The 56,448-nt window shown below is 61.6% G+C and carries 50 protein-coding genes and 3 pseudogenes (2 of these 53 cut by a window edge); 27 read left to right on the top strand and 26 right to left on the bottom strand.

The annotated features are described in order from the left end of the window. The 3 genes from galE to SLT36_RS26865 all read left to right on the top strand — a co-directional run. On the top strand, nucleotides 1-363 hold the end of the coding sequence (galE, locus tag SLT36_RS26875; protein ID WP_432285032.1) for a UDP-glucose 4-epimerase GalE. Its footprint begins 633 nt before the window's first position; 363 of the gene's 996 nt are visible here — the last part of the coding sequence; its start codon lies beyond the left edge, outside the window; the stop codon is at nucleotides 361-363. A 209-nt stretch (nucleotides 364-572) separates the two neighbouring features. Continuing rightward, a complete protein-coding gene (locus SLT36_RS26870) occupies nucleotides 573-1,823 on the top strand; it encodes a D-amino acid dehydrogenase (RefSeq protein ID WP_432285031.1) in 1,251 nt (416 codons plus the stop codon). Between the two features lie 3 nt (nucleotides 1,824-1,826). Further along, entirely contained in the window at nucleotides 1,827-3,653 is a 1,827-nt protein-coding gene (locus tag SLT36_RS26865; RefSeq protein ID WP_432285030.1) for an alanine racemase, read from the top strand. Here SLT36_RS26865 and SLT36_RS26860 read toward each other — a convergent pair whose 3' ends face one another. From SLT36_RS26860 to SLT36_RS26850, 3 genes are read right to left on the bottom strand one after another with little or no spacing between them, the layout of a single operon-like run. Next, complete coding sequence (locus SLT36_RS26860; protein ID WP_432285029.1) at nucleotides 3,654-4,307, bottom strand: amino acid ABC transporter permease; 654 nt, start codon at nucleotides 4,305-4,307, stop codon at nucleotides 3,654-3,656. Continuing rightward, nucleotides 4,304-4,948 carry an ABC transporter permease subunit gene (locus SLT36_RS26855; RefSeq protein WP_432285028.1) on the bottom strand — a complete coding sequence of 215 codons (645 nt, stop codon included), beginning with the start codon at nucleotides 4,946-4,948 and terminating at the stop codon, nucleotides 4,304-4,306. Before SLT36_RS26855 ends, SLT36_RS26860 begins: the two co-directional genes overlap by 4 nt. Nucleotides 4,949-4,975: 27 nt before the next feature. Beyond that, nucleotides 4,976-5,779: a substrate-binding periplasmic protein gene (locus SLT36_RS26850; protein ID WP_432285027.1), complete on the bottom strand. Its 804-nt coding sequence runs from the start codon at nucleotides 5,777-5,779 to the stop codon at nucleotides 4,976-4,978. Nucleotides 5,780-5,933: 154 nt separating this feature from the next. Here SLT36_RS26850 and SLT36_RS26845 point away from each other — a divergent pair, with 154 nt between their 5' ends. Beyond that, nucleotides 5,934-6,848: an ABC transporter substrate-binding protein gene (locus SLT36_RS26845; RefSeq protein ID WP_432285026.1), complete on the top strand. Its 915-nt coding sequence runs from the start codon at nucleotides 5,934-5,936 to the stop codon at nucleotides 6,846-6,848. Here the strand turns inward: SLT36_RS26845 and tsaA are convergent. The 5 genes from tsaA to SLT36_RS26820 all read right to left on the bottom strand — a co-directional run bounded on the left by tsaA (nucleotide 6,845) and on the right by SLT36_RS26820 (nucleotide 10,430). Then, nucleotides 6,845-7,336, bottom strand: a complete 492-nt coding sequence (gene tsaA / locus SLT36_RS26840; RefSeq protein ID WP_432285025.1) for a tRNA (N6-threonylcarbamoyladenosine(37)-N6)-methyltransferase TrmO — start codon at nucleotides 7,334-7,336, stop codon at nucleotides 6,845-6,847. The two genes, SLT36_RS26845 and tsaA, sit on opposite strands and share 4 nt — an antisense overlap. A gap of 2 nt (nucleotides 7,337-7,338) precedes the next feature. After that, entirely contained in the window at nucleotides 7,339-7,545 is a 207-nt protein-coding gene (locus SLT36_RS26835) for a TOBE domain-containing protein (protein ID WP_432285024.1), read from the bottom strand. Next, complete coding sequence (locus tag SLT36_RS26830; protein ID WP_432288508.1) at nucleotides 7,542-8,330, bottom strand: ABC transporter ATP-binding protein; 789 nt, start codon at nucleotides 8,328-8,330, stop codon at nucleotides 7,542-7,544. Before SLT36_RS26830 ends, SLT36_RS26835 begins: the two co-directional genes overlap by 4 nt. Then, nucleotides 8,327-9,301, bottom strand: a complete 975-nt coding sequence (locus SLT36_RS26825) for a FecCD family ABC transporter permease (RefSeq protein WP_432288506.1) — start codon at nucleotides 9,299-9,301, stop codon at nucleotides 8,327-8,329. The genes SLT36_RS26830 and SLT36_RS26825 overlap by 4 nt, the downstream gene beginning before the upstream one ends. Before the next feature lie 76 nt (nucleotides 9,302-9,377). Continuing rightward, entirely contained in the window at nucleotides 9,378-10,430 is a 1,053-nt protein-coding gene (locus SLT36_RS26820; RefSeq protein WP_432285023.1) for an iron ABC transporter substrate-binding protein, read from the bottom strand. Between the two features lie 221 nt (nucleotides 10,431-10,651). Here SLT36_RS26820 and SLT36_RS26815 point away from each other — a divergent pair, with 221 nt between their 5' ends. After that, on the top strand, nucleotides 10,652-11,101 hold the full coding sequence (locus SLT36_RS26815) for a universal stress protein (RefSeq protein ID WP_192318380.1): 450 nt from the start codon (nucleotides 10,652-10,654) through the stop codon (nucleotides 11,099-11,101). A gap of 73 nt (nucleotides 11,102-11,174) precedes the next feature. On the opposite strand, the gene SLT36_RS26810 is transcribed toward SLT36_RS26815, so the two are convergent. Further along, nucleotides 11,175-12,233, bottom strand: coding sequence for a D-TA family PLP-dependent enzyme (locus tag SLT36_RS26810; RefSeq protein ID WP_432285022.1), 1,059 nt, complete (start codon nucleotides 12,231-12,233; stop codon nucleotides 11,175-11,177). A gap of 159 nt (nucleotides 12,234-12,392) precedes the next feature. Here SLT36_RS26810 and SLT36_RS26805 point away from each other — a divergent pair, with 159 nt between their 5' ends. From SLT36_RS26805 to SLT36_RS26775, 7 genes are all read left to right on the top strand, one after another. Continuing rightward, nucleotides 12,393-13,232 (top strand): transporter substrate-binding domain-containing protein, encoded by an 840-nt coding sequence (locus SLT36_RS26805; RefSeq protein WP_432285021.1) that lies wholly within the window; start codon nucleotides 12,393-12,395, stop codon nucleotides 13,230-13,232. A gap of 72 nt (nucleotides 13,233-13,304) precedes the next feature. Beyond that, nucleotides 13,305-13,967 (top strand): amino acid ABC transporter permease, encoded by a 663-nt coding sequence (locus SLT36_RS26800; protein WP_432285020.1) that lies wholly within the window; start codon nucleotides 13,305-13,307, stop codon nucleotides 13,965-13,967. A 5-nt stretch (nucleotides 13,968-13,972) separates the two neighbouring features. Continuing rightward, a complete protein-coding gene (locus tag SLT36_RS26795; protein WP_067965361.1) occupies nucleotides 13,973-14,635 on the top strand; it encodes an amino acid ABC transporter permease in 663 nt (220 codons plus the stop codon). Nucleotides 14,636-14,645: 10 nt separating this feature from the next. Then, nucleotides 14,646-15,416, top strand: a complete 771-nt coding sequence (locus SLT36_RS26790) for an amino acid ABC transporter ATP-binding protein (RefSeq protein WP_067965359.1) — start codon at nucleotides 14,646-14,648, stop codon at nucleotides 15,414-15,416. Between the two features lie 16 nt (nucleotides 15,417-15,432). Continuing rightward, on the top strand, nucleotides 15,433-15,816 hold the full coding sequence (locus tag SLT36_RS26785) for a RidA family protein (RefSeq protein ID WP_067965357.1): 384 nt from the start codon (nucleotides 15,433-15,435) through the stop codon (nucleotides 15,814-15,816). A 42-nt stretch (nucleotides 15,817-15,858) separates the two neighbouring features. Then, entirely contained in the window at nucleotides 15,859-16,680 is an 822-nt protein-coding gene (locus SLT36_RS26780; protein WP_067965355.1) for an IclR family transcriptional regulator, read from the top strand. A gap of 33 nt (nucleotides 16,681-16,713) precedes the next feature. Beyond that, a complete protein-coding gene (locus SLT36_RS26775) occupies nucleotides 16,714-17,634 on the top strand; it encodes a sugar kinase (protein WP_432285019.1) in 921 nt (306 codons plus the stop codon). Between the two features lie 37 nt (nucleotides 17,635-17,671). Here SLT36_RS26775 and SLT36_RS26770 read toward each other — a convergent pair whose 3' ends face one another. Then, nucleotides 17,672-18,271 carry a hypothetical protein gene (locus tag SLT36_RS26770; RefSeq protein WP_432285018.1) on the bottom strand — a complete coding sequence of 200 codons (600 nt, stop codon included), beginning with the start codon at nucleotides 18,269-18,271 and terminating at the stop codon, nucleotides 17,672-17,674. Nucleotides 18,272-18,599: 328 nt separating this feature from the next. On the opposite strand from SLT36_RS26770, the gene SLT36_RS26765 reads away from it, so the two are divergent. Next, nucleotides 18,600-19,283 carry a helix-turn-helix domain-containing protein gene (locus SLT36_RS26765; protein WP_182575997.1) on the top strand — a complete coding sequence of 228 codons (684 nt, stop codon included), beginning with the start codon at nucleotides 18,600-18,602 and terminating at the stop codon, nucleotides 19,281-19,283. A gap of 99 nt (nucleotides 19,284-19,382) precedes the next feature. On the opposite strand, the gene SLT36_RS26760 is transcribed toward SLT36_RS26765, so the two are convergent. The 7 genes from SLT36_RS26760 to SLT36_RS26730 form a co-directional block, all read right to left on the bottom strand. Continuing rightward, on the bottom strand, nucleotides 19,383-20,423 hold the full coding sequence (locus tag SLT36_RS26760) for a heme-dependent oxidative N-demethylase family protein (protein WP_432285017.1): 1,041 nt from the start codon (nucleotides 20,421-20,423) through the stop codon (nucleotides 19,383-19,385). A 42-nt stretch (nucleotides 20,424-20,465) separates the two neighbouring features. Beyond that, nucleotides 20,466-21,431: a PDR/VanB family oxidoreductase gene (locus tag SLT36_RS26755; RefSeq protein WP_432285016.1), complete on the bottom strand. Its 966-nt coding sequence runs from the start codon at nucleotides 21,429-21,431 to the stop codon at nucleotides 20,466-20,468. Continuing rightward, the gene (locus tag SLT36_RS26750) at nucleotides 21,428-22,021 is read right to left on the bottom strand and encodes a dimethylamine monooxygenase subunit DmmA family protein (RefSeq protein ID WP_432285015.1); all 594 of its coding nucleotides are present in this window, start codon (nucleotides 22,019-22,021) and stop codon (nucleotides 21,428-21,430) included. Before SLT36_RS26750 ends, SLT36_RS26755 begins: the two co-directional genes overlap by 4 nt. A gap of 19 nt (nucleotides 22,022-22,040) precedes the next feature. Then, nucleotides 22,041-23,174: an aminomethyltransferase family protein gene (locus tag SLT36_RS26745; RefSeq protein ID WP_067965348.1), complete on the bottom strand. Its 1,134-nt coding sequence runs from the start codon at nucleotides 23,172-23,174 to the stop codon at nucleotides 22,041-22,043. A gap of 297 nt (nucleotides 23,175-23,471) precedes the next feature. After that, nucleotides 23,472-25,151: a formate--tetrahydrofolate ligase gene (locus tag SLT36_RS26740; protein ID WP_432285014.1), complete on the bottom strand. Its 1,680-nt coding sequence runs from the start codon at nucleotides 25,149-25,151 to the stop codon at nucleotides 23,472-23,474. Between the two features lie 53 nt (nucleotides 25,152-25,204). Further along, a complete protein-coding gene (locus SLT36_RS26735) occupies nucleotides 25,205-26,098 on the bottom strand; it encodes a bifunctional methylenetetrahydrofolate dehydrogenase/methenyltetrahydrofolate cyclohydrolase (RefSeq protein WP_067965343.1) in 894 nt (297 codons plus the stop codon). 381 nt (nucleotides 26,099-26,479) lie between these two features. Beyond that, nucleotides 26,480-28,189, bottom strand: coding sequence for an APC family permease (locus tag SLT36_RS26730; RefSeq protein ID WP_432285013.1), 1,710 nt, complete (start codon nucleotides 28,187-28,189; stop codon nucleotides 26,480-26,482). Nucleotides 28,190-28,629: 440 nt separating this feature from the next. On the opposite strand from SLT36_RS26730, the gene SLT36_RS26725 reads away from it, so the two are divergent. Further along, nucleotides 28,630-29,331, top strand: a complete 702-nt coding sequence (locus SLT36_RS26725; protein ID WP_432285012.1) for a LuxR C-terminal-related transcriptional regulator — start codon at nucleotides 28,630-28,632, stop codon at nucleotides 29,329-29,331. 424 nt (nucleotides 29,332-29,755) lie between these two features. Here SLT36_RS26725 and SLT36_RS26720 read toward each other — a convergent pair whose 3' ends face one another. Next, on the bottom strand, nucleotides 29,756-31,117 hold the full coding sequence (locus SLT36_RS26720; protein WP_182576226.1) for an NAD(P)-binding domain-containing protein: 1,362 nt from the start codon (nucleotides 31,115-31,117) through the stop codon (nucleotides 29,756-29,758). A gap of 290 nt (nucleotides 31,118-31,407) precedes the next feature. Between SLT36_RS26720 and SLT36_RS26715 the strand changes: the two genes are divergently transcribed. Then, nucleotides 31,408-32,592, top strand: a complete 1,185-nt coding sequence (locus tag SLT36_RS26715) for an ABC transporter substrate-binding protein (protein WP_432285011.1) — start codon at nucleotides 31,408-31,410, stop codon at nucleotides 32,590-32,592. Here SLT36_RS26715 and SLT36_RS26710 read toward each other — a convergent pair. Next, nucleotides 32,575-33,300, bottom strand: coding sequence for a FadR/GntR family transcriptional regulator (locus SLT36_RS26710; protein ID WP_432285010.1), 726 nt, complete (start codon nucleotides 33,298-33,300; stop codon nucleotides 32,575-32,577). The genes SLT36_RS26715 and SLT36_RS26710 overlap by 18 nt on opposite strands. Nucleotides 33,301-33,602: 302 nt before the next feature. Here SLT36_RS26710 and SLT36_RS26705 point away from each other — a divergent pair, with 302 nt between their 5' ends. After that, nucleotides 33,603-35,969: a DUF1989 domain-containing protein gene (locus SLT36_RS26705; protein WP_432285009.1), complete on the top strand. Its 2,367-nt coding sequence runs from the start codon at nucleotides 33,603-33,605 to the stop codon at nucleotides 35,967-35,969. Between the two features lie 131 nt (nucleotides 35,970-36,100). Beyond that, nucleotides 36,101-36,844, top strand: coding sequence for a hypothetical protein (locus SLT36_RS26700; RefSeq protein ID WP_432285008.1), 744 nt, complete (start codon nucleotides 36,101-36,103; stop codon nucleotides 36,842-36,844). 269 nt (nucleotides 36,845-37,113) lie between these two features. Here SLT36_RS26700 and SLT36_RS26695 read toward each other — a convergent pair whose 3' ends face one another. Then, entirely contained in the window at nucleotides 37,114-39,204 is a 2,091-nt protein-coding gene (locus tag SLT36_RS26695; RefSeq protein ID WP_432285007.1) for a putative bifunctional diguanylate cyclase/phosphodiesterase, read from the bottom strand. Between the two features lie 881 nt (nucleotides 39,205-40,085). Between SLT36_RS26695 and SLT36_RS26690 the strand changes: the two are divergent. The 10 genes and pseudogenes from SLT36_RS26690 to SLT36_RS26645 form a co-directional block, all read left to right on the top strand. Then, nucleotides 40,086-40,204: pseudogene (locus SLT36_RS26690) on the top strand (transposase); the annotation flags it as partial. Between the two features lie 123 nt (nucleotides 40,205-40,327). Next, nucleotides 40,328-45,328, top strand: a complete 5,001-nt coding sequence (locus SLT36_RS26685) for an AAA domain-containing protein (RefSeq protein ID WP_143972561.1) — start codon at nucleotides 40,328-40,330, stop codon at nucleotides 45,326-45,328. Continuing rightward, nucleotides 45,325-46,839: a hypothetical protein gene (locus SLT36_RS26680; RefSeq protein WP_143972560.1), complete on the top strand. Its 1,515-nt coding sequence runs from the start codon at nucleotides 45,325-45,327 to the stop codon at nucleotides 46,837-46,839. Before SLT36_RS26685 ends, SLT36_RS26680 begins: the two co-directional genes overlap by 4 nt. Nucleotides 46,840-47,048: 209 nt before the next feature. Next, nucleotides 47,049-47,357 (top strand): annotated as a pseudogene (locus SLT36_RS26675) (integrase core domain-containing protein); the annotation flags it as partial. A 70-nt stretch (nucleotides 47,358-47,427) separates the two neighbouring features. Continuing rightward, a pseudogene (locus SLT36_RS26670) lies at nucleotides 47,428-47,630 on the top strand (nodulation protein NodU); the annotation flags it as partial. A 90-nt stretch (nucleotides 47,631-47,720) separates the two neighbouring features. Further along, nucleotides 47,721-47,993, top strand: coding sequence for a glycine zipper domain-containing protein (locus tag SLT36_RS26665; RefSeq protein ID WP_432285006.1), 273 nt, complete (start codon nucleotides 47,721-47,723; stop codon nucleotides 47,991-47,993). Then, nucleotides 47,918-48,178, top strand: coding sequence for a hypothetical protein (locus SLT36_RS26660; RefSeq protein WP_432288539.1), 261 nt, complete (start codon nucleotides 47,918-47,920; stop codon nucleotides 48,176-48,178). Before SLT36_RS26665 ends, SLT36_RS26660 begins: the two co-directional genes overlap by 76 nt. Further along, complete coding sequence (locus SLT36_RS26655) at nucleotides 48,148-48,522, top strand: hypothetical protein (RefSeq protein WP_143977023.1); 375 nt, start codon at nucleotides 48,148-48,150, stop codon at nucleotides 48,520-48,522. Before SLT36_RS26660 ends, SLT36_RS26655 begins: the two co-directional genes overlap by 31 nt. A gap of 1,120 nt (nucleotides 48,523-49,642) precedes the next feature. Further along, nucleotides 49,643-50,752, top strand: a complete 1,110-nt coding sequence (hisC, locus tag SLT36_RS26650; protein WP_143977024.1) for a histidinol-phosphate transaminase — start codon at nucleotides 49,643-49,645, stop codon at nucleotides 50,750-50,752. Between the two features lie 126 nt (nucleotides 50,753-50,878). Beyond that, on the top strand, nucleotides 50,879-51,907 hold the full coding sequence (locus SLT36_RS26645; RefSeq protein ID WP_143977025.1) for an LLM class flavin-dependent oxidoreductase: 1,029 nt from the start codon (nucleotides 50,879-50,881) through the stop codon (nucleotides 51,905-51,907). A gap of 261 nt (nucleotides 51,908-52,168) precedes the next feature. Here the strand turns inward: SLT36_RS26645 and SLT36_RS26640 are convergent, their stop codons facing one another. The 6 genes in view from SLT36_RS26640 to thiC are tightly spaced (at most 1 nt apart) and all read right to left on the bottom strand, a layout consistent with a single transcriptional unit that may run on beyond the window. After that, nucleotides 52,169-52,939, bottom strand: coding sequence for a hydroxymethylpyrimidine/phosphomethylpyrimidine kinase (locus SLT36_RS26640; protein WP_432285005.1), 771 nt, complete (start codon nucleotides 52,937-52,939; stop codon nucleotides 52,169-52,171). Beyond that, a complete protein-coding gene (locus SLT36_RS26635) occupies nucleotides 52,930-53,535 on the bottom strand; it encodes a thiamine phosphate synthase (RefSeq protein WP_143974701.1) in 606 nt (201 codons plus the stop codon). Before SLT36_RS26635 ends, SLT36_RS26640 begins: the two co-directional genes overlap by 10 nt. After that, complete coding sequence (locus SLT36_RS26630; protein ID WP_143974700.1) at nucleotides 53,532-54,305, bottom strand: thiazole synthase; 774 nt, start codon at nucleotides 54,303-54,305, stop codon at nucleotides 53,532-53,534. The genes SLT36_RS26635 and SLT36_RS26630 overlap by 4 nt, the downstream gene beginning before the upstream one ends. A gap of 1 nt (nucleotide 54,306) precedes the next feature. Then, on the bottom strand, nucleotides 54,307-54,504 hold the full coding sequence (thiS, locus tag SLT36_RS26625; RefSeq protein WP_006334020.1) for a sulfur carrier protein ThiS: 198 nt from the start codon (nucleotides 54,502-54,504) through the stop codon (nucleotides 54,307-54,309). Then, nucleotides 54,473-55,474 (bottom strand): glycine oxidase ThiO, encoded by a 1,002-nt coding sequence (gene thiO, locus SLT36_RS26620; protein ID WP_143974699.1) that lies wholly within the window; start codon nucleotides 55,472-55,474, stop codon nucleotides 54,473-54,475. The genes thiS and thiO overlap by 32 nt, the downstream gene beginning before the upstream one ends. Beyond that, nucleotides 55,471-56,448 carry the 3' portion of a phosphomethylpyrimidine synthase ThiC gene (gene thiC / locus SLT36_RS26615; RefSeq protein WP_143974698.1) on the bottom strand. It continues 858 nt past the right edge of the window, so only the last 978 of its 1,836 coding nucleotides appear in the window; its start codon lies off the right edge, out of view; its stop codon occupies nucleotides 55,471-55,473. Before thiC ends, thiO begins: the two co-directional genes overlap by 4 nt.

Here is a 56,448-nt window from a genome sequence, read left to right as displayed (position 1 = left end):
TATGCGACCCCTGACGGCACCTGCGTGCGTGACTACATCCATGTTTCCGACCTCGTCGCCGCGCACCGCCTGGCGCTCGCTCGCCTGCGCGCCGGTGGCGGCAACCTCGTCGCCAACTGTGGCTACGGCCACGGCTATTCGGTACTCCAGGTGATCGACAGCGTGCGCCGCGTCCATGGCGCCGACTTCGCCGTCGAGATGACTGTCCGCCGCCCGGGCGATGCGGCCTCTGTCGTTGCCAATTCGGATCTGGCGCGCGGCGAACTCGGCTGGGCACCAAAGCATGACGATCTCGATGCGATCGTCGGCGACGCGCTGAACTGGGAACGGCTGCTCAGCCGCAAGAACTCTTCCGTTATATAAGCTGCAGGTGGTGGATATCCGCCGCCCCATCTCGATAATTGCAGCGCCAGGCGTTATGGGTGGCAAAGGGGCCTGACCCCGCACGGTGAAGGGTTCCCGCCAGAGCCTGGTGCATCGGCCAATCCTCGGCATCGCCGATGCGCAAGAAAGAGTTGGAGCGTCCTTTCCGCGTGCCAGGGGCACTGCGCGACGCTCTATGGGGTGGCAGCATGAAGATACTGGTTCTCGGCGCGGGTGTGGTCGGAACGGCAGCAGCCTATTACCTGGCGCGCGACGGCCATGAGGTCACCGTCGTCGAACGCCATCCGGCGGCGGCACGCGGCACGAGCTATTCCAATGCCGGCCTGGTCTCGCCTGGCGACGCCACCGCCTGGGCCTCGCCGGCGGCGCTGAAGACCTTCATCCGCTCGCTTTATACCTCCGATCTCGGCATCAAGGTCAGGCTCAGGCTCGACCCCTATTTTTATGCCTGGAGCCTGCGCTTCCTGCGCCAGTGCACGACGGCGCGGCTGCGCGCCAACAGCGAGGTCAAGCTCCGGCTCGCGCTCTATTCGCGCCAGTGCATCAACGAGATCTCCGACGAAGCCGGCATCGGCTATGACGACCGGCGCAAGGGCATCCTCTATTTCTTCCGCTCGCAGAAGAGCCTCGACGAAGGCAGCGAGAATTACCGCTTCCTCGCAAAACACGGCCTGCCGATCGAGATCGTCGACCGCAATCGCATGGTTGAGCTGGAGCCCGGCCTGGCGGCCGCCAAGGACGGTATTGCGGGCGGCGTCTATTCGCCTGTGGATCAGACCGGCGATTCCCGCATGTTCGTCGAAAAGCTCGCCGCTTATGCCAGGGAGCGGCTGGGTGTGACGTTCAAGTTCGACACCACTGTCGAGGGCTTGGTCGTCGAGGGCGAACGCGTCGCTGGGGTGAAGACGCAAGCCGGCGTGCTCACAGCGGATGCGGTGGTCATCGCCATGGGGCCCGAGAGTGGATTGCTCGGTCGCCGCCATGGCATCGACCTGCCCGTCTATCCGGTCAAAGGTTACACCGCGACAGTGCCGCTCGATGTTCCCGAAAAGGGACCGACGATGGGCGGCGCCGATGAGGACAATCTGATCGCCTATTCCAGGCTTGGCGATCGCCTGCGGCTGGCTGCGACCGCCGAGTTCGCCGGCTTCGATCGCAGCTACAAGCCGAGCGATTTCGCCCGCCTGTTCAAGGCCGGCCAGGAGCTTTTCCCGGGCGCCTTCAATCCGCGCAAGGCCGAGGTCTGGGCCGGGCTCAGGCCGATGATGCCGGGCTCGGTGCCGGTCATCGGCCCGGCCCGCTACAAGGGGCTTTATCTCGACACCGGCCACGGCCATGTCGGCTGGACCATGGCCTGCGGCTCCGGCAAGTTCCTTGCCGACCTTGTGGCCGGCCGCAAGCCCGACATCGATCCACAGGGGCTGGTCTACGGGGGCTGAGGCATGTCTGGACCGCAAGTCGCCATCGATCTCGGTCGCATCGAGCGCAATGCGCGGGCAGTCGTCGAGCGCGCGGGCCAATCCGGCATCAAGGTGTTCGGCGTCACCAAGGGCAGTTGCGGCATGCCGCAGGTGGCGCGCGCCATGCTGCGCGGCGGTGTTTGGGGTCTGGCCGAGTCGCGTTTCGAAAACATCCGCCGGCTGCGCGAAAGCGGCATCGGCTGCCCTGTTATGCTGTTGCGCAGCCCGCCGATTTCGCGGGTCGAGGAGGTGGTGCGCACCGTCGACATCAGCCTGCAGTCGGAGCTGGAGATCATCCGTGAGATCTCGCGCATTGCCCAGCGCATCGGCCGTATCCACGACATCATGCTGATGGTCGATCTCGGTGACCTGCGCGAGGGCATCTGGCCGAACGACCTTCTGCCGACGGTCGAGCGTGTGCTCGAATTGCCCGGTGTGCGCATCGCAGGCCTGGGCACCAACCTGACCTGCTTCGGCGCCATCATGCCGACGGAGGAGAACCTCAACCAGCTCGTCGCTTATGCCTACAAGGTCGAGCGCCTTGCCGGCATCAGCCTCGACTGGGTGTCGGGCGGCAATTCGTCGTCGCTGCCGCTGCTTCTGGACAACAGGCTGCCGGCCGGCATCAACAATCTGCGCATCGGCGAGGCGATCCTGCAGGGCGGCTACGAGACCTTCAGGGAAGAGCCGTGGCGGCAGCTGGAGTTCAACGCCTTCAAGCTCACCGGCGACCTGATCGAGGTCAAGCTCAAGCCGTCGCTGCCGATCGGCGAATCCGGCTACGACGCCTTCGGCAACCAGCCGGTGTTCGTCGACGAGGGCGACAGGTTGCGCGGTATCGCCAATATCGGCCGCGAGGACACGATGATCGAGGGCCTTGTGCCGATCAATCCCGGCGTGCGCGTGCTGGGCGCGTCGAGCGACCATCTCGTGCTCGACATCACCGACGCCGAGCCGCCGCTCGTCGTCGGCGACCGCGTCAGCTTTCATATGAACTATGGCGCGCTGTTGACGGCGATGACCTCGGAATATGTCGAGAAGGCGCCGATGCACGACATCGCCGATTTCACCGGCCGGCGTATGGTCTCGATCGTCGCCGACGCTGCTGCCGCGCCACTGCTGGCAAGACAGTCTGTTGGTACGCGGCTCGAACAGATGCAGTTCGACGTCATCGAGATGGCCGATGCCGAGCATCCGCCGGCCGGCCTCGTCAGACTGCACGCCGGCGCAGACAGGCACACGGCGTCGAAGGCGCTGGCGGCGGCAGCCGAGGCGACACATTCCCTGGGACTGATCTGGATCGATTCCATTGCCGCGCTGATGTCGGAGGGTGAGGAGGGCGTCGAGGCGCCGGAGCGCTCGGTGCTGGCGCGGCTGCTCGGCCTCGACCACAAGCCCGGCGCGCTGCAGCCGCAGCTGTCGCCCGAAAATGTCGTGCTCGTCGGGCTGCGCGAGGCCGATCCGGCGGAGGTGCGCATCCTCAAGGATTCGCGCGTCACCGCCTTCACCATGGCAGAGGTCGACGGCTCCGGCATGCGCGAGGTTATGCGCGAGGCAATCCGCATCGCCTCGTCGGGAACTGTCGGTTTCCACGTCAGCTATTCCCCTTCGGCCACCGAAATTCCCGGCTGGGCGAGTGGCTCCGGCGGCATGACCGTGCGCGAGACGCACCAGGCGATGGAGGCGATAGCGCTGTCCGGCGGCATGCTGTCGATGGACGTTTCGGGATTGGCCGCGGAGACGGAGCCGCGCGTCGCCACCGAAGCGGTCAACTTCGTCATGTCCGCCTTTGGCAAGAGGATCCTCTGATCAGCGTCGGCGCGCGCTCTGCCTGGTTTCGTAGATATACTGCAAGGCGATGATGACGGCGGCGATGACGAGATAAAAGACCGACACCACCAGCAACACCTCGATGGCCTTGTAGGTCTCGGAGATGATGACGGTCGAGGCCGCCGTCAGTTCGTCTATCGCGACGAGGCTGGCGAGCGAGCTGCCCTTGACCATCTGGATGGCATTGGAAAACAGCGACGGTGCCGCCAGCCTGTAGGCCTGCGGGATCATCACCTTCCAATAGGTCGCAAATGGCCTGAGGCCGAGCGCCTTGGCGGCGTCGAGCTGGCCTGGGGGAATGCTCTCGAAGCCGGAGCGCAGGAATTCGAGATTGTAGGCGGTCGAGGCGAAGATCAGGCCGATCAGCGCCGACGGCACCGGCTCGAGATAGATGCCGAGGCGAGGCAGGCCATAATAGAGCGCAAACAGCAACGCCAGAACGGGAGCCGCGCGGGCAAAGAAACTGTAGCCGATGATGACGCGGCGAAACGCGCCCTTGGGCCGCTGCATGTAGATCGCCAGCGGCAGCGCCAACAGGTTCGACACGATGATGACGACCACCGAGACGAACAGCGTCATCGCCAGCCCGTCGAACAGCATCTGCTGGTAGGTCGGATCGAGCAGGATGTTCATCGCGCTACCGCCTGTTTCGGCCTGCGCTCGTTGAAGACGAGCAGCGGCGTGACGATGAGGATGTAGAGACCGACGGCGAGCGTCAGGAAGGTGAAGGGCGCGTTGGTGGCGGCGATGCCCTGCTTGGTGACGTAGAGGATTTCGCTGACCGACACCGCCGAGGCGATCGACATGCGCTTGACCGTGCCGATGGCGTAAGTGATCCAGCCCTTGCGTGCCAATGGCAGGACCTGGGGGACGAGAACCCGCAGGAACACGACCCGCTTCGGCAGGCCGAGCGCGAGCCCCGCCTCATATTGGCCGAAGGGAACCGCCTTCAGCGCGCCTTTGAACACCTGGTAGTCGAAGGCGATGCCGACGAGGGTAAAGGCGATGATGGTCGAGCCGATCGGGCCGAAGTCGATGCCGACCTGCGGCCCGCCGAAGAAGAACAGGAACAGCACCACGAGTTCCGGCACCGAGCGGAAGAAGGCGCTGAACGCCTCGATACCGTTCCGGAGCCAGGATTTTTCGCGGCCGTAGTGGACGAGGGACAACAACAGGCCGAAGACTGCCGACAGGCTGAAGACCACTGCCGACAGCCCGATGGTGAGGGCTGCCGCAACCAACAGCCGCGGCAGCCAGGCAAGTGCGATGTCCATGTCCGCCGTCCCTCGGGCGAGCTCTTCTTACTGAGCCTTCGACCAGTCGATGGAGGCGCCGAACCACTTGTCGGCCAGGCCCTGCAGGGTGCCGTCCTTGCGCCAGGTCTCGAACTGGGCGTCGATGGCGTCTGCCAGCGGCTTGTTCTTGTTGCTGACGGCAACGCTCTGGGTGATGGTCGACAACAGGTCGTCGAGGGTAACAGTGCCGGTCAGCTTGCCCGACTTGGCGAGGTATTTCGGACCGAGGAAGTCGTGGGCGGCGAAATCGATGCGGCGGTTCTCGAGGTCGAGGAACAGCTCGGTGGCGCCGGGATACTCACGGGTCTTGGTGACGCAATCGGCCGGAAGCTTCTCCTTGGCGACCTTCTGGAAGGCGCCGCCGCGCACCGCGCCCATGGTCTTGCCGCAGACATCCTTCCAGCTGGCGATGTCGGTGTCAGCCTCGCGGCGGGTGATGGCAGCACCGTTGACGATGTAGGGCGACAGCAGGAAGAAGTCCTTCGAAGCCAGGCGCTCCGGTGTGCGCGTCACGCCCGAGGCGATCAGGTCGAAGCGGCCTGCGGTAAGGCCCGGCAACAGCCCGGCGAAGTCGAGCTTCTCGAACTTGGCGGTCAGGCCGAGCTGCTTGGCGACGAGATTGACGACGTCGATGTCGAAGCCTTCAAGCTCGCCCGCAGCATTGGTCATGCTGAAGGGCGGGGCCGAGCCTGACGTGCCGACGGTGATGGTATCAGGTGCAACCAGGGCGGCCTTGTAGTCCTGTGCACTTGCTGCGCTCACGCCGAAAATCGCAATGAGGGCCAGCAGGGCTGTCCGCGCAATTCTCATGATCACTCCTTTTACGGGCTGCTTGAAAACAGAATGTTTGCGTTATATCGCAAATTGCTAAAGCCACCAAGGACGGCGGCCAATTTGGATACAATAGTTTCTGGAGAATCTGTTTCTCAAGAACGGCCGTTCCGAAAGTTCGAGGTTTTGTGGAATGGAACTGCGCTTTAAGCTCAACTATCTGTATCAAGGGCAGAATTCGCCGTTTCTGCATGCAGCCGACGCCGGCTATTTCGGTGACCATGGCCTGTCCTGCAGCTTCGTCGAAGGCTTCAGCTCGTCGCTGGTGACGCGCGCGCTGGTGAACGATGAGGCCGACATCGGATACGGCGATGTATCCTCTGTCTTCGAGCGGGCGCTGCGCACAGGCGAAACCGAGATCTCCTGTCTCGTGCCGATCTATGAGCACACGCCCTGCTGCCTCGGCTACGTCTCCGAGGGCAAGCGGCTGACCCTCGCCGATATTCCCGGCAGCACCTTGTGCGGACCGAACGGCGACACCTCGGCGCGGCTTCTACCGCTGCTGCTCAAGCGCAACGGCTTTGCGCCCGACAGCTACACCTATCTCGGCGTCCAGCCGGAAGAGCGTGACCGGCTGGTGGCGTCTCGCTCGGTGCTGGCGGCGACCTGTTTCGATGCGACGCTGAAGTTTGCCATGCAGATGCGTGGCCACGACGCCAGCGGCCTCGACTTCCTCTATTTCGCCGACAACGGGCTCGACATCTATTCGGGCGCGCTGGTGGCGTTGAATTCGGTGCTGGACCGGGAACCGGGTCTCGCCGGCAAGCTGCAGGCGATCACGCGCCAGGCCTGGCATGATTGCCTCGTCAATCCGCAGCTCGGCGTCGATTCGGTGCTCAGGCGTTCGCCCGACATGGACCCCGGCATCGTCCTGCAACAGCTGACCTGGATCCTTGAACGGCAGGTCTTCCCTGATGGCCCGCGGGCGATGAAGTTCGATTTGGGCGGCGCCAAGATGGCCGATACGGTCGAATGCGCCACCTATTCGGTCGGCGCCGAGGCCAAGCGCAGTGCAGATGGAATGGCGGCCGAGATCTGCCTGAATTAGCTGGTCTGGAAGTCTCCAGGCTGGAGCGGGGCGATGGGGCTGAACAGCGTCCGATCGGGTTTGATGTCGATCAGCGGCGTGCCGTCGAGGCAATCCATGCCGCGCACCGAAAGCATGTTGCCCTCGACGCCCAGGAGTTCGACGATCTGGGTGCCTATCGGATTGGGGCGAACGGGCGAGCGCAGCGAGAAGGTGCCGCGCGCGGTGCCGTCATTGGCCGGACTCTGGCGCACCAGGTCGCGCCGGGAGAGGTGAAGCCAGTAGAGCACTTCCAGGCGTGCGAATTGCGCGACGTCCTCGAGGGCCGCCACCCATGGCTCGAAAATCTCGATATGGCAGACAGGGCCATCGGCGCGGCCCTGTCGCGGGGTCAAAAGGCGCGAGTCCCAGGGCGTTCGGATGCGGCCGATGAAATAGATCTCGGCATCGTAACCCGAGGGCAGTGCGACGGCGCTTTCGCCGTCGCGGATTTCGTTTTCGCGGACCACGCTCAGTCGACCGCGACCATGACGTCGGAGGCCTTGATGACTGCATAGGCGTCCTTGCCGACGGCGAGCTTCAGGTCGTCGACCGCTTCGTTGGTGATCGAGGCGGTGACGACGGCGCCGCCGATGTCGATGCGGACATGCGATGTTGTCGCGCCTTTGATCACTTCGACGATCTTGCCTTTGATCTGGTCGCGGGCGCTGATCTTCATGGTGAGTTCCTTTCGTTGAGGGTTGGGGTGCAGACATGGCGTCCGGTCTGTTCGAGATAGGCCACTGCAACGCCGACGCCATAGAGAGCTTGCAGCGATTGCGGTGTCAGCACGTCGGCAGGCTTGCCGATGGCGACCAGTGCCCCCGACTGCATCAGCGCGACGCGGCTGGCGCAGGCAAAGGCATGGCTGGGATCGTGGGTGGAAATGACCACCGCCATGCCTGAGCCGGCGAAGTTCGAAATGCGACTCAAGACGCGGGCCTGATTACCGAAGTCGAGGCTGGCCGTCGGCTCGTCCATCACGATCAGTTCGGGCTCCTGGGCGAGTGCGCGGGCAATCAGCGTCATCTGCTTTTCGCCGCCCGAGATGTCGGTGAAGGGGCGGGTGGCGAGATGGCCGATGCCGAGGGCTGCCAACGCTTCCTGCGTGATCGCCCGGTCGGCCATGGTCGGTGAGGCGAAGGTGTCGATGCGGCTGGCGCGGCCCATCAAGACGACGTCGAACACCGAGAATGGGAAATAGGCGCCGGTGGCCTGCGGCACATAGGCGATGTGGCGGGCGAACTGTGCGCGCGAGAAGGTCGCGATGTCCTTGCCGTTGAGTTCGAGCGTGCCGCCCTGGCGCGGCAACAGGCCGAGCAGGGTCTTGAACAAAGTGGTCTTGCCGCAGCCATTGGGCCCGAGCAGGCACAACACTTCCCCGCGGTCGACCGACAGCGTGACCCCTTGGCCGATTTTGACGCGGCCATAGCCGAATGCGAGATCGGTTGCCTGAAGCATTATTGCCAGCCTCGCCGGGTCGTCAGAAGCAGATAGAGGAAGAATGGCGCGCCGATGGCGCCGGTGAGGATGCCCAGCGGGACCTCGATCGCGGCGATGCTGCGGGCAAGCGTGTCGACGCCGACCATGTAGGCGGCGCCGATCAGCATCGAGGCCGGCAGCAGGCGCGAGAAGTCGGGCCCGACGAACATACGCGCGACATGCGGCACCAAAAGGCCAATCCAGCCGATGATGCCCGAGATCGAGACGGCGGCGGCGGTCATCAGCGTGGCGGCGGCGACGATGACGATTCGAATCCAGCGTGTCTCGACACCAAGCGCGCGCGCCTCCTCGTCGTCGAGCGTCATCAGGTTCATGCGCCAGCGCAGCAGCACCATCGGTAGCAGCGCGACAAGGACGGCGGGCAGGATGGAGCCAAGGTCGGCGCGGTTGATGCTGGCGAGGCTGCCAAGCAGCCAGAAGGTGATGGCGGGCAGCTGGTTGTAGGGATCGGCGAGCACCTTGAGCAGCGACACGCAGGCGCCAAGCAGCGCGCCGATGGCGACGCCGGCGAGCACCAGCACGAGGATCGGGTCGCGCTCGCGCACGATCGAGCCGATGGCATAGACGATTGCCACAGCTGCCAGCCCGCCGGCGAAGGCGAGGCCCTGGATGGCGAGCACTGACAGCGACAGGAAGATGCCCACGACCGCGCCGAAGCTGGCGCCGGCGGAGACGCTGAGGATGTCGGGTGAAACCAGCGGGTTGCGGAACAGGCCCTGATAGACCGCGCCCGCCGCCGCCAGCGAAGCGCCGACGAGGATGCCGGCGCAGACGCGCGGCAGGCGCACGTTCCAGATCACGGTCTCGATCGTCGGCGCAACGCCGCTTTCGCCGCCCGACAGCTTGGCCATGACCACGGCGAAGATGTCGCCTGGCATCACCGGATATTTGCCGGTCAGGATCGCTACGAGGATGACGGCGACGAGCAGCATAGCCAGCGCGCCGAGGGCGATCGGCCCGGCGCGCTGGGTTTTGGGCTGCTGCAAGTGCTCGGCTTCCGCTCGAAGCTCAGGGCTTCGGGCCGGTGTCGGCAAGCAGCTTGTCGAGTTGTTCGTCGGTGAGGTCGACATGATAGAACAGCTTGTAGAAGTCGCGGGTCTCGGCCTTCAGGTCGATTTCGGCCTTGCCCGGGTAGAGCGCCGAGGTGAGCCAGGACACGCCGATGGCGCGATTGACGCCGGGAGGCGCGTCGAACCAGCCGAAGGGCAGGGCCGGCGCACGGAACACACGACCGTCCTTCACCGCCTTGATACCGGCCCATGACGGATCGGACAGCACCGATTTCTGGAACTTCGGGCTGAGCGTCAGGATGACGTCGGGGTTCCACGACAGGATCTGTTCGAGCGAGACATTGGCAAGCGAGCCCTTGCCTGCGGCTTCGGCGACGTTGCTTGCGCCGACGACGGACAGCACTTCCATGTTGATCGAACCGGCGAGGCCGGTCTCCAGCCCGTCGGGGCCGCGGCCGTAATAGACGCGCGGGCGCTGGTCGGCCGGGATCTCTGACACGACCTTGTCGAGCCGCTGCATCGCAGCCTCGGTGTAGGCGGCGAGCTTTTCGGCCTGCTCCTTTTCACCGAGCAGTTCGCCGATCTCGCGCAGCGACTTCGGCGTGTTGGCGAAGCTGCCGTCGATCAGCACGTAAGGGATGCCGGTCTGCTCCTGTACCTTGTCGGCGAGCGAGGCATAGGTCGGGTTGACGGTACCGACATCGAGGATGATGTCAGGTTTCATCGCCAGCACGGCTTCCATATTGGCGGTGTCGCCCTTGCCGGTCAGGCGGCCATGGACAGGCAGGTCGCGATAAGGTGCTGCGATGAACGCCTTCTCGTCGTCCTTGAACTCGCGCACCCAGCCAACCATGCGCTCGGGCGCCACCGAATAGAGCAATACCGAGGCGGGCGGGCCGGCGGCCATGACGCGGGTGATCTTCTCGGGCAACGCCACCTTGCGGCCGGCGGCGTCGGTGAAGACGCGCTGCTCTGCGGAAGCGAGCGAGGCTGAAGCGACCAGGGCGGTGGCGGCAGCCAGGAATGAAATCAAGAGGTTGCGGCGTCTCATGCTGTCGATCTCGGGTTGAACAATGGGTTTGGATATATACATGCCAATATAACGAGAAGCGCATTGTTATGTTTGACTGAATATAACGGTCAAGGGCTTTGTGCGGCTGTGCCAGCCGATTTCACGGCCTTCGCCTTGACCCATGGGCGACGGTCGGAAAGGCTGGGCGTCAAAGTTAGCGTCGCAACCCAATGGGTTCGGCGAGCCAAGGAGAGAAATCCATGTACACCCACGTCCTCATTGCCACTGACGGATCGGAGCTGGCGCAGAAGGGGCTCGACCATGGCTTGAGCCTGGCCAAGGGCATCGGTGCCAAGGTGACGGTCATGAACGTGACCGAGCCGGCGCCGATCTTCGCCTCTGCCGGCATGTATGGTCCGGTCGCGACGGCCGAGGACATCGTCTCCTACCAGAAATCGGGCGAGGAATATGGCGCCAAGGTGCTGACCGCCGCCAAGGCCCAGGCCGACAAGCTTGGCGTCAATGCCGATACGGTGCATGTCGAGGAGATGTGGGCGGCGGAGGCGATCAATCAGCTCGCCCAGGAAAAGGGCTGCGACCTGATCGTCATGGCCTCGCATGGCCGCCGCGGCCTGGGGCGGCTTATCCTCGGCAGCCAGACCGTCGACGTTTTGACCAACAGCAAGGTGCCGGTGCTGGTCGTCCGCTAGACATCTCGACAGGAAACGACAAAGGCCTCCCTGACCGGTGTCGGGGAGGCCTTTAACTATTGGATGGCGCGGCTCAGACGATCTTGCCGCGTGCCGGTACCGGCCACAGTTCCGGTGCCTTGTCCTTGCCGTAGACATAGACGCCGTCGACCATGTTGGTGACGACGCAGGCGTGGTTGGGCACGATGCGGATGCGCTGGCCGACGGTGAGATTGATATCGCTCTGGCAACGCAGGCGGCCGTGCTCCTCGGACAGCTGGTCGATCGAGATGTCGGGACGCCCGAGCACGTGGCCGTGGCCGATGAGGCCGAGCAGATCCGAGGTCAGCGTCTTCGAGCCGGCATCGATGATGGCGCGGTTGGAGGCGGGCACCGAGACGACGGTGGCGAGCACGGTGAGTGCGCAGTCGTCCCAGTTGGCGACGTCGCGGGCGACGAGCGAACGGTCGTTGTAGACATAGGTGCCTGGGCGGAATTCCGTGGCGATCGGCGCCAGATGCGCCTTCATCATGTCGGGCGTGCCCCCCGAGCTTATGGCGGGAACGGCAATGCCTCTGGATTCGATCAGTGCCTTGGCCTCGGTCATGAAGGCCTGCACCTTGGCAGCACCGCCCACCGGCGGATAGGTCATCAGCCCGGCGAACCGCAGGCCGGGAGCCGCATGGATGCGGACGGCCAACGCGGCTGCCTCCTCAGTTGTGCCGACGCCGCAGCGGTCGGCGCCGGTGTTGCACTCGACGAAGACATTGAGCGTAGCGCCGGCCGCCGCAAAGGCGGCTGAAAGCCCGTCGATCACGGTCATATTGTCGGCGACAACAGCAAGCTTGACTTTGCCGGCGAGCGCCACGAGCGCGTGCAGCTTGTCGTCGCCGAGGATGTTGTAGGTGATCAGCACGTCGTTCAACCGGCCGCTGCCGGCGACCATGGCTTCTGCTTCCGACACCTTCTGGCAGGTGATGCCGACGGCGCCCGCGTCGAGCTGCATTTCGGCGATGGCAGGCAGCTTGTGTGTCTTGATATGCGGACGAACCTTGAGGCCATGGCTGTCGGCGTAGGTCTGGAAGCGTTCGATGTTCCGCTTCGCCACATCGATGTCCACCAACACGGCGGGGGTCTGGATCCTGTCGAACATGGCTTTTGCCTTCCAAATCGAATGGGCGCGCGCGGACCTTGCCTGTGCCGCGCTTGACAAACAATGCCGCGCGGCGCTTTATACGTCAATCCGATATTAAGGACATGTGTCCGAAATAGCGGACATTAAATTAGAGAACTCTTTGGGAGGAACGGCGAGATGAAGATCGCACTTTCCGCGGCCGTCGCCGCGCTCGCGCTGATGGCGGCAATGCCTGCCGGCGCACAGGAAAAGCAGAGCAAGCTTGATGAGGTTCTGGCGCGTGGCCATCTGGTCATGGGCACCGGCAGCACCAACGCGCCGTGGCACTTCAAGAGCGCGGACGACAAGCTCCAGGGCTTCGACGTCGACATGGGGCGCATCGTCGCCAAGGCGCTGTTCGGCGACCCGGACAAGATCGAATATGTCAACCAGTCCTCGGATGCCCGCATCCCCAACATCACCACCGACAAGGTCGACCTGACCTGCCAGTTCATGACGGTAACCGGCGAGCGCGCCCAGCAGATCGCCTTCACCATTCCCTATTATCGCGAGGGTGTCGGCCTGATGCTGAAGGGCGACAGCAAATACGCCGACTATGCCGCGCTCAAGGGCGCCGGCTCGGGCGTCACCATCTCGGTGCTGCAGAACGTCTATGCCGAGGCGATGGTTCATGCCGCGCTGCCGGAGGCCAAAGTCGACCAGTATGAGTCGGTCGACCTGATCTACCAGGCGCTGGAATCGGGCCGCGCCGATGCAGTTGCCACCGACCAGTCTTCGCTGGCCTGGTACATGAAGCAGAACCCGGACCGCTACAAGGATGCCGGCTATGGCTGGAATCCACAGACCTATGCCTGCGGCGTCAAGCGCGGCGACCAGGACTGGCTGAACTTCGTCAATACCGCGTTGCATGAAGCGATGACGGGTGTCGAGTTCGACTTCTACGCCAACTCCTACAAGACCTGGTTCGGCAAGGAACTCGCTCCGCCGCAGATCGGCTTCCCGGTCGAGTACAAGTAAGCTCGCCAACAGTGGCGCGGCCCCTGGCACATGCGGCCGCGCCATCTCTTCTGACCGGAACCTGACGGCACCATGGGTTACACACTCAATTTCTCGGCGGTCTGGCGCAGTTTCGACCAGCTGCTCTGGGGTCTCGGGCTCAGCCTGGCGCTCGCCTTCGTGGCGATCGCCATCGGCTGCGTACTCGGGCTGATCACCGCCTTCGGCCTGTTGTCGAAGCAAAGCGCGTTGCGCCAACCCGCGCGCATATACGTCACCATCATCCGCAACACGCCGATCCTGGTGCTGGTGCTGTTCACCTTCTTCGCGCTGCCGCAGCTCGGCATCCGGCTCGGCAAGATCGAGAGCTTCGTCGCCACGTTGGCGCTCTATTCCGGCGCCTATCTCGCCGAAGTGTTCCGCGGTGGCCTGCTCGCCGTGCCCAACGGACTCAAGGAGGCCGGTCTCGCCATCGGCCTGACCCAGGCGCAGATCCGCAACTCGATCGTCATGCCGCTGATGCTGCGCAACGTGCTGCCGTCGCTGTCGAGCACGCTGATCTCGCTGTTCAAGGACACCTCGCTGGCCGCCGCCATCGCGGTGCCGGAGCTGACCTTCGAGGCGCGCAAGATCAATGTCGAAACCTTCCGTGTCATCGAGACCTGGATCGTCGCCAGCTGCCTCTATGTCGCCACCTGTTCGGTGCTCGCAGCCCTGCTGCGCCGGCTCGAGCGGCGCATGTCCATTCCCCGGTGAGTGCCATGGAAACAGTGACATTCTTCGAAACTCTCTGGCTCGCCCGCATCCCGATCCTCAAGGGCATCGGCGTCACCGTCTCGATCTCGGTTCTGGCGATCCTTGTCGGCACCATATTGGGCATCGGCGTCGGCCTGGCGCTGACCTATGGCAACAAGCCGTTGCGCTGGCTCGTGCGCGGCTACACCGACTTCATCCGCGGCACGCCGGTTCTGGTGCTGGTGCTCGCGAGCTACTACGTGCTCGGCACTGTCGGCATCGACCTCGGCCCGTTCCAGGCCGGCGTGCTGGCGCTTGCCGTGTTCTGCTCGTCGCATGTCGGCGAGATCGTGCGTGGCGCGCTGCAGTCGATCCCCAAGGGCCAGACAGAGGCTGCCAAGGCGATCGGCCTGACCTTCCCCCAGACATTTGCCTATGTGCTTGGTCCGCAGGCGCTGCGCCAGGTGTTGCCCGCCTGGGTCAACACGGCGGCCGAGATGGTCAAGGCCTCGACGCTTCTGTCGATCATCGGCGTGGCCGAGCTTCTGCTCAGGACCCAGGAGCTGATCTCGCGCACCTTCATGAGCCTCGAGTTCTATTTCTTCGCGGGCTTCCTCTATTTCGTCGTCAACTACGGCATCGAGCGTTTCGGCCGCTACGTTGAACGCAAAACCTCGATCCCCTCGTGAGGCCGCAACAATGACCGGCAACCTTCTCGAAATCCGCGACCTGCACAAGCGCTACGGCGATGTCGAAGTCCTCAAGGGCGTCGACTGCACCATGGCCCAGGGCGACGTCATCTCCATCATCGGCTCGTCCGGCTCGGGCAAGACGACGATGCTCCGCTGCATCAACATGCTGGAGGAATTCCAGGGCGGCTCGATCCGCATCGACGGCGAAGAAATCGGCTACGAGACCGCAGGCGGCACGCGCCGCCGCAAGAAGGAAAAGGAAATCGCCCGCCAGCGTGCGATGACCGGAATGGCCTTCCAGCAGTTCAACCTGTTCCCGCATATGTCTGCGGCCGAAAACGTCATGCTCGGCCTGGTCAAGGTCAAGAAGATGTCCCGCGACGAGGCGCGCAGCGTCGCCGAAAAGTGGCTCGACCGTGTCGGCCTCGCCGAGCGCCGCGACCGTTTTCCCGGCCAGCTCTCCGGCGGCCAGCAGCAGCGCGTCGCGATCGCACGCGCCATTGCCATGAACCCCAAGCTGATGCTGTTCGACGAGGTCACCTCGGCGCTCGACCCCGAGCTGGTCAACGAGGTGCTGCAGGTCATCAAGGATCTCGCCCGCGACGGTATGAGCATGCTGCTCGTCACACACGAGATGCGCTTTGCCTATGAGGTGTCGTCGCGCGTGATCTTCATGAACCAGGGCCGCATCGGCGAGGAAGGCAACCCGCGCGAGATGTTCTTGAAGCCGCAGACCGAGCGGCTGGCCGAGTTCCTCAAGACCTCAACCTTCAACTAGCATTCGGAGAATAGACATGACGATCAAGCGCTATGGCACCGGCCAGACCGGGGCGGGCAAGCAGGCACTGCCCTTCGCGCGCGCCGTCGAGGCCAATGGCTGGCTCTACGTTTCCGGCCAGGTCGCCATGGAGAATGGCGAGATCGTCGGCGGCGGCATCATCGCCGAGACGCGCAAGACGATGGAAAACGTCATCGCCATCCTGGAAGAAGCCGGTTATGGGCTGGAGCACATCGTGCGTGTCGGCGTCTGGCTCGACGACCCCCGCGACTTCTGGTCGTTCAACGGCGTCTATGCCGAGTATTTCGGTGACCATCCGCCGGCGCGTGCTTGCGTACAGTCGAGTATGATGGTCGATTGCAAAGTCGAAATCGACTGCGTCGCCTACAAGGCGCCGTGATGGCATGAGGTTTTGCCGGCGATCTGCCGGAAGAGGCGACACATGGACGACGTATCCGACGACATGACCAACAGGCGGGCGCGCGGTCTCGACCGCGCCTTCGAGATCATGAACTTCTTGCGTCTCAAGCGCACGCCGCTTCGTCCCAACGAGATCGCCTCTGGCATCGGCGCGCCGCGTTCGTCCGTCTATGAGCTGGTCAATCTGCTGATGCGCCAGGGCGTGCTCGAATATCGCGGCGAGGACGGCCGGGTCTTCCTCGGCCGCAAGCTCTACTTCCTGGGCATGGCCTATGCCGAGCAGTTCGACCTGATGCGCGAATGCGACAAGCTGTTGACGCACATCGCCGAGGAGACGCGCGAGACGGCGCAGATGTGCCTGCTCGAAGGCAACAAATACACCGTCGCCCAGATGAAGGAAGGGCTGCGCCCGTTCCGCATTTCGTCCAATGTCGGCGATCCCGTCTCCATCGCCTGGACGGCGTCGGGCCGGCTCCTGGTCGCCCATATGAGCGACCAGGAGATCCTCGACTTCATCCCGAAGGAGGATTTCCAGCTGCCCAACGGCCAGTGGCTCGATCCGGCGCAGTTCATCGCAGAAGTGCGCGAGGCGTCGCGGGTCGGCTATTACACCTTCAACAGCGCCGTCGAGAACTTCACCCACTGCTTCGCCGTTCCGGTTTACCAGGCCGACAACATCTGTATCGCAACGCTCTGCCTCGTGGCGCCGCGCGAGGATGGGCTCAAGAACCACGCCAGCTATCTCAAGACGCTGCTCGATGCCGCCGCCGACCTGTCGAGCCGCCTCGGCCACGTCGCCGACGAGCACGCGCCGGGTGCAGCCCGCGCCGGCGGGCGGCGCTGAACGGCAACATACACAACATTTCTGGATACCCTGATGGCCGGACGCGCACTCCTGATCGGCGAATGCATGGTCGAACTTCGCCAGGCCGGCGACGGCCTGATGCGCAAGGGCTTTGCCGGCGACACGTTCAACACCGCTTTTTACCTCAGGAGCTTGCTGCCCGAGGCATGGCCGGTCGACTATTTCTCCGCCGTCGGCACGGACACGATCTCCGATGAAATGCTCACATTCATCGAGGGCACCGGCGTCGGTACCGGCTTCATCCGTCGCCTGCCGGAGCGCAGCCCCGGCCTCTATATGATCCATCTCAAGGATGGCGAGCGCAGCTTCTCCTACTGGCGCTCGGCCTCCGCAGCGCGGCTGCTTGCCGACGACGCTTCGGCGTTGCGTGCGGCCATCGACGCCTCGAAGCTGATCTTCTTCTCCGGCATCACATTGGCGATCCTGGCGCCTGAGGCGCTTGCCACTCTGCTTGCCGAGGTCGGCCGTGCCAAGGCCGCCGGCAAGCTCGTTGCCTTCGATCCCAACATCCGGCCACGCCTGTGGGACGACGCCGACAGGATGCGGCGCGCCATATCGGATGGAGCCGCGGTCTCCAGCATGGTGATGCCCAGCTTCGAAGATGAGGCGACGCATTTCGGCGACGCCTCGGTCGATGCGACGATCGCGCGCTACATTGGGCTTGGCGTGAGCAAGCTCGTCGTCAAGGACGGGGCCGCCGGCATCACGCTGGATTTCGACGGCGAGCGATGCTTCGTGCCATCTGCCCAGGCGGAGAAGATCATCGACACGACGGGTGCCGGCGACAGCTTCAACGGCGCTTTCCTCGCCAACTATCTCCAGACCGCCGACCACCTGAAGGCGGCAGCCTTCGCGGCCAATGTGGCGGCCGCCGTCATCGGCCACCACGGCGCGCTTGTCGGCCGGTCCGAACTGGACGTACCGGTCGCATAACCGGCCTGGATGCGACGATCCTTGAAGGCGCTTCCGCCTAGTGCGGATGCACCATCTTGGTTGGCTCCTCCAGCAGGGTGAACGGGTAGCCGTCGCATTTCACATCCGGATTTGTCGGGCTGAACATCCCGTTCGGATTGTCCTTGAACAGCCAGGCGTGCAGGTCGTAATGCGCGAATTCCTTGGGGATCAGGGGTTCGTGGCCTTCCATCGGTCCCTGGAAAGGCTGGCCAAGCACGGTCGGCCGTTCCTTCACCGCGTCCATCGGAACCAGCCACTCGACCGCGACAAGGGTGAGCTTGCCGTCGGCCCCAGGTTCGTAGACCAGCACATTCGGCTTTGTCGGGTCGGGCGGGCCCTTCACCGTCAGATTGACGAAATGCACGCCCATCGCGCCCTTCGGATACTCCATCCGCCCTTCTATCTTTTCGCCCGTGTAGTGGACGCAGCCTACCGTCGACAGATAGAGGTCGCGGACTGCGACGTAAGGGTCCTTGTATTTTTCGAGCGCCTGGCGGGCGGCGTCGAGTTCGGCTTTGCTGGGCTCTGCGGCGCTGGCCGCGTTGATGGCTGGGCTGGCATTCCAAACGAGAGCCAGGGCGACGATGGCGCCACTGGCGAAACCGGCAGACCTCATGGCAGTTCCTCCGCTGATGTGCGTTGCAACAAGCAATTGCACGAGCCGGGAGTCTCGCGCTCTCCGGGAGCGCTGTAAATCAATCGAATGGGGGAGGGCTCTAGTCAAATCAGCGGGGCGTCGCGGTGAGTGTCTCAAGCGGATGACAAGGCTTCGCCGCGGAACGGCTTTTCCAGGAAACCTGCCTTTTCGTTATGCATTTTGCCTGCAGTTTGATCGTCGGCCCTTGAAACTTGTGTAAAGAAATTTTACCATGGGTGAACTGGTGAATTTGTGAGTTTTTGCAACGAGGGATAGCGGCGTGAAAGAAGACCGTTTGTCAGCCGTGATGACTGCCGACGGCAAGAAGGCTGCCGCCGCGATCGCGGCGAAGGCGCAGCCATCGCCGCTTCACCAGGATCCTCATGCCATCCGCGACACGCCTGAGAAGGTGCTGGAGGTCGCCCTCGGCCACGAGGTCCGCTCCTTTCGCAAGAAGCTCGGCATCACCGTGGCCGACCTTGCGGCGATGACCAACATCTCGCTCGGCATGCTGTCCAAGATCGAAAACGGCATCACCTCGCCGTCGTTGACCACTCTGCAGGCGCTGTCGCGGGCGCTGGGCGTGCCGCTGACCGCCTTCTTCCGCCGCTTCGAGGAGGAGCGCAGCGCCGTCTTCGTCAAGTCCGGCGAGGGCGTCGACGTCGAGCGTCGCGGCACCCGCGCCGGGCATCAGTACAACCTGCTCGGCCATATCGGCTCCAACACCGCCGGTGTCGTGGTCGAACCCTATCTGATCACGCTTGCCGGGGATTCGGACGTGTTTCCGATGTTCCAGCATGAGGGCATGGAGTTCCTCTACATGCTGGAGGGCGAGGTCGTTTATCGCCATGGCAGTAATCTCTATCGCATGACGCCCGGCGACAGCCTGTTCTTCGATGCCGATGCGCCGCACGGCCCGGAAGAGCTGACGCAGCTGCCGATCCGCTATCTCTCGATCATTTCCTACCCGCAGGGATCGAGCGGCGACTAGCCCTCGCGTACAGTCGAGACAACAAAAAGGAGGCGATGTCATCGCCTCCTTTTTGTTGTCAGGGACCGGGGCCTTCGAAGCCCCGGCTGGAATGGTGTCCTATTCCGGGCTGAAGCCGGGCGAGGTCGGCGCGCCGTCGTCATATTTCGACAGCCACTCGACGGTAGTCTGGCGATAGCGCGTCAGGCCCTTGTATTCGGCGAGTTCGACCGGCAGGTCGCGCAGCACCCGGTGGAAGCGGCGTGCCCATTTCGGCACCGTCACCAGCTCGTCCATCTTGAGCAGGTAGCAGCGGATCGGGAAGACCAGCGCGTTGGAGCGCGGCAGGCGGAAGAAGGTCTGCAACTCGACGCGCAGATGCACCTTCTGGCCGACATTCTCAGGCGTGACCGTGAGGCGGTCGCTGCCCCATTTGTGGAAGTTCTCCGGGCTGGTATCGAGCCTGGGATTGATCGTCATCGTCCAGTTCAGGCGCCGCGCCGGCTGGCCCTGCTGGATATTGGTCAGGAACTTCAGCGCGCGGGTGAAGACACCCATCTCATGCGCCAGCGGCACTGGCGCATGCCACTCGAAGAAGTTCATGCCGATGTCGAAGTCGAGCGACCAGTCAGCCTGGGTGGTGACCATGCCGGCATCCATCCAGAGATTGCCGTCGCGCTGGTCGAGGATGGCGAAGTCACCCTGGCTCTGGCGGGTGATGTATTCCATCGGCCCGTAGGGCAGGGTGGAGACATCGCCGAAGGTGAAGGTGTCGTCGATGCCGAGCGGCCGGTTGATCCAGCGCCAGCGGTCGCCGTCGCGCGTCAGCGTGAAGTGCTCGGGATAACCCTTGGCCATCTCGGTCATCAGCAGTTCGAGCAGGTCCCAGCCGGCCAGCGTCATGTGCGGCAAAGACTGGCAGCGCAACGGGTCTTCCGCCAGCACCATGGCGCGATCCTGCATCTCCGAGACATAATGCTCGTCGACGTCGATCAGGTTTTCGAACACGCTGTTTTTCGGCCCGGGCACATGCGGCTCGATGTTGACCGAGTACATGTAGGCGTCTTCATGATAGGGGAAGGGAAACCGCCTGATGTTCTCAGGACTGTTCCTGAAGGTAAAATCGTCGCGGAACGTTTCTTTCCTGAAGTTAATTCCCATCAATTCCTCCCTCTTCCAGAGCGTAGGACGCTCCGGGATGTTCTACCGTTCCAGGACCAGCGAGCGGCCCTCGAAGCGCGAAACGCATGGCATGATCTTCTTGCCCGAGCAGTGCTCCTCATCGCTCAGCCAATGGTCGTTGTGCTTGAACGTGCCGTCATAGGAGATGACGTTTGTCTCGCACTGGCCGCAGACACCGCCGCGGCAGAGATAGGGCGGATCGACGCCCGCAGCCTCGATCGCCTCGAGCAGGCTCTGCTGTTCGCCGACGCGGATTTCCAGCCCGCTGACAGCCAGCGTCACGTCGAACGGCGCGCCGGGCTGCGGTGCCGCGAAATGCTCGTAATGCACGGCATCGTCCGGCCAGCCATGGGCGGCCGCAGTATCGCGCACCCATTTGATCATGCCGGCGGGACCGCAGACATAGATATGCGTGCCGAGCGGCTGGGTCGCGAGCAGGCGGTCGAGCGGGATGCGCTCGTTACGCTCGTCGAGATAAAGGCTGACGCGGTTGCCATAGCGCTCGCGCAGCACCTCAGAATAGCTGCCGAGGGCTTCGGAGCGGCAGGTGTAGTGCAGTTCGAAATTGCTGCCGGACGCCGCCAGCTGCGCCGTCTGGGCGAGGAACGGCGTGATGCCGATGCCGCCGGCGATCATCAGGTGCTTCTTCGCGCGCAGGTCGAGCGAGAACAGGTTGACCGGATAGCTGATCACCATTTCCATGCCGCGCTTGACGCGGTTGTGCATGAACAGCGAGCCGCCGCGGCCGACATCGTCGCGGCGCACCGAGATGGTGTAGTCGCGCGTGTTGAGCGGCGAGCTCATCAGCGAGTAGGGGTTGAGGCGCGTCGTGCCATTGTCGCGCATTTCGACGACGACATGGGCACCGCCCGAAAAGGTCGGCAGGTTGCCGCCATCGGTGCGTTCGAAATGGAAACGCTTGACCAGTTCGTTGACCGCGACCACTTCGGTCACGGTGACATTCAGCTTGTTCGTGCCCGCGCTCACCGGAAAATCTCCTCTTTCTGAGGGATCTCGGTCGGATCCTCGGCATTGATGCAGACGCCCTGGAAGGCGGCATGGCGTTTGGAATAATGGTCGCGCACCAAAAGCAGCAGGCCGCAATGCGAGCAGGTGGCCGGCTGGGTGGTGACGTTTTCGGTGATGCCTTTGCAGTGCACGCACTGCATCCGGCGCGCCCATGAGCCGCGATGCTCGGTCTGGATCGAAGCCGGGTCGATGCCGGCCTCGATCGCCGCCTGCATCATCTGGCCGATCAGGCCTTCGGTGCCGGCGAGATACATGCGCAGGCCCATATGGGCGTTGGCCAGTGTCCAGGTCAGCCGCGGCAACGCTGCCGCGACAGACGGGCCTTCATAATACTGGGCCGGCTTCAACGCTTTCAGTGCATTCTGAAAGCTGTCTCCGGTCCGGCCCGGTATGAACATGATGTGTGCGTTGGCGAAGAAGTCCTCTGGAGCCTTCTTCGCCAGGTCCAGGATTGCGGACGCCCCTTCGGCGTCCGCAATCAGAAGGTGGCTCTTGCCGGCCTGCGGTGACAATGTTCCGTAGACCGGGCGACTGAGGATCGTCTTCACCGGTGCACTGTCCAAGGTCTCAGCCCTTTGCCGTCCGCTTCAGCTTCTTCGGGTCGTCGAACGGCAGTGACTGCGCCGTTGCCTTGACCGTACCGCTGGCGTTGCGGATTTCCAGCGGCGTTCCGACGATGGCGCAGTCGACGTCGAGGCGGGCGATGCCCATCGACTTCTTGACCAGCGGTGAATACATCGCGCAGGTCACGACACCGACCTTCTTGCCGTCGCGATAGATCTCGGCGCCTTCGTCAGCCGGCTTGTCGCTGTCGAGCAGCACGCCGAAGATCTTGAAGCGCTCCTTGCCCTTGAGGCGATAGTGCTCTTCGGCGCCGCGGAAGCCGGTCTTGCCGGGGCTGACGGTGAAGTCGAGACCGAGTTCCCACAAGGTGTCGCCAGGACCTTCGTTCGCGAACGGGTACTTCTGCGAGTTGTCGTACGGGTAGAACAGAAGGTAGCTCTCGACGCGCAGCATGTCGAGCGTGGTGAAGCGCGTCGGGATGATGCCCATCGGCTTGCCTTCGGCAACGATGGTGTCCCAGATCTGGCCCGCGTCCTGGCCGCGGCAGAAAATCTCGTAGCCGCGTTCGCCGGTGTAGCCGGTGCGCGAGATCATCACCGGGAAGCCGAACAGCTGGGTCTGCATGTGGTGGAAGTAGTTGAGGTCGCGGATGCCGGGCACATGCTTGGCGAGATAGTCGACGGCGAGCGGGCCCTGCAGCGACAGGTCGTGCAGATTGTCGTCGAAGCGGACCGAGACGTCGCGGCCGATCGAGGCGCGGGTCAGTTCCTCATGTCCCGATCCCGAACCGTGCACGACCATCCACGAGTTCGGACCCATGCGGTAGATGACGCAGTCGTCGGTGAACTTGCCGGCATCGTTGAGCATGCAGGCATAGACCGACTTGCCGGGGTAGATCTTCTCGACATTGCGGGTGGTGCACAGGTCAATGACATGCCCTGCGTGGGCGCCGGTGATGTGCACCTTCTTGAGGCCTGAAACATCCATCAGGCCGGCCTTGGTGCGGATCGCCACATACTCCTCGTCGGCGTCCTTGTCATAGCTCCAGGCCGTGCCCATGCCGCTCCAGTCTTCCAGTTTGGAACCCAGTGCGCGGTGGCGGTCGGCCAACATCGAAAAACGCCATGAAGCTGTCATTTCAGGTACTCCTCCATATTGTTCCCCGCCCTTGGCCTTGCCTTGAGGCGGTCATTTGTTGAGGGCATTTGAACCCAAATTTGCCTCTAGGGCAATATCCAAGTGCAAGAATTTTTACTGATAGGCAACATTTTGCCTGTCGTTTCTTCCGGGCCTGTGCTGGTCAACAAGCTTGGCCGAGAGTTGGGCGGCGGGCAAAAAAAAGCCTGGCACATGAGGTGCCAGGCCTTGAAAGGGCGCTCCGGGCCTGGGGGACAGGAGGGGTGGATTGGAGCGCCTTGGGAGAGAGGTTTTGCCTCAGAACAGTCCTTCGATCTGGCCCTGTTCGTTGAGGAAGATCTTCTCGGACGACGGTGCCTTGGGCAGGCCGGGCATGGTCATGATCTCACCGCAGATGGCGACGATGAAGCCGGCGCCGGCGGCGAGGCGCACTTCACGCACCGGCACGACGTGGTCGACAGGTGCGCCCCTGAGGTTCGGGTCGGTCGAGAACGAATACTGCGTCTTGGCCATGCACACCGGCAGGTGGCCGTAGCCGGCCTGTTCCCAGGCATGGAGCTGGTCACGCACCGACTTGTCGGCGATGGCTTCAGAGCCGCGGTAGATGCGCTTGACGATGGTGTCGATCTTGTCGAACAGCTTCATGTCGTCGGGATAGAGCGGCGAGAACTGCGAGGCGCCGCTCTCGGCCAGCTGCACCACCTTGTGGGCGAGCTCCTCGATGCCGGCCGACCCCTTGGCCCAGTGCTTGCACAGGATCGCTTCCGCACCCATCGAGGCGACATAGTCTTTCATCGCTGCGATTTCAGCGTCGGTGTCGGAGACGAAGTGGTTCATCGCCACCACCACAGGCACGCCGAACTGCTTGACGTTCTCGATGTGGCGGCCAAGGTTGGCGCAGCCCTTCTTCACCGCCTCGACATTCTCCTTGCCGAGCTCTTCCTTCTTGACGCCGCCATTCATCTTCATCGCGCGCACGGTGGCGACGATGACGGCGGCTGCCGGCTTGAGACCCGCCTTGCGGCACTTGATGTCGAAGAACTTCTCGGCACCGAGGTCAGCGCCGAAGCCGGCTTCGGTGACGACATAGTCGGCGAGCTTGAGGGCGGTGGTGGTGGCAACCACCGAGTTGCAGCCATGGGCGATGTTGGCGAACGGGCCGCCATGGACGAAGGCCGGGTTGTTCTCCAGTGTCTGCACCAGGTTCGGCTGCACCGCGTCCTTCAGCAGCACCGCCATGGCGCCGTCGGCCTTGAGGTCGCGGGCATAGACGGCGGTCTTGTCGCGGCGATAGGCGACGATGATGTCGCCGAGGCGCTTCTCGAGATCTTTCAGATCGGTTGCCAGGCACAGGATCGCCATGACTTCGGAAGCGACGGTGATGTCGAAGCCGGCTTCACGCGGAAAGCCGTTGGCGACGCCGCCGAGCGAGCAGTTGATCTGGCGCAGCGCGCGGTCGTTCATGTCCATCACCCGGCGCCAGACGACGCGGCGGGTGTCGATGCCGAGCTCGTTGCCCCAGTAGATGTGGTTGTCGATCAGCGCCGACAAAAGGTTGTGGGCGGTGGTGATGGCGTGGAAGTCGCCGGTGAAGTGGAGGTTCATGTCCTCCATCGGCACGACCTGGGCATAACCGCCGCCGGCAGCACCGCCCTTGACGCCGAAGTTCGGCCCGAGCGAGGCTTCACGGATGCAGACGATGGCCTTCTTGCCGATGCGGTTCAAACCGTCGCCGAGGCCGACCGTGGTGGTGGTCTTGCCTTCGCCGGCCGGCGTCGGGTTGATCGCGGTGACCAGGATCAGCTTGCCGTCCTTGTTCTTGCGCGCATTGGCGATGAACTCGGCCGAGATCTTCGCCTTGTCGTGGCCATAAGGCAGCAGATGCTCGGTCGGAATGCCGATCTTGGCACCGACCTCCTGGATCTGCTTCTTCTTCGCCGCACGCGCGATCTCGATGTCGGTCTTGAATTCGGCCATGACTCTCTTCCCTTGAGTTTGGTTCGATTTCCGCGGAGCCTCGGGCTCCCAGATTAAAAACGTGGTGCTGACTGGCCCGCCGAACGGAAGGCCGAGACGACCGTATTGGCCATCAGAAGTGCAATGGTCATCGGCCCGACGCCGCCGGGCACCGGCGTGATCGCGCCGGCCTGCTCGGCGGCGCTGCCGTAGTCGACGTCGCCGACGAGCTTCGACTTGCCGTTGAGACCGCCCTCCAGGCGGTTGATGCCGACGTCGATGACGGTGGCGCCCGGCTTCACCCAGTCGCCCTTGATCATTTCAGGGCGCCCGACGGCCGCGACGAGGATGTCGGCGCTGCGGCACAAAGCCGGCAGGTCCTTGGTGCGGCTATGGGCGACGGTGACGGTGGCGTTGGCATTGAGCAGAAGGTTCGCCATCGGCTTGCCGACGATATTGGAGCGGCCGACGACCACTGCGTTGAGCCCCGAAAGATCGCGGCCGAGCGCACGCTCGATCAAAAGCATCGAGCCGGCCGGCGTACAAGGCACGAAGGCGGTGTCGAGCTCACCGGTGCCGAGCTTGCCGACATTGGTGAAATGGAAGCCGTCGACATCCTTGTCGGCCGAGATCGTCTGGATGATCTTGCCGGCGTCGATATGGTCGGGCAGGGGCAGCTGGACGAGGATGCCGTGGATCTTGGGATCGGCGTTGAGCTTCTGCACCAGTGCGACCAGATCGGCTTCCGAGGTATCGGACGGCAGCGCGTGCTCGACCGAGTGGAAGCCGCATTCCTTGGCCTTCTTGCCCTTGGAGGCGACATAGACCTGGCTTGCCGGGTCGTGGCCAACGATGACCACTGCGATACCGGGGACGACACCGGTCTCGGCGATCAGCTTTTCGGCTGCGATCCGGACCTTTGTCACCACATCGGCGGCAACTGCCTTGCCATCGATTACCGTCGTCATGCTGTGCAATTCCTCCCAGGCGCGCGCGTGCGATCCTATGGCATGAGCCATCGGTTCCAGCCCCGGATTACACCATCCGGACAGCTTTTTGCGCTGAATTTTCCCGTCTGAATCTATAACAGCAGATGGGGGCGAAAGTCAACCACAATGCAAAAATCTTTCATGGAAAGAAATATTGGCCCAGCGCGGTTTTGCTCGCTTCCGGGGTGGGCGACGCCGGGGCAAATCGGCGCCAAGCGTGCAGTGGTCGTCGAAATGAATTGCGCAAAAACAAGAAGATAGAGCGGCGATGCGAATCGCTGAAAAGGACGGCAACGCCGCGGTGCGAAAAGCAAAAGGCCGGCTTGCGCCGGCCTTCGCAGGTTGAATGTGTGTCAAGCTTCAGAGCACGAAGAACCAGTTGGCGAGAAGCACCACGGCGAGGCCGGCGAGCAGCGTCAGGTAGGGCAGGATGCCCGCCTTCTTCACGCGCAGGTCGCTCTGCTGCATGCCCAGATCCTCGAGCATATGCTCGGGGAACTTGCCGCCGTCCTGGACATAGTGGCGGTAGCAGAACACCGGGATGATCAGGGCCGCGGTGAACAGGCCGGCCCAGAGTGCCATCGGGTTCCAGACCTTGGCGCCGGCGCCCATGAAGATGGCGTTGACGTAGGCAAAAAGGGCACCGACCGTGATCAGCCAGGTCGGCGCGCGCCACGGCCGGTTGATGTGGCCGTTGTCCATGCGATGGATCCAGCCGGAGTTCAGGTTGAGGAAGTTGAAGATGATGTAGCCGCAGTTCGACACGGCGAGGATGAAGAAGAAGCTCGTCGCATCCGTCGAGGCGATGGCCAGGACGAACAGGTTGGCGATGAGGTCGGTCCACATGGCGCGGGTCGGGGCGCCGTGTTCGTTGACGTGGCTGAGATAGCGCGGCAGCCAGCCGTCGACCGAACCCTGGTAGAGCGTGCGCGACGATCCGGCCATTGCCGTCATGATGGCGAGCAGCAAGGCAAGGATCATCAGCATGACAAGCAGGTTCTTCACCAGACCGCCGCCACCGACCATGCTGGCAAGCGCATCCGCAACGCCGGAGCCGTCGACGATCGGCGTCGCCAGCATGCCGTTGAGGCCCAGAACGCCCTGGAAGGTGAAGGGCACGATCATGAACAGCAGCATGCAGAGCAGGCCGGAATAGAAGATGGCCTTGAAGGTGTCGGTGGCCGGGTTCTTGAATTCGCGGGTGTAGCAGACAGCGGTTTCGAAGCCGTAGGTCGACCATGCGGCGATGAACATGCCGCCGAGAACCAGCGTCCAACCGGCAACGTTCCACGCACCGGGTTCAGGCGCATAGGCGGCAGCCAGCGGCACGAAGGGCGAATAGTTGTCCCAGTTGATCTGGCCGGTGAGGATCGGTACCACGCCGACGATCAGCAGCGGCACGATGACCAGCAGGCCGACGACCTTCTGCACGGCAGCGGTGCCGAGAATGCCGCGATGCTGGATGGCGAAGGTCAGCAACATCAGCACGGCGCCGATCCAGAAGGTGGCGTTGAGCGAGAAGCCGACCGGGCCGAGCGAGTGGCTGTAGAGCGTCCAGGTGCGGATGCCGGGCGTAGCAGCCGCGGTCACCGCTGCAACGGCGTCAGCGGCAGTGGTGCCGACATTTGCCGCCATATACTGCAGCACCTCCGGCGAGGCTTCGGTGAAGCCGGGGATCGGTGCCAGCGCATTGAGGATGTAGGCGGCGGCGATCGAACAGCCGAGCGACAGCACCGGCGACCAGGCGAACCAGTTGCACCACACCGACAGCGGCGCGACGAACTTGGAATAGCGCAGCCATGCGGTGGCGCCATAGACCGAGGCGCCGCCCGACTTGTTCGGGAACAGGCCGGCGATCTCGGCATAGGTGAAGGACTGGATGAAGCCCATCAGCATGGAGCAGATCCAGATCGCAAAAGCGATGTTGCCGGCGGTACCGGCAATGCCGCCGATCGAGAACAGGACAAGAGGCGGCACGCCGCTGGCAACCCAGAAGGCGCCTCGCCAGTCGATTGTCCTGTGAAGTTGGCCGGCGGAATCCGCCGGACTGATGTCCGTAACAGCGCTCATTGGTCAAATTCCCCATTGATTAGGATGCCCGTCGCCCAAGCCCGGCTTTCCCGGTTTTCAAGGTGCGGGCGGCAGTTTCCGCTTAGGCTTCTTTTTTTCCTCAAAGTGAAGTTTGTCCGAATTCGAAGCGCCGTCAAGCTATTTTGTCGCAGCACTGGACCAATCTTCACGACTGGTACCCTCGGTTGGAAAATTGGGCAGACGATGATGCCTCTCTGGACAGCGGCGGCCTACCCGAACGGGTGGGTAAGCAGGCTTGGCGCCATTTGCCGGCTGGTGGAGGCCGGTTCGGCAGCAAAAATGCCGCATCCACTGGAATGAAAAAATCATTCATGATATGAATCGCATTCAAAGGGTCGATCCGGGCAGGACCGGAGAGGAGCGACCCAGCGCAAGAGACGTCGGCAAGAGGTGCGTGCACGAACATAGGCGGGAGGAACATGAACGCCGAATGGAAGGGTCAGCGCCATGGCATCGGGATAGAGGTGGTGCCGGTGGTGAAGGAAAACAGGTTCAGGGTTCTGATCGCCGAGCGCAATCCGCTCGTCATCGCAGCCCTTGGCGACATGCTTTCACGTGACAGCCGCTTCGAGCTGGCAGAGAGCGTGCAGACCGGCAAGGCTTTCCTCGAGGCGGCCTCAACTGCTGCCCCACAGTTCGATATCGCGGTGCTGGGCTGGCGGCTGCAGGACATGGACTCCGGCGAGGTGCTGGCCGAGATGCAGCGGCGCGGTCTTCACGCCCGTGTGGTGATCTTCTCCAACGACCACGACATCTCGATCCTCAAGCAATGCGTGCGCCTTGGCGTCCAGGGCTTCTGTTATCAGTTTGACGATCCGGCGATCCTGTTCGACACGCTTGTCGCCGTCGCCCACGGCCGGATCTGCATCCCCTACATGGACGTGTCCAAGATCAACGACACGCCGCTGTCGCGGCTGACCGCACGTGAGCGCGAGCTTCTGTCGGTGCTGGCTGACGGCTGGACAAACCTGCAGATCGCTGCGCGCACCGGAATCTCGGAAAACACGGTCAAGTACCACCTCAAGAATCTCTACGACAAGCTCGACGTCCGCAACCGCGCGATGGCGGTGGCGCTCTACGCCAGCGAGAAAAACCGCGGGCCGCATCTGAGTTCGCAATAAACACCGGCTGCGGATGAGCTGTGCCCTGCGGGCCGGCCCATCCGCATTCGCCTCACTCATCGGCAGCCGCCACGGCACGCCTGGTCGCACCTCTTCGACAAGCCCAGAACCAGCCGCTCCCTCATATGCGAGCGGCGGAAACGTCTGTTGTCCGGGGCCTTCAGATCACAGGAATAGGGTTCCCCGCCGCTGTGAGTCGGGCAGGGCTGGGCCTGTTCTGGTCGAGGAAACGGGCAGCGGATCGGTGCGGATGACCTACCCGCTGGCTGCGCTCATTTGGAGGCGCGCAAACTGCGGGCCGACATGCTCCCGACGCAGCCCTTTTCGTTGCGCTGTCCGCCGAGAAGACACGCAAAAGCGATGCCGCCCCGACTGGGGCGGCCTTTCATATCGGGAAAGTCGGGCAGCCCTGTCGGGCGGCCTTTCACTCCGCCGCTTCGGCGGTGCGCAGGTAGGATTCCAGCGAGTCGTCGAGCGCGTCCTTCCACGGCGTGTGGTGGGCCGGCGCCATGGTCCCGGTGATGACCGATTTGTAGGAGTGGTTGCGGAACTCCATGATGCCCTTCTTCTTGTGTTCCTTCCACTCGAAGAAGGCCTCGTTGGCGCCGTCCACGTCGAAGCTCGGATAGTCGGTCTCGGCGATCAGCTCCTTGACGTATTCGCCCTGGTATTCGATCGCGTCATGCGAGTCCTTGCCGGCATCTTCGCCGGCAACGCGTTCCTGAACATCGTCGAGCAGCGCCTGCTTGCTGTCGGGCAGCTTGATGCGGCCGAGGATGACGTCGCGCGTCCACCAGGCCTGGGCGTCGAACATGTTGAAGGTGAACCACTGGTCCTGCATGCCGAGATAGAACATCGCCGGATTGTGGACGTAAGCCACGCCCTTGTAGAGGTCCGCGGTCGCAAGCCGGTTGGCGGTCCTGAGACGCAGGTCGTCGGGCAGGAACGGGAAGTGGTGCTTGTAGCCGGTGCACAGGATGATGGCGTCGATCTTCTTGGTCGAGCCGTCCTTGAAGGTCGCGGTGTTGATCTCGACCTTTTCCAGCAGCGGGCGCTCTTCCCAGTTGTCGGGCCATTTGAAGCCCATCGGCGCGGTGCGGTAGCAGTTGGTGATCGATTTGGCGCCGTACTTCCAGCACTGCGAGCCGATGTCCTCAGCTGAATAGCTGGTGCCGACGATCAGGATGTCCTTGCCTGCGAATTCGCGGGCGTCACGGAAGTCGTGGGCGTGCAGGATGCGGCCGTTGAAGCGGTCGAAGCCGGGGAATTCAGGAACGTTCGGGGTCGAGAAGTGGCCCGAGGCGACGATGACGTGGTCGAACTCCTCGGAGTAGCAGTGATCCTTGGGCAGGTCCTGGACGGTGACGGTGAACTTCTTGGTCTCCTTGTCCCAGGTGACCATGCGGACGGCGGTCTCGAAACGAATCCACTTGCGGACGCCGGCTTTCTTCACGCGGCCCTCGATGTAGTCGAACAGCACGGCGCGCGGCGGGTAGGACGCGATCTGCTTGCCGAAATGCTCCTCGAAGGAATAGTCGGCGAATTCCAGGCCCTCCTTGGGGCCGTTGGACCAGAGATAGCGGTACATCGAACCATGTACCGGCTCGCCATATTGGTCGAGGCCGGTGCGCCAGGTGTAGTTCCATAGGCCGCCCCAGTTGGCCTGCTTCTCGAAGCAGACAATTTCCGGGATGTCCGCGCCTTTCGCCGCGGCCGACTGGAATGCCCTCAACTGCGCCAGTCCAGATGGTCCGGCACCGATCACGGCGACACGCTTGGCTGTCATGGTTTCCTCCTTTTGGTATAGACCAAATTTCGTTATTGGTTCCTCTGGTTCAGTTATGTTGCCTGCCATTATACCAATTTGTCAACGACGTGTTTCCTGTGAGGAAGGAAAATTTCGCTCAGTTGGGGTGAAACGCCCGATTTTTGGTGGTATTCACAGCCATGACGAACTCCAGCTTTGCCCATCGACTCGCCGTTTCCAGCGTCCTGCCGCGGCTTTCCGTCGGCATGCCGGACGCGGTGAACATTGGATTCCTCGGACCGCTCAGCGGTCAAGTGGAGTCTTGGGGCTTGCCCGGACTGCATGGTTGCCGGATCTGGGAGGATTGGCTGAACCGAACCGGCGGGCTCTTGATCAACCGGCGCCGCTATCCGATCCGGATCGTCGAGTTCGATTGCGGCTACGATGCCGGCCGGGCGCTGGAGGGCGCGCGTCAACTGATCGAGCGGCATGACGTCAAGCTCTTGATGATGCTGGGCGGCGATACGATGGCCGAGATCAGGGATTATCTGAGCCAGCGCAAGGTCCTGACCTCGACCCTTTTGCCGAGCGACCTGTCGCCTGATACGCCATATCTGATCGCGCCCAGCGAACTGCACCCCATCTTCAATGTGACGGGGGTGGAGTGGCTGGCGCAAGCAAGGCCGGAATTGCGGACGGTGGCCGTCTGCAGCCAGACCGACGCGCTCGGCCTGCCTTCGCTTGCGACCTACCGCGCGGCCTTCAAGGCGGCCAAGTTGGGGGTTGCCAAGGAAATTCAGTACGATCCCGACACGACCGATGCGGCCGCGATCGTGCAGCCGATGCTGGAATCGGGTGCGGATATCCTGTGCTGGTGCACCAGCTATACGCCGATGGTCCATGCCATGACCGAATATGCGCATGCGCAGGGTTTCAAGGGCCAGATCATATCCTGCACGCTGGACTATTACGACCAACTCGTTAGCAGGACCTCGGTCGAATTCATGGAAGGCTTCGTGTTCCAGTTTCCCGACTTCGACGACGAGAAGCTGAACGACAAGACCTTCTTCTTCAACCGGCCGAAGGCCTTCTTCGACGAGTACAACAGCCGCTTCCCTGGCACCTGGACGGCGGTGAGCTGGGAATATGTCGCCATCCTCGACATCTGGCATGCGGCGGTTGAAAAATCGAACGGCGTCAACCCCGTATCCGTGCTGGCGGCGATGAAGCAGCTCGGCCACGTCACCCACGCCTTCGGCCCGGCCCATTGGTGGGGCGAGAGCATGTTCGGCATCGACAACGCGCTTGTCGGCGACTGGCCGGTGGTGACGATGAAGAACGGCAAGGCCAGGATCGCCGCCTTCGGCTCGATCCCGCGCTGGCTGAAACGCCATGGCGGCCTGCTCAAGCAGGAGATGTCGGATCTGGGGCAGTTGTGGGATCAGCGCCTGAGGGCGAGCGGCAACGGCACCGCCCTGCAGGCAAGGACGCCGGAATCAGTCCTGCAGAAGTAGCTTCTGCTCCTCGACGAGGTGCAGCTTGATGAACTCGACAGCGCGTTCGACGTCGCGAGAGGCGATCGCATTGAAAAGCGCATTGTAGCGCTGCTGGTATTCGAGGATCTTCTTTGGCGACAGGTGCCGGCGCAGCTGTGTGGTGCGGAAGCTCACCCGGCAGGCCTCGATCGCCAGATTGTAGCAGGATGCCAGCAGGGGATTGTGCGTGCCTTCGGCGATCTTGCGGTAGATTTCCTCTTCGCATTTGACGAAAGCGGCGACATCGGTCTGTACGTTTTCAATCTGCGACGTCAGCTGCTCCAGGTCCCAGACCTCGCGCGGGGTCATGTTGATGACCGCGAGACGGATCATTTCGGGCTCGAGGATGCCGCGCACGACAAGGTGGTCGAGCGGGCTGGTTTCCAGCGCGACCGAGCTCTCCGCCCTTTCCGGCACTTCTTCGGAGCGGTAGGTGACGAAACTGCCGCTGCCGGGCCGCCGCTTGATGACCTTGCGGTCTTCCAGCACGTCCAGCGCCTCGCGCACGGTGTTGCGGGCGACTCCCATCTCCGAGGCCAGCGCCCGTTCCGACGGAAGCCGCGTGTCGAGCGGGTATTCCTCCGAAATGATCTTGGCAAGCAAGCGGTCGAGAACGGTTTGCACCGTCGCTCCCACCGAGTAGGAGGCGATGATTTGCGATGTGAGTTGGCCGGTTTCAACCTTCATTGCGCGACCTTGCATGTCAGTCCTGCCTCGTGGCCACGGCACAGGACGAATCCCAGCGCAGCGTAGACCAATTTTGAAATATTTATCGAATCTGGTCCAGTACACGCTCGGAGGGGCAGGGACAATCGCGTGGCGGACGGCTGATCGGCGCTCCCCGATGGACCGCAAGGCTGTCTGCCGCATGGTCACCTCTCCGCATTTTTGATTACTGTGATGAAACGAAGCCTTGCGGCAGCGGCAAAATTGAGTATTCTTCTGGCTCAAATAATTTTACACACAGGCAAGTTTTAGACGAGGTGGCGATGACGATTTCAGTCTACCCCGAAATTGTGGCCGGCTCTCCGCGTCCGAGCCTGATCGTGCAGCCTGGCCTGTTGGTGCCCGGCATGGAGCGCTATCACGTGCCTGGTGGTGGTGCGGTGCTGATCGACATCGAGGCCGGCGATCATGTGACGGTGCGCAATCTCGAAGGCGGGCAGGCGTGTGAGCTGGTGGCGTTCGATGCTGCCGGCCGCGCCGATCCGGGCATGCTCGGCACGCGCTCGAACAGCGATGCCGCGGGGCTGAAGGCGCTGCTCGTCGATGGCGACGAGAGCCTGCAGAAGTTTCGGCTTGGTCTGGCGCGCCGCAAGCTCGAGCTTGGCCGGGTCGAGGCGGTGCGCTTCTTCGATGGCGCGACCGCTGCCGGTGTCGAGGAGCGTTTTGTCGTCTCGCGGCCGGGCTCGCTGGTGATTGCCGCACCCGGGGCGCCGATGTCGGTCGACAGCCAGGACACGACGACGCCCTTGGTGGTGATGGTCAAGCGGGCCAAGCTGCGTGCCGTGTCAGGCGGCTTCGAGCTGCCCGATCCGCTCGCCGATCCGGTGCTCGATATCAGGGTCAAGTCGAAGACGGCGGAGAGCTATTTCGTCAAGGCCGGCGACTACATCCAGATCATCGACGTCGACGGCCGCCAGTGCACCGACTTCCAGTGCTTTTCGGCGCGCAAGCTCGACAAGGGCAGGGACCTCGCCCTCGACGTCACCGCGACGCGCTCGCTGATGGGCCACGCCTATCCGATGCCCGGCCTGCATGCCAAATATTTCGACCAGGATTTCGAGCCGCTTGTCGAGGTCGTGCAGGACACCTGCGGCCGCCATGATGCCTTTGCGCTCGCCTGCTACGCCAAATATTACGACGACATCGGTTATCCCGGCCACATCAACTGCTCGGAGAACTTCAACGGCGCGCTTGTGCCGCATGGCGTCAATGCCCGCGCCGGCTGGATGGCGGTCAACTTCTTCTTCAACACCGGCATCGACGCCCATGGCGTGATGTTCTCGGACGAACCCTGGTCGCGGCCCGGCGACTATGTGCTGCTGAGAGCGCTGACCGACATCGTCTGCGTCTCCTCCGCCTGTCCCGACGACACCACGCCATCCAATGGCTGGAACCTCACCGACATCCACGTCCGGACCTATTCCGGCTCCAACACATTCCAGCGCGCGATCGCCCGACGCACGACCCCGGAGGCAGAACCCAAGATGACCCGCGAGACCGGCTTCCACGCAAGCTTTGCCAAGCACACCCGCAACTTCATCGAATACAAGGGCTTCTGGCTGCCGCAGGAATTCGCCAAGGAGGGCGCCATCGCCGAATATTGGGCCTGCCGTGAGAAGGCGGTGGTGATGGATCTCTCTGCCCTGCGCAAGTTCGAGGTCACCGGCCCTGATGCCGAAGCCTTGATGCAGTACACGCTGACCCGCGACGTCAAGAAGCTCGGTGTCGGCCAGGTCGTCTACACCGCCATGTGCTACGAGCATGGCGGCATGGTCGACGACGGCACACTGCTGCGTCTGGGCAAGGACAATTTCCGCTGGATCTGCGGCGACGACTATTCCGGCGTCTGGCTGCGTGAGCAGGCAGAGAAGCTCGGCCTCAAGGTGCTGGTCCGCTCCTCGACCGACCAGATGCACAACATCGCCGTCCAGGGTCCCAACAGCCGCGACATCCTGAAGGAGATCGTCTGGACGCCGCCGCACCAGCCGGCACTCGGCGAGCTCGAATGGTTCCGCTTCACCATCGGCCGCATCGGCGATGCACAGGGTGTCCCTGTAGTGGTGTCGCGCACGGGCTACACCGGCGAGCTCGGTTATGAGGTCTGGTGCCATCCGCGCGATGCCGAGACTGTCTTCGACGCGGTGTGGGCAGCGGGCCAGCCGCATGGGCTGAAGCCGATGGGCTTTGCCGCACTCGACATGGTGCGCATCGAGGCCGGGCTGATCTTTGCCAATTACGAGTTCTCCGACCAGACCGACCCGTTCGAGGCAGGCATCGGCTTCACCGTGCCCTTGAAGACCAAGACCGACGACTTCATCGGCCGCGAGGCGCTGATCCGGCGCAAGGACAACCCGATCCACAAGCTTGTCGGCCTCGACATCGACGCCAATGTCGCTGTCGGCCATGGCGACTGCGTCCATATCGGCCGCGCCCAGATCGGCATCGTCACCTCGTCGATGCGCTCGCCGATCCTCGGCAAGAACATCGCACTCGCCCGTGTCGAGGCAGCACATGCAGAGATCGGCACCGAGGTCGAGGTCGGCAAGCTCGACGGCCAGCAAAAGCGCCTGCCGGCCAGGATCGTGCCGTTCGCCCACTACGACCCCAAGAAGGAACGCCCACGGTCGTAGGCGCAACCGGCACCACACATCACCTTCGACAACGCAAAAGCCCCGCAAAGCCCCGCAACAGCGGGGCTTTCTGTTGGTAGCGGCGCCGATTTGGCCTATTCAGGTTCAGGGATAGCTCTGGGGAGGGCATCATGGACATATTTGCCTGGTCGCCGCTGGTCATGACGCTGCCCTTCATCCTTGTCGGGGGCATAGCCTTCTTCCTTGGTGCGGCGTTCTTGGCGGTTTTCGCCCGGCAGGCGGCCGATAACCCGCTGACCATGCCGGTCGCTGCCTTTGTCGGCACCATCACCACGGCCTGGGCGCTGTCGCTGGGCTTCACCGCCGCCGATGTCTGGTCGGTCAATTCCCGTGCCAGCCAGGTGGCGAGCGAGGAGCGATCCTCGATGATGCGGCTGGCTGGCATGGCAAAGCCCGAAGCACTGGCCTCGGCCGAGCTCATGGCAGGCCTCAAGGCCTACAAGGATGCTGTCGTTCAGATGGAATGGCAGAATGCGAACCGATCGCCCGAGCCTGTTGTCGAGCAGGCCCTGCAGGGCATCCGCCTTGCCATGATCGACCTGGCGAAGGCGGGGCATCCCGATCCGATCATCAGCCAGATGGTGCAGGATTTCGACGAATTGCAGGATGCCCGCAATTCGCGTCTTGCCATCGGCACGAGTTCGGTCAACCAGCTCAAATGGTATCTGGTGCTGTTCCTGACGATGCTGTCGGCGATCGTCGTCGGCGCTGTCCACGCCGACAGGCCGCATGCCGGCAGGAAGGCGATCCTGATCTTTGCCGTCACCGCCGGCGTCAGTCTGTGGATCCTGGCCCTGCACGCCAACCCTTATGTCGGAGTGGCACTGGTAACGTTGGGCGAAGTCCGGCTGTAGCGCAATTCCAGGGAAAACCGTATGGCGGTTTTCCGTCCTGGATTGCGCAAAGACGATAACTTAATCGGCCGGGCGCGTCAGCGCTTGCCGCGCACCGGCTCGGACGTCAGGCTGGCATAGGCAAGGGCCACAGCGAAGAAGCCAAAGGCGGAAAGCACGGCGGCAACGACGATGATGGTTTCGGTCGGCATGTCATTTCTCCAATCTGGACATGCCCTGATTTGAACCGATAGCCGGGACGGCGCCTTGATCTGGATCAATGGGCCGAATTAAGCGACGTGGGTCGCCTCCGTCCGCTGCGCTCCTGTGCTGTGGGTCTCCAGCCACGCCTCCGCCTGAGTGCTCGGCATCGGGAAGGCGATGCCATAGCCCTGTACGGCAGGGCAGCCGAGGTCGTGGAGCCAGGACAGCTCGACGTCGGTCTCCGCACCCTCGGCGACGATCGAGATGCCCAGGCCACGCGCCAGCTCGATGATCGCCTTGACGATCTTGGTGTTGGCCGGGTTCTTGTCGATGTCGCGGACGAAACGGCGGTCGATCTTCAGCCTGTCGACCTCGTTGGCGCTGATATGGGCGAGCGAAGCGTAGCCGGTGCCGAAGTCGTCCAACTCCAGCCGAATGCCGGCCTTGCGCAGGCGCTTCAGCGTCAGCCCGATGCCGGTGTTCTCGTCGTCGAGCATCACCGTTTCGACGATTTCGAGCGCCACCAGCCGTGTCGGCAGCCCTCGCTGCTTGAGCAGGTCGAGCAGGTGGCCGGCGAAATCCGCCTCGCGCAGCTCCTGCGCCGAAACGTTGAGCGAGAGTCGGCCGAAGTCGATGCCGGCGCGATGCCATTCGGCACCGGTCGCAATCGCCTTGGCAAAGACGATGCGGCCGAGCGCCGGCATCAGCCCGGCCTTTTCCGCCACTGGCAGAAACTCGCCTGGAGACACGTTGCTGCCCGCCATTTCCCACCGCACCAGCGCCTCGACACCGATGACCTTGCCGCCCTGCAGCGAAACCTGGGGCTGGTAGTGAACGGCGAAGGCCTGGCTTGCGATGGCGCAGCGCAGCTCGCGTTCGAGATTGGCCTTCTCCTCGAACTTGTCGCGCAGGGTCGTTGCGAAAAGCTGGTAGCCGCCACGCCCCTCGGCCTTGGCAAGATAGAGCGCCAGGTCCGCATTGACGATCAGGTCGCCGACAGTGCCATTGCCGCCTTGGTACAGGGCGATGCCGGCGCTGGCGCTCGGCTTCAGTGACGTCCCGGCGAATTCCAGTGGCTGCTTGAGCCCGGCGACGATGCGCTCCGCCACGTCGACGGCGTCCGCTTCGGAGCCGACGTCGTTGAGGATGACGGTGAACTCGTCGCCGCCGAGGCGCACGCACACATCCGAATCGCGCACGGCGGTGACAAGACGCATCGCCGTCTCGATCAGCACGGCATCGCCCGCGGCATGGCCCATCGTGTCGTTGATGGTCTTGAAGTGGTCGAGGTCGAGATGGATGACAGCCATCATCTCGCCCTTGCGCTTGGCGGTGGCAAGCGCCGTTTCCATGTAGTCGTTGAGGAAGGCCCTGTTGTAGAGGCCGGTCAGCGCGTCGTGGTTGGCGGCGAAGTTCATCTGGTCGCGCGCCTTGAGCAACTCGCTGGTGCAGGACACCACTCGGCGCACCAGCGGCCGGAAGATCAGGATGGCCTCGGCCAGGAGCAGAAGCAAAGTGAGCACGAAGACGGTCAGGTGGATCTTTTCGACGGCTGCACCCTTCTCGGCCGCCTCGGATGAGAACAGCCGGGTCAGCGTCTCATACTCGCGCCGGACCTTTTCGGCGACATAGAGCCTGAGCGCGCTGAAATGGGCCACGGCGTCGTCGGGCATCGGCGCCGAGACCGAGGCGGGAAGCATATCGAGGAACGAATTGACCGTGTGGGCAAGGATCCGCGTCGAAGCATCGATCTGGCCGGGCGCCTCGTCGAACAGCCTGGTGGCTTCCTCCGACAGCGCCAGCCGGTACAGTGGTGACTGCGTCTCGGGCGATCCTTCGCGCAAGATCTTCTCATTGGCGAGAAAGGCGGCCAGCGTCGCCGTCAGGTTCTGGCGCGCCTGTGTGCGTAGCCATTGGGCGTCAGCCGTATAGGCCTCGGTCGCGGTCAGGAGGATGCGTTGCGACAGCAATTGCTGGCGGGCGCCGAGTTCGATCAGCGCCGTCTTCTGGATGTTGGCCGAAATGACCGAACTGAGCAGGAAGAAGCTGGCGGTGGCCAGCGAGCCGATCAGGATCAGCGCCGCGACATAGGACACCTTGGTCTTGTGCATCAGCCCATGCGCGAGTTTCCGGTGTTCCGACCCGGGCTCCACCCGGTCGTGTTGCGACGTCTCCATCCCACTTCCTCCTCAAGAAGTTCCCCCGGGAGGTGAAATTGCAGATGAATGGTGAATCCGATGTAAATCTGATGGTTGCCAAAATGTAATTACGTAAGCGATTGTTAGATTTCTGCTGTTTTCTCCCAAACATTGGGCGCAAATGGAGGAAATGTACAAGTTGGAGCAATTTTTATTCGGAAGAGCTGCTCCGCGTGCGGCGTCGGGCTTGGCTGGCGAAGGTCAACGCGGGCAGCCCTCCTGTCGCGTCTGGTAGAGTGCTTACGGAGGGGGCTGGCCGAGCAAAGACGGCAAGGATCGAGCGACATGCGCTGACGTTGCTGGCAAACTGACAGGGTATTCTGTGAGGAGAAGGAAGGTGGTGCCCAGAGGCGGAATCCAAGTAAATGAAATCTGGTTTTGCTTTCAAATGTTTGTGGTTCGCATAGCCACGGCACCTACCAACAGGACTACCAACAAAATATTTCTGTGGATTAGTTTGGTTCCCAAACCTCGCTCTGCACGCTACGACGCCGGCATACCTGCACCTTATCTCACAAGCCGATAGCGGTTGCTACTTGGGGTGGCCCAGTTCGTCCCCCTTCAATGACATCCCATGATCCGGGGGGTCGAGTCGGGAGAGGGATACCGCCAATACAGTGCTGCCACTGAATTCGTTTGCTAACTCGATTCCTTTGCAAGTTATAGGGCGGTTTGCAGCCTTAAATCGTGTCCCCGCAACCAATTCTGTCATAAATCAATAGCCGTCCCGGTCTAGCCGGGGCGGTTTCTTGCGTTTTAAAGGCAAGGGACGTCTCGGTGGCGCGTTGCGCTCGAGCCGACCTTGCCCCTCTGATCTAATCCGGTTTGAAGTTCGTCTGGCCCATCGAGAGGACCAGGACATGAAACGCAGCCGCTTCTCTGAAGAGCAGGTCATCGGAATTTTGAAGGAACACGAGGCCGGGTATCGGTTGCCGATCTGTGCCGCAAGCACGGGGTCAGCGACGCCTCGATCTACAACTGAAAGGCTCGCTTCGGCGGGATGGATATTCAACTGGGCGTTGACGCGCGCTCGCTCTTGAACGCATGACTGGGGCATGCTCGATACTGTAGGTTGGCCCGTGATTGGGTCGGGGGAGTAGTCTTGCACATCACGAACAGCGGGCGCGGCATTCACCAGCGCGAAGTCAAAGGCATTGACCGACTGAAGGCAGCTATGCCGCGGGACTGGTATGCCTTTACGAATCTTGATCTGGCGCTGGGAGCCGGAAAAGCTCGGGAGATAGACGTTATCCTCGTCACCAACCGCCGGATCTTCGCGATCGACCTCAAGGATTGGTACGGCAACATCGAGAGCGTAGACGGTCGATGGCTTCTCGATGGCCACGACAAAGACGCGTCGCCGGTCGGCAAAATAAACGACATCGCGCGGCAGTTGGGAATATTGCTAACTAAGGAATTTGCGAAACGACCAGAGACAAAGCATGTCCCGGTCCCACGGGTTGAAGGCCTCGTCGTCCTCATCGGTAAAGCGGACCGCTCTGGAATTACCGAAGCCGAACGGGCGAAGGTCCTCACCCTCGGTGAATTCAAAGCAGCCGTGTTCCCCGATCAATCAGATCGAGCGACCTTCGGGAATATTGCAGAATACATCGTCCATCATCCACTCACCGAATCAACCTGGAAAGAACGCCTGAGCCGCTTCTTCAACGCAGGGCCAACGACGCTTTTCAAGCCAGGGCGGAGAAGCTTTCAGAGGTATGTTGCTGATGATTCGTCGACGTTCGAGCACCCTGATGGCATTTACCGAGAATATGACGCTCGTGAAGAGGGGACGCCCCCGAGCTTCGGTACTCTTCGCCTTTGGGATTTTACCAAGGTAAAGGACGCTCGGTTCCAGACAGAGGAAGGTCGTCTGGAAATCGCGGGCCGGGAACGCCAAGTCTATCACTGGCTGCGCGACAGGAGCGACAGCATTGATCGGAACCTGCTAACGCCAAGGCTCGAAGATCCCGATCGGAGTGTTCACTACTGGGAGATCTACGACCGCCGACCACGGCTGAAGCGATTATCTGACTTTGCCAAGACCGAGGTGAAGAGCCTTTCGCCCGTCGAACGTATAGAGCTCGCGCGACAGCTTTTGTCGGTTCAGGCGGAACTTCATCGCAATTCTGCGGCCCATCTGGATCTTGGCGGGCACAGCATTTGGCTTGAAGCACCGACCACCGTCCAGATTTCTCACCTTTTCGCCGCACGTTTCCCCGAGGTGAGATCTCTCGGCGACTCTCGGTATCATTTTCTGGCGAGCGTAACCGTCCCTGAGGACGTGCTTGGCGAAAACGCGGGGCCAATGCGACGGGACGTCTTCCTCGGCGCGGTCGCAGTGCACCAAATTATCTATGGCTGTCTGCCCGGTGGCAATCCGCCGGAGTGGTCTGCCGCCGTCGATGCAGGAGCTGAGTTCGAGGTCTTGCATCATTGGTTTGCGGAGGGCCTGGAGCTTGATGCGAAGAAGCGTTTTCCAGACGCTCGTGCAGCTCTTGAGGCATTCAACAAGGCAACTGTACAGCATCCTACCCCTGAAGAGGTTCAGATCGGACTGGCTCGATATCGGGAGGTCATACGTTCCCAATTAGCTTTGGCGTCAGCGTATCCAGTTGTCGGAGAACCGATTCGCGAGAGCGATCGCTTGGATGCATGGCGTACTGCCGCAGACGATAAGCAACTCGTGGTTAAATTGTGGAAGCAATCAGCCTGGGGCGACCTCCGAAAAGAGGGCGCGCGGATACTCGCCTTCCTCGATAGAGCAGCAGAGATCAAAGCCGACGAGCCAGAGGGCATCCCGGCCATTCATACTATCGCTTGGCTTGGCGACGCTTTTGCGGTGGTCCAAGAATGGATCGAGGGTTCCTCACTGCTTTCGATCATCGAGGAGCACCCGCAACGATGGCAAATGGCGATCGAAGCCTTGGCTGCGGTGCGGCGGCTGATCAAAATTGTCGAAAATCTCCATGCTACGGGTGTCGGTCACGGAGATCTGAAGCCTGAGAACATCGTAATCCGCGAAGATGGAAAAACGTTCCTGATAGATATTCTGGACTTCTCGTCACTTTCGGAAGGCGAAATACAAAATTCCGCGTATGCGATTGCTGGGGGCGATCGCTTCGAACGCGACAGATATGGCCTTACTTGCTTGGCAGAGGAGATTTTTGGCGCCGCACGCTTCAAACCGGAGCATGCTAGCCGACTCTCGAAAGCGATCGCGACCTGCAGGGAAATGGAGCCGCGTCTTGCGACGATTCTTCCCCTCGTGGAGGCAATCGACAAAACGTTAGGCGAGTTGGAGGAGGCCGACAGTGATCTCGCGACCGCCGCCGCCACTGTGCTCACGTTAGCCATCCGCGGTTCCGAAATCGGTGCGCTGGAGCCGGACGAAGGACGTTTCTTTTTGCGCAGTTACCGGAGCCCAGTGCGTGGACCAGCCACTGTGCATTTGCGAGGTGCGTTTGAGGAAATCGAATTCCGACTAGACGACGCTGGAAAATTAAAATCTGCGACCCGTCGCAGACTGAGCCAGACGCGCATTGGAATTGTCGCCCGTCACGAGGTGTTTAACTTCGAAGGGGAAGTGCTCGTCGAACGCTCGGACCACAATGATTTTTCTTCTATGGAGCAGTTTCTTGAAGGTGACGCTATTGCAGCCTCGCTTGCAGGAAACGGCCGCGATCTCGACCCGAGCTCTCTTGAAGTTGGTGATCTCGGGGCGTCAGATGAAGACGACGAGGAACGACTGATTGAAGAGATAGCGGCGACTCCAGTTGCCGGACCGGACTCTGTCGACGTTCCTTTGCTCTGGCGCAACCTTATCGACAGCGAGAAGGAACTGACCACAGAGGGCGTGGCCCAAACGGACAGTATTTTTGACGGAGCTGCCGGACGGCACCGGCTCTCGTTTGAGTTGGAAAGCGGGACCTTTGATTTCGACCGCAACGATACAGTCGCGGTCGAGAGGTTGGGAAACAAGGGTATTTGGCGCCGAATTGGAGAGCTCGACGTTCAAAACTCGAGAGCCAGTCTCGTGGTGATAGAGACGACGCAGTACGGCAGCGCCGGCAGGCGCCTTGTCGAGGATGGACAGCGGCTACGCTTTGTCAGCCATTTTGAAACCGAGAGTCTTCGTCGCCGTGGAGAGGCCGTGGACCGCATACTAGCTGGCAACGGTCGCGCCGGCAGCCTTGTCTCCGTCTTCGATCCACGGACTAGAGCGGTTCCTAAGGTTGTCCCTCACTCGCTTAAGAGACTGGAACTAGCTAAATACGACTTGAACGCAGACCAGGTCGCGGCGTTCGAACGCATCATCTCTGCGCGCCCTTTGGGTCTTTTGCAGGGGCCTCCGGGAACTGGGAAAACGCGGTTTATTGCAGCGCTGGCTCACTACGCGATCACGGAAGGCCTCGCTCGAAACGTTCTCTTGTCAAGCCAGTCGCACGAGGCAGTGAATACCGCCGCCGAAGCATTGCTCAAGCTGTTCCGAGCATCGAAGGAGGAACCAAGCATGCTTCGGGTGGCGATGAACGACGATCAGGTTTCCGATCCGATCAGAGGATACCACACACGCAAAGTCGAGCAGGCCTTCAAGGATCGCTTTCATGCTTCTTTTAGTGAGCGAATGCACATTGTGGGCACTGCGCTGGGCATGCCGCCTGAAATCGTCAACGAGGCAATTTTGATCGAAACTGCGATCCGGCCGATTGGGCGAAGGCTTGCGGAATTCCAGACAGCTTCGGAGCCTCCGCAGGAGCGTATAAATGGGCTGAAGGAAACCTTGGGTGCGATGCTCGTGCAGCTCGGGTTAGACCCCTCATTGGTGGATGATATTGACGGCAGCGCTGATGATTTCAATCACACCTTAGTTGAGTGCCTTATGACGCGCCACGGGAGGTCGGGTGCCGCTAGCGCGGACAAGCTCAACCGACTTCTCTCTGCGGCGAGGTTGGGGCGAGACTTCGTCGGCAGCGCATCACGATCGCAGCGCAGTTTCGAGACCTTTCTTGCAGGCACTCGGCAAGTTGTGATCGGCACATGTGTTGGGCTCGGGCGAGCTTCCCTTGGCTTGACCAGCACTGCGTTCGATTTGGTTATCGTTGACGAAGCCGCAAGATGCACGGCTAGCGAGCTTCTGGTCCCGTTGCAGGTGGCTCGGTGGGCAGTGCTTGTAGGTGATCAAGCCCAGCTTCAGCCGCAGCACAAGGCCGAGGTTATCGAACAGGTTGCTGAAAGGACAAAGATCGCGAAGAACGAGATCCAACGAAGCGACTTTGAAAGGGTATTCGAGACGAAATATGGATTGGCGGCGGGCGCGCGCCTACGGACCCAGTACCGCATGCTTCCTCCAATCGGAAAGCTGGTTTCGGAGGCCTTTTATCCAAAACTCGATCTCGAGGCCGGCAGAGAAAAGCCGGCGATTGATCTCAACCTGTTGCCTGGGGAACTGTCCCACCCTCTGACCTGGATAGAAACTGACGATTTGGGAGAAGCGGCATATGACGCGAAAATGAAGGAAGGGGGAAGCAGGCAGAACAGGGTCGAGGCCGACGCAATCGTAGCGACGTTGGAAACATGGTGTGCTCACTCGCCCTTTCGCCAATGGCTTGAAGCGCAGACGGAGTTTCCAATCGCCGTCGGAATAATTTGCATGTACGCAGCCCAAAGGGACCTCATCCATCGGAAGCTTCTTAGATCATCGGTATCGGAGCTGCTGACTAAGCACATCAAGGTAGGAACCGTAGACAGCTACCAAGGCAAGGAAAACCCGATTGTCGTGCTTTCGTTGGTGCGGAATAACATCGATGGAGCGCAGGAAGGCCCGGTTCGCACTATTCGGGAAGGCTTCCTCGTCGCTCCCAACCGGATAAATGTTGCCGCCAGCAGAGCAATGGACCGCTTGGTAATCGTTGGGGCTCGACACCGCTGGCGTACCGCTGGTCCGATGGGGCAATTGGTAGCTGGCTTCGCGAAACGTGTGGTCGAGGGTTCGGCGCGAACTGTGACTGCCAGGGAGATTTTGGAACCTAGATTCAACGAAAATGCGTCGCCAAAAGAGAGCCGCGGTGAAGGACCTACCGGTGGCAGGAGGAGGAAATGATTGGCCGTCCCATACTGCGTCTGAAGGTCGATGAACTCGTCCCTCCCGAAGAAGACAAGCGAATGGAAATGGGAGTCTATGATCTCCTGTTGCCGTGTCGACGTTACGATATCTCGTACAAGGTGGCCATCTTAGGGTTGGTAAGCCCCACGTTGGAATTCCTGTTGCGCCTCGTCAAAGCGGTGCCTGGTCTTAGCGAGGACGATGCGCGCGAGTTCTTCGGCTACGATCGTGTTGAGATGGAATATGTGCTCGAAGAAGCTACTGGACCTGGCTACTTGGAACGCGAAGGAGCACGGCTTTGGCTGGCAAATCCCGGTGAAAGACTCTTTAACGACGGAGACGATGGCCCGGTGATTTATAAGGTTGAGGGCCGACGTGGATCCTATGGGTTTGATCTAATTGCCTTGGCTCCTGAGCTTCAACGTAGTTTAGACAAGTTGGAGCAGGGTCTTCCAGACTTGGTGTTGGACGAGGAGGCAACCTCTGGGACAATCTCGAAAGATATTCCTGATCGATTTCGTCGCTTCTTTCGCGAACTAGGCGACCGATCGGATCGTGAACAGGTGCAGAAGCGGGATCTATATTCAATCGATAGCGTGTCGCCTGGCGATCGCTTCCAAGTCCCCATACGGATGAAGGTTTATGCACAGGCTGCCAATCCAAGTTTGGGCGAAATTGACCTAAACGCTTGGCGACCCGATGTCGAACTTGGGGACAGACCGGAGGTCGAAAGGGCCGCAGGTCATTTCCTTACGACAGGCCTGCGTGCCAGCTCTCGACCTGACCGTGATGGCGCTGCCTACCAAACTCTGATTGATTTGGCGCCTGAGTTCCTTGGTGATTTCACGATTCAGGCTGGATTGTCGGTAAAGCGATATTGGCGCGAAGCTGTCTCGCGCACAGGCGACCCCAGAACGGACCGTATGACTGTACCGCTCGTCGGACAGATCACCACACAACAGAATATCGAGCGGCTTTTGAGAGTGGTCGATTATGGGATCCGTAATGTCGAGGAACCGCCAGGCGTTGTCCTTTCCGTGCCTCCTAACGTTGGCTTTTGGGGCGCTACTTCTCTTCTTCGCGATGTTATCGCGCTCTTGCGACGCAGGGTGGGGGCAGACGAGGGTAACGACGAGAACGAGCCACAGAGCTACTGCATTGTTGCCGGCAAGCCAGCGAAGTATGTCGAACAAGCTTTCGATCGCGTGGAGATTCTTGACGCCTTTGAAGTGTCTCCATCTCTAGAAATGCTGCTTTTGCCGGGAGTTGCTTTTGCGGCACTGGTTCATGCCCCGATCGGAACACAGACAGGAACCGCCGCCCCACTTGGTTTCGCATCATTCGATCCGGTCGTCCTTGATAGGGCCCATTCATTTGTCATAGACCGGGTACTTAGATACGTCGGAAACGACGTGCTGCGGAGTGATGTGGAGCGGGCAATGGCGATCCCGCGGAAAGTAAAATCAGCAGAAACTATGCCGGAATCCGGAGAATCTACATTAAAATAGATCTAAAAATTTGATATAGGTCGATTTTCGTACCCGAATAAGCTCTGTTGACTGCAGCCGGTGCTTTCCTATGTGAATTTGCTTTGCCATGTCCCACGCCCCGATAAGATGCAGGGTCTTTCGCCACCCGCCTTGTTTGTTTCAGTGCATCTGACCTTGCCTCCAGTTTTTATCCAGTTTTGAGTTCGTTTCCGGCGTGGGTGCCCTACTGGGCGGATCAGAACCGCGTCGAATGGCATTACATTGCGCCCGGCAAGCCAATGCAGAATGGCTTCATCGAGAGCTTCAACGGCCGACTGCGCGATGAACTGCTCAACGAGACGCTGTTTACCTCGCTGGCTCAGGCGCGCGTAGCCATCGCCCTGTGGCGCGCCGACTACAACACTGCGCGGCCGCACTCCCAAATCGCCTGGCAGACACCGGCCGAGTTCGCCACTACCTTCAATCCGCGACGGTCGCTCGCGCTGCGCTATGCCAAAGGCTCCGCGCCAGCGGCCGTCGCTTCACCCGCCCAGTAGGGCACAACCCACGCCGGAAACGAACTCAAAACTGGATAAAAACTGGAGGCAACGTCAGCGTGCTAGACGGAGTGAGCTCCTGGTCGAATATGAACACTCACTGGCGTTCCGCTGCTCTGCAACACGAGTGCCAACCTTAACGGACGTGGGTTCTTTCCCGATGCCGCGGCAGCCTGTGAGTGGGGACGCGTGGACCACGTTTGGTGCAATGGGTTGCTGTTGACCAACCTGAAAAATCAACGACCGGTTGGCGAATGTGGTGCAAGCCGTTGAAATGAGCGCCAGAAACTACTGACCGTCCGCTTCCGCCTGACGGTTACATGCGTGTAGCCGAATAGCGGATGATTCCTATGAGGGTAGTTGATGGCGCTGGGCGCCAACTCTCAGCCGGAAAAGGGTACAGCGGTCGGCGGCCAGGGCGGCGCGGCCATAGGCGCTGCCGTGGCAAATGATCCGGTGCAAGGCGCCGTTGTTGGTGGCGCCGACTGCGCCGTTGCCGGTGCGTTGATCGGCCGGGCCAATGAACCGGACCGCTGCCCCTACCGGGATCGCTACGGGAAATGTATGCGAAAGTCTTTGGTGGGGCGGCAGCGTTGCTCGCTGACTGGCCGGCGATGGCCAGTGACGCGGTGTTGAGCGAACCGGCGCACTACAATCCCAATTTCTCTTTCGTCGGCGGCGTCGTCGTCATCGACATCGAGGCCAACGAGCTAGTTCGGCGGGAAATCTTCCTGGCGGGCTCCGTCGAATGCTTAGCATCTCGACAGCTTTGGCGGCTGGACCTCGTATCATGCCGCTGGGCGAGCCACTGGCCGGCTTAAACGCGACCGAAAAAGCCGAGGTCGCCGACAAGATCGAGATGCTTAGGCCGACAATGTTTCAATTCTACTGGTCGAGCACGACGATCCGTGATGCGTCTTTGCGACCGGATCGATCCTCGAGAAGTGAGCTGCGCAACACTTCCGATCCGAAGCATCTCGCGCGCTGGCGCTCGGAATGGCCCTACCGGCCCGAGATGTGTCTCGCCTGGCAGCCGCCGCCTCAAACCATCGTTGATTTGCAGATCCTTGGCGCGCTGTGCAATTTGGCGGACCATGTATCGATCAATGGAGCGGATCAGCTTGCTTCTAATGGCCGCCGTTTGCTTTTCGGGCGTCGCACCTGATTTCCTTCAAAAAGAGATGCAAGAAGCGTTCGATCCGGCACTGACCCTTAAGCGGGGGGCTGGTTTGAGTCGATGCCGGACCGAACCGTCTCAGGGCAACGCCGGCTTTCTGGTGGCAGATTGCCACCACGTCGCGGCTAAAACGTGGCGATAATGTGATACGGAATCACCGATTCCAACACGCACTTCGAAAATGTGACCTAGACGTTTGGGAAACGGCGCAGCGCAGCTGGTCCGGGACAGGGGGCCATCAGCCGCTCCGCGAGGTGGGCAAAGGTCAAGACCTTGTCGCGATTGTGATGAAATCACGCCGGAGTCGCGGTCGGCCCTCGTAGATGACATCGTCGCAATGGCGGTCGCCACGCCACTGGCGCCAGCTTTGCCAGGAGCTGATTAGACTGATGGCCCGGGCCATCAGCACCGGCACCGCGGGGACGCCGGGTAGACATTCTGCCGTTCGATATCATCTACCGGAGGTATATGAAACTGATGGAATTCTATCATGAGCGCAGAGTTTCCTTTCGCGGATGAAAGAAAGCTCGATTGACTCGCCCGCCCCATTCCGGTCTCGTGAATCAACGTGCGGTTGCGGCCTGCAGAAGTCAGTCGACGGACGCGATTCATGAAAGGAAACCCATGGCCAGGCATCACACCGCTGTGCACTCGACACGTCGCGGCGCCCCGACTTACGCCCAGGGCGTTTTTCGCGCTTGCCTGTGACCGGTCAAAATCCGCGGTGCGAGTATGTCAAATCGCGAGCGTGTCATCGCGGCCGTGGAGAGATGTGGCTCGGTGCAGGCAAAGGCGGCGCCTGCTTGGACTGACGCCGCGCCAGATTGGATACCCGCTGAGGAAATACGGCATCAGATCAAGCGTCCTTGAAAGGCCGACCGAAGCAAATATCAGGGACAAATCAAGCGTTGGAGGTTGGCGGAGCCTTGGCCCGATGACGAGTGGATGCGGACCTGAGCGTCGGGCCAATCCGACCCGGGAGGACAGCCCGCCCGACCTCACGGGGTCAATGTGCTGACAACGGCGGTGTGAACGAACCGTCGGTCGGCCATGTGCTTTAGACCATCGTTCATCCCGGATTCCCTCTGCGACTGAAACGGAGAAAAACATGTCCGATGCAAAACTTCAGAGTGTGCTTTCGTCTCTTTCGCAAGTGGCGAGACAGTTAGATGCTCTGCCATCCGATAGACCAGCGCCGGGTTCAAGTTGGGTAAAACTAAACACGAATGAGAACCCGTTCCCGCTTCCAGCAATCATAATGCAAAGCGCGATTGCAGCTCTCGAACGGCAGTATCTATATCCAGAAGACGATAACATCAGCTTGAGGGAAGCAGCCGCCAATGCCTACAGCGTCTCCATGGATCAGGTGATCGCCGGCAACGGATCGTCTGAATTGCTTGGACTTGTCTACAGAGCTTTCCTTGCCCCGGGGGATAGCGTGGCGATGATGTCGCCAGGGTTTTCGTTCAACCGCAAACTTGCAACGTTGCAGGGTGCTCAATTTGTCGAAATCAAATTTAGCGAAGATCATTCTTTGCCGATGGAGCAATTGCTCTTCGGTCCTGCAAAGGACGCCAAGTTCATTCTGTTAGCCAATCCGAACAATCCGACCGGAACGTTCGTTCCGGTGGCCGATATCGAACGCCTGGTAGCGAAATCGGACCGCTTGATCGTGCTGGATGAGGCCTACGTCGACTTTGCACCCGAGAATGGTCTACGCCTCATCAATCGCTATTCGAACCTTCTGGTCTTAAGGACATTTTCGAAAAGCTATGCTGCCGCCGGCGTTCGCGTCGGTTTCGGTTTCGGTCACCCTGAAATTATCGGCAGGCTACGCAACATCCAGAACGTCTTCAACATGAATGTGATCGGGCAGGCGGTTGGTATCAGCGTCCTTGCGCACCGCGCCGCCTATGCAGACAACCACAGACACATCAGGCATGAACGACGGCGAGTGACGCTCGCGCTCTCGCAACTTGGATTTTCCGTAATCCCTTCCCACGCAAACTTCTTGCTTGCCCGCGTGCCAACGGGACAGGACGGCTCATGGTGGCAATCAGCCTTTGCAAGGCAAAAAATACTTGTTGCCGTCTTTCCCGATAAAGGTTTGGAAAATTACATCCGCGTCAGCATCGGTACAAAAGAGCAAATGGATGCGTTTCTTCGTGCCGCTAGTCGTATTAGTCGAATATTGAATATGTCAAGGCCCCCGCATTAGGTTGCTAAGGCTCTGCTTTAGCATTTCTCAGGCAATAATCCGAGCGATTACACAAGCGAGAAATCTTGAAATTGCTTGGAATACGCAAGCAACCGGACTAGTTGCGTCAAAAATGGAGACAATATCATGAATAAGGCCTTTCCTTCAGGCCTAGCTGTCGGCATCTTCGATCATCTGGACGAGGACGGCCTCGATATCGCCCGACAGTACGAAGATCGCCTGATGTTAGCGGAGGCGTGCGATCACCTTGGGTTCTATGCATATCATCTCGCGGAGCACCATTGTACCCCACATGGGAGAGGTCCATCACCGAATCTGTTCTTGTCGAGCGTAGCCCAGCGAACCCGGCGCCTTCGTGTCGGCCCGTTGGTAATGCTGCTTGCCCTCTATCATCCGCTACGTGCGTTCGAAGAGATCTGTATGCTGGACCAATTGAGCGGTGGCAGGCTCGAACTTGGGATAGGGCGCGGCTCGCTCCCGATCGAATTGGGTTACTTCGGGATTGGCTCGGACGCGGCGCCAAACCACTATGCGGAAGCCAGCGAAATTCTTATCAATGCGCTGAAGGGTGGCACGCTATCCTATCAAGGTCGCCATTTTGAGTTGAACAGCGTTCCGCTGACGCTAAGAACTCATCAGCGTCCACATCCGCCGACTTGGATCGCCACCAATCGACCGGAATCGGCAGTCTGGGCCGCTGCGAATGGCGTGAACATCGCGTGCGTGGGACCTTCCTCTTCCGTTCGAAGAATCACTGATGCCTTCCGCGCCGGTCGAGAGCACACCAGTGAGGCGGACGACCAAGCGCCATTTCTTGGATTGCTCCGAATGGTCGTGATTGGGCGTTCTGAAACAGATGCACGTTCACTCGCTGCACCTGCTTACGAACGGTGGCTCAAGAGCTTTAAATTCCTTTATGATCTCAATGGCATGCCGACTCCACCAAACCTGCCGCTGAGCTTCGATGCAGCAATCGAGAAGGAATTGTGCGTGGTAGGAACGGCAGCTTCTGCGGGACAAGCTCTTCTTGATCAGCTGGAAGCGGCAGGTGCAAACTACCTCCTTTGTCAACCGGCGTTTGGGGATCTGTCGTTAGATGCTTCCCTATATACCGCAACGGCGATTCAATCCGCAATTATGGCTCGAGTTGGCTAACCCCGGTTCGAACGTTCGCCCACCCAACAACGTGCCAAGCGGCATGCGGTCGCTAGCGACGACTAGGTGCGGGTTTCGGATGACCCATCAACCGGTTGGCACAGAGGCATGCGGCTTCCTCCTCAAAGCGGCGTGTTGTTGATAGGCGAAAGCGACCGTGTATGCCGCATTCTCACCCCTCGGATAGGGCCTTCATGTCCTAGGAGTAGACCCACGATCGCCTGCCAGACTTGATCGGAGCGTTGGATACGTTCGGCCCGATCAGCCTCTCGGCCCGATGTCCTTCGATCCGGCAAGCGCATCGAAAACATGTTGCTTGGCTTGGCGCACGCTCGCTTCCAGCGACGCTCCAAGAGCAAGCGAGGCGGCGATTGCGCTGGCCATCATGCAACCCGTTCCGCGCATCCCTCGCGGCAAGCGGGGCGCCTCGAACCGAACTGCAGGTTGGTTCGGCTGCAAAAGCACGTCGACGCAACGGGTTCCTTGTGCATGGCCGCCCTTGACGAGTACGGCGGTCCTCACCGTCCTCGATAGCTCTTCAGCCTGACGACAAGCCCCTTCTTCGTCCGCGGCGGGTGACGAGCCGGTAAACGCAGCCAGCTCGACCAGGTTAGGCGTTACAAGCCGGCAGATCGGCATCAGATCGTGGCGCAGCATATTAATGGCATCGTCCGCCAGCAGATTGCGTCCCGAGGTAGAGGCCAGGACCGGGTCGAGTACCACAGGCACTTGGCGGTTGACCAAAACAGCGCCGACTGCCTCAACAGCCGCCGATGTCCCAATCATGCCTATCTTGACGGCCGCGACAGCGTTGGCAGCGAACGCGGCGCGCATCTGAGCGGCGACAAGCTCCGACGGCACAAGCTTGACGTGCTCGACAGCCGAGTGCGTCTGGACTGTCACGGCGGTGACGGCAAGACAACTGCGCAGCCCGAAGGCGGAAACCGTTTCTATATCGCGGGCGATACCAGCCCCGCCGCTGGAGTCCGATCCGCCAACGACAAGCACATGCGGTTCTCGCCTCAGCGCCATTGGTCCGTCTTTTCGATCCATTCCCGCATGCGCGCTTCCGGGTCGTCGTTCAGCGTGATGTCGGTGACCACCGCCGCGCTGTCGGCATCAGCCGCGAAAACTCCGTCGAGCCTGTCAGGGTTGAGACCGCCAATGGCGACCAATGGGATTGGCGCTATCCGATGCTTCCATTCTCTGATCCGTTCGAGTCCCTGCGGCGCCCATTTCATCGTCTTCAGGATGGTGGGATAGATCGGACCGAGTGCGATGTAGTCGGGCATGGCCGTTATGGCCGTTTCCAATTCTGCATGATTATGAGTGCTGAGCCCGAGCCTCATGCCGGCCGCCCGTATCGCCAAGAGGTCGGCGGTTTGTAGATCCTCCTGACCGAGATGAACGAAGTCGCAGCCTTCCTCGATGGCCAGTCGCCAGTAATCATTGATGATGAGCTGGCACCCGTATCGCGCGCACAAGGCCTTCGCTGTGCGGATCTCAGCGCGCAATCCGGCTTCGCCCATGGTCTTGATGCGAAGCTGCACCAGCTTGACGCCGAGCGGCACCAGCCGATCGATCCAGGCTGCACTTTCGACGATCAGATAGAAGGGATCGAGCTTCATGAGAAAACCGCCCTGCCGATCGTCGGTGTCGAGGGCACGGCGACGTCACGCGGTTCAAGCATTCCCGAACTGAAAGCCTCACGACCGGCCTCGACCGCCTTGCCGAACGCACGCGCCATGCCGACCGGATCGGCCGCCTTGGCGACCGCCGTGTTCAGGAGCACGGCGTCGAAACCGAGCTCCATGACCGTTGCGGCGTGTGACGGTCGCCCGAGCCCCGCATCCACAATCAGCGGGACATCGGGGAAATGTCCGCGCATCGAGCGCAGCGCCGTAATGTTGACCGGGCCGAGGGCCGAACCGATCGGTGCGCACCACGGCATCAAGACCTTGCAGCCCCCCTCCAGCAGCCGCTCGGCGACGACAAGGTCATCGGTGGTATAGGGGAATACATCAAAACCGTCCTCGCACAGGATGCGGGCGGCTTCGACCAGGCCGAACACGTCCGGTTGCAGCGTGTCGTGGTTGCCGATCACTTCGAGCTTGATCCAGCTCGTGCCGAAGACGTCGCGCGCCATTTTCGCAGTGGTCACCGCTTCCTTGACGGAATGACAGCCAGCAGTGTTGGGCAGGATTCTGACGCCCAGCGAGCGGATCAACGACCAGAATTTCTCGCCGGCCCGACCGCCTGCCATCTCACGGCGCAGCGAGACGGTCACCACCGACGTGCCCGATGCCTTGACCGCATCGGCAAGGATGGCCGGCGAAGGATATTGCGCGGTGCCGAGAAGCAGGCGGGAAGGAAGCGTCGTCCCGAGAAGCTCGAACATGCTAGCCTCCCTGCATCGGCGAAAGGATTTCGATCCGATCGCCGTCGCTCAACCGGAATTCCGCCCGGTTGGCTTTGTGCACGAGGTCGCTGTTGACGGCGGTCGCCAGCCAATCGCCCTCATAGTCGAGCGCGGCAAGCAGCTCGGCCAGGGTGTTGGCGGCAACCTCATGCGCTTCGCCGTTGACCAACAGTTTCATGAGCAAGCTCCTTGGTTCTGTCTTGATTGAAAACCAGCTCGGCAGCCTGGCGCGCCATGGCGGGGGCGAGGAGAAAACCGTGGCGATAGAGCCCATTGATCGCGACGGTGTCTCCGCTCGTTTCGACGCGCGGCAGGTTGTCGGGAAAGGCCGGACGAACGCCGACACCGGTTTCAACGATCTCGGCCTCGTCAAAGGCCGGATGGAGGGCATAGGCCGCGACCACAAGCTCCATCATTGAACGCGCTGTGACCGGTCCTGTGGACTGGCTCTCGATCATCGTCGCGCCAACCATGAAACGGTGGTCGGTGCGCGGCACCACGTAAAGTGGAAAGCGCGGATGAAGCAGCCGGACTGGGCGCGACAGCGAGACATCAGGCGTACGCAGGATCAGCATTTCGCCCCGAACGCCACGCAGCCTTGCATCGACGGCGGACATTCCCGTGCAGTCGAGCTGACGATCGAAACCGGAAATCTGCCGGGCATCGGCTCCAAAGCGGAATTCGACGCCCATCGCCGCCAGCCTGTCATGCAGTGCCGCCATCGCCTGGCGTGGGTCGAGATGGGCTTCGTCGGGGAAGAACAGCGCACGGCGGAAGCGACCGGCGAGGTCCGGCTCGAGCTGTGCGATTTCGTTTTCATCGACAGGCCTGTACCCCGACGTGCGGTTGGCAAACCGGTCGAGCTCGCCCGCATCGCGCGGCGCGGCCACGACCAGTGTTCCGGCCCGCGTCACCTGCCCGGGCGTTGCCGTATCCCACCAGTCGGCGGCGTCGCGTCCGAGATCGAGCACCGGCTGCTCGGCGCTTTCACGCTCGCACCATGGCGCCAGCATGCCGCCGGCGAACCACGACGCATTGCCACCGAGGCCATGCCGGGTCTCGACGACGGTCACCGCCGCGCCGCGAGCGGCGAGTTCGAAGGCTGCGGTGAGACCGGCGACGCCGGCCCCTTGGACCAGCACCCTCATGATGGCTCATGCGCCTCCGACATCAGCGGTGCGCCGGCCTCGTCCGCCGGCACATAGAGATCGCCGCCCTCGCGATATTTCGCCGCCATCGCCGCCATGCCCTCCTTCTGCGCCTCGGCGCGGATGTCGTGGGAGATGCGCATGGAGCAGAATTTCGGCCCGCACATCGAGCAGAAATGCGCCACCTTGTGCGCCTCCCTGGGCAAGGTCTGGTCGTGAAAGGATCGCGCTGTTTCGGGGTCGAGTGACAGGTTGAACTGGTCCTCCCAGCGGAACTCGAAGCGCGCCCGCGACAGCGCATCGTCGCGGGTTTTCGCGGCCGGATGGCCTTTGGCGAGGTCGGCGGCGTGAGCAGCGATCTTGTAGGTGATCACGCCAATCTTGACATCGTTGCGATCGGGAAGGCCGAGATGTTCCTTCGGCGTCACATAGCAAAGCATGGCGGTGCCGAACCAGCCGATCATTGCGGCGCCGATACCTGAGGTGATGTGGTCGTAGCCTGGCGCGATATCGGTCGTCAGCGGCCCAAGCGTGTAAAAAGGTGCCTCGCCGCAGACAGCGAGCTGCTTGTCCATGTTCTCCTTGATCTTGTGCATCGGCACGTGGCCAGGCCCCTCGATCATCACCTGGCAATCCTTGGCCCAGGCGATCTGCGTCAGCTCGCCAAGCGTTTCCAGCTCGGCGAATTGCGCCGCGTCGTTGGCGTCGGCGATCGAGCCGGGACGAAGACCGTCGCCAAGCGAGAAGGACACGTCATAGGCGCGGCAGATGTCGCAGATCTCCGCGAAGTGCTCGTAGAGAAAGCTTTCCCGGTGATGATGGAGGCACCACTTGGCCATGATCGAGCCGCCGCGCGAGACGATGCCCGTGACCCGGTCGACGGTCAGCGGGATGTAGTGCAGCCGCACGCCGGCATGGATGGTGAAATAGTCGACACCCTGTTCGGCTTGCTCGATCAGCGTGTCACGGTAGAC

Origin of the sequence: Aminobacter sp. BA135 (assembly GCF_050859125.1) — a bacterium.
In the GTDB taxonomy this organism is placed as follows: domain Bacteria; phylum Pseudomonadota; class Alphaproteobacteria; order Rhizobiales; family Rhizobiaceae; genus Aminobacter; species Aminobacter ciceronei.
Note: the sequence above shows the minus strand (reverse complement) of the source record. Positions and strands in the feature narration are given on the sequence as shown.

What these genes read in the sequence shown, in the direction of transcription:
- SLT36_RS26820 (WP_432285023.1), bottom strand. Translation starts at nt 10,430, where the DNA reads ATGAGACGCCGCAACCTCTTGATTTCATTCCTGGCTGCCGCCACCGCC.
- SLT36_RS26730 (WP_432285013.1), bottom strand. Translation starts at nt 28,189, where the DNA reads ATGAGCGCTGTTACGGACATCAGTCCGGCGGATTCCGCCGGCCAACTT.
- SLT36_RS26845 (WP_432285026.1), top strand. Translation starts at nt 5,934, where the DNA reads ATGGAACTGCGCTTTAAGCTCAACTATCTGTATCAAGGGCAGAATTCG.
- SLT36_RS26775 (WP_432285019.1), top strand. Translation starts at nt 16,714, where the DNA reads ATGGCCGGACGCGCACTCCTGATCGGCGAATGCATGGTCGAACTTCGC.
- SLT36_RS26805 (WP_432285021.1), top strand. Translation starts at nt 12,393, where the DNA reads ATGAAGATCGCACTTTCCGCGGCCGTCGCCGCGCTCGCGCTGATGGCG.
- SLT36_RS26865 (WP_432285030.1), top strand. Translation starts at nt 1,827, where the DNA reads ATGTCTGGACCGCAAGTCGCCATCGATCTCGGTCGCATCGAGCGCAAT.
- SLT36_RS26745 (WP_067965348.1), bottom strand. Translation starts at nt 23,174, where the DNA reads ATGACAGCTTCATGGCGTTTTTCGATGTTGGCCGACCGCCACCGCGCA.
- SLT36_RS26825 (WP_432288506.1), bottom strand. Translation starts at nt 9,301, where the DNA reads ATGCTGCTCGTCGCCGTCATCCTCGTAGCGATCCTGACCGGCAAATAT.
- thiS (WP_006334020.1), bottom strand. Translation starts at nt 54,504, where the DNA reads ATGAAACTGTTGGTCAACGGCGAAGCGCATGAGGTTGCCGCCAACACC.
- SLT36_RS26695 (WP_432285007.1), bottom strand. Translation starts at nt 39,204, where the DNA reads ATGGAGACGTCGCAACACGACCGGGTGGAGCCCGGGTCGGAACACCGG.
- SLT36_RS26850 (WP_432285027.1), bottom strand. Translation starts at nt 5,779, where the DNA reads ATGAGAATTGCGCGGACAGCCCTGCTGGCCCTCATTGCGATTTTCGGC.
- SLT36_RS26810 (WP_432285022.1), bottom strand. Translation starts at nt 12,233, where the DNA reads ATGTTCGACAGGATCCAGACCCCCGCCGTGTTGGTGGACATCGATGTG.
- SLT36_RS26700 (WP_432285008.1), top strand. Translation starts at nt 36,101, where the DNA reads ATGGACATATTTGCCTGGTCGCCGCTGGTCATGACGCTGCCCTTCATC.
- SLT36_RS26795 (WP_067965361.1), top strand. Translation starts at nt 13,973, where the DNA reads ATGGAAACAGTGACATTCTTCGAAACTCTCTGGCTCGCCCGCATCCCG.
- SLT36_RS26870 (WP_432285031.1), top strand. Translation starts at nt 573, where the DNA reads ATGAAGATACTGGTTCTCGGCGCGGGTGTGGTCGGAACGGCAGCAGCC.
- SLT36_RS26665 (WP_432285006.1), top strand. Translation starts at nt 47,721, where the DNA reads ATGGCGCTGGGCGCCAACTCTCAGCCGGAAAAGGGTACAGCGGTCGGC.
- hisC (WP_143977024.1), top strand. Translation starts at nt 49,643, where the DNA reads ATGTCCGATGCAAAACTTCAGAGTGTGCTTTCGTCTCTTTCGCAAGTG.
- SLT36_RS26765 (WP_182575997.1), top strand. Translation starts at nt 18,600, where the DNA reads ATGACTGCCGACGGCAAGAAGGCTGCCGCCGCGATCGCGGCGAAGGCG.
- SLT36_RS26860 (WP_432285029.1), bottom strand. Translation starts at nt 4,307, where the DNA reads ATGAACATCCTGCTCGATCCGACCTACCAGCAGATGCTGTTCGACGGG.
- SLT36_RS26835 (WP_432285024.1), bottom strand. Translation starts at nt 7,545, where the DNA reads ATGAAGATCAGCGCCCGCGACCAGATCAAAGGCAAGATCGTCGAAGTG.
- SLT36_RS26855 (WP_432285028.1), bottom strand. Translation starts at nt 4,948, where the DNA reads ATGGACATCGCACTTGCCTGGCTGCCGCGGCTGTTGGTTGCGGCAGCC.
- SLT36_RS26780 (WP_067965355.1), top strand. Translation starts at nt 15,859, where the DNA reads ATGGACGACGTATCCGACGACATGACCAACAGGCGGGCGCGCGGTCTC.
- SLT36_RS26680 (WP_143972560.1), top strand. Translation starts at nt 45,325, where the DNA reads ATGATTGGCCGTCCCATACTGCGTCTGAAGGTCGATGAACTCGTCCCT.
- SLT36_RS26740 (WP_432285014.1), bottom strand. Translation starts at nt 25,151, where the DNA reads ATGGCCGAATTCAAGACCGACATCGAGATCGCGCGTGCGGCGAAGAAG.
- SLT36_RS26800 (WP_432285020.1), top strand. Translation starts at nt 13,305, where the DNA reads ATGGGTTACACACTCAATTTCTCGGCGGTCTGGCGCAGTTTCGACCAG.
- SLT36_RS26655 (WP_143977023.1), top strand. Translation starts at nt 48,148, where the DNA reads ATGCCGCTGGGCGAGCCACTGGCCGGCTTAAACGCGACCGAAAAAGCC.
- SLT36_RS26635 (WP_143974701.1), bottom strand. Translation starts at nt 53,535, where the DNA reads ATGAAGCTCGATCCCTTCTATCTGATCGTCGAAAGTGCAGCCTGGATC.
- SLT36_RS26770 (WP_432285018.1), bottom strand. Translation starts at nt 18,271, where the DNA reads ATGAGGTCTGCCGGTTTCGCCAGTGGCGCCATCGTCGCCCTGGCTCTC.
- SLT36_RS26710 (WP_432285010.1), bottom strand. Translation starts at nt 33,300, where the DNA reads ATGAAGGTTGAAACCGGCCAACTCACATCGCAAATCATCGCCTCCTAC.
- SLT36_RS26660 (WP_432288539.1), top strand. Translation starts at nt 47,918, where the DNA reads ATGTATGCGAAAGTCTTTGGTGGGGCGGCAGCGTTGCTCGCTGACTGG.
- SLT36_RS26630 (WP_143974700.1), bottom strand. Translation starts at nt 54,305, where the DNA reads ATGTTCGAGCTTCTCGGGACGACGCTTCCTTCCCGCCTGCTTCTCGGC.
- thiO (WP_143974699.1), bottom strand. Translation starts at nt 55,474, where the DNA reads ATGAGGGTGCTGGTCCAAGGGGCCGGCGTCGCCGGTCTCACCGCAGCC.
- SLT36_RS26720 (WP_182576226.1), bottom strand. Translation starts at nt 31,117, where the DNA reads ATGACAGCCAAGCGTGTCGCCGTGATCGGTGCCGGACCATCTGGACTG.
- SLT36_RS26790 (WP_067965359.1), top strand. Translation starts at nt 14,646, where the DNA reads ATGACCGGCAACCTTCTCGAAATCCGCGACCTGCACAAGCGCTACGGC.
- SLT36_RS26785 (WP_067965357.1), top strand. Translation starts at nt 15,433, where the DNA reads ATGACGATCAAGCGCTATGGCACCGGCCAGACCGGGGCGGGCAAGCAG.
- SLT36_RS26735 (WP_067965343.1), bottom strand. Translation starts at nt 26,098, where the DNA reads ATGACGACGGTAATCGATGGCAAGGCAGTTGCCGCCGATGTGGTGACA.
- SLT36_RS26760 (WP_432285017.1), bottom strand. Translation starts at nt 20,423, where the DNA reads ATGGGAATTAACTTCAGGAAAGAAACGTTCCGCGACGATTTTACCTTC.
- SLT36_RS26705 (WP_432285009.1), top strand. Translation starts at nt 33,603, where the DNA reads ATGACGATTTCAGTCTACCCCGAAATTGTGGCCGGCTCTCCGCGTCCG.
- SLT36_RS26815 (WP_192318380.1), top strand. Translation starts at nt 10,652, where the DNA reads ATGTACACCCACGTCCTCATTGCCACTGACGGATCGGAGCTGGCGCAG.
- SLT36_RS26645 (WP_143977025.1), top strand. Translation starts at nt 50,879, where the DNA reads ATGAATAAGGCCTTTCCTTCAGGCCTAGCTGTCGGCATCTTCGATCAT.
- SLT36_RS26640 (WP_432285005.1), bottom strand. Translation starts at nt 52,939, where the DNA reads ATGGCGCTGAGGCGAGAACCGCATGTGCTTGTCGTTGGCGGATCGGAC.
- SLT36_RS26725 (WP_432285012.1), top strand. Translation starts at nt 28,630, where the DNA reads ATGAACGCCGAATGGAAGGGTCAGCGCCATGGCATCGGGATAGAGGTG.